Source organism: Pantoea sp. MBLJ3 (genome assembly GCF_000816655.1).
GTDB lineage: Bacteria > Pseudomonadota > Gammaproteobacteria > Enterobacterales > Enterobacteriaceae > Pantoea > Pantoea eucalypti.
In genome coordinates this window covers 1-55,970 of record NZ_JSUT01000011.1, presented here as the reverse complement: position 1 = coordinate 55,970, position 55,970 = coordinate 1, and the positions used below count along the sequence as shown (strand labels likewise).

The following is a 55,970-nucleotide window of genomic DNA, read 5'->3' as shown; positions in this document are numbered from 1 at the left end:
CCCGGTTTCTCCAGCTCTTTCATGATGTCGGTAACGGTCGGCAGACCAAAACGCTCATCAATAAAATCGCGCGGGCTGAGGTTACGCAGGCTGCCAGCATTACCCATCAGATCGCTGAGGGCCTGCTCGGTGGCGGCCAGAATACGTTCGACGACCGGATACGCTTCCGGGTGAACCGTTGAGGCATCCAGCGGGTTATCACCGTGGTTGATGCGCAGGAAGCCCGCACACTGTTCAAAGGCTTTTGGCCCAAGACGACTCACTTTCAGCAACTGCTGGCGGTTCTGGAAGCGGCCATTCTCGTCACGCCAGCCGACAATGTTCTGCGCCATCATGCGCGTCAGGCCCGCGACGCGGGTCAGCAGCGGCACCGAGGCGGTGTTGAGGTCAACGCCGACGGCGTTCACGCAATCCTCTACCACGGCGTCGAGTTTCTTCGCCAGCTGGCTCTGACTGACGTCATGCTGGTACTGACCGACACCGATGGATTTCGGGTCGATTTTCACCAGCTCAGCCAGCGGATCCTGCAGACGTCGTGCGATAGACACCGCGCCACGTAGTGAAACATCGAGATCCGGGAACTCCAGCGCCGCCAGTTCAGAGGCCGAGTAAACGGAGGCGCCGGCTTCACTGACAATGACTTTCTGCGCCGTCACCTGCGGGAACTGCTGCTGCAAATCCAGGAAGAAGCGCTCGGTTTCACGTGAGGCGGTTCCGTTGCCAATCGCCACCAGCTCAACCTGATGCTTAATGCAGAGCGCGGCGACGGCAGCGGCGGCTTTGGCGGTCTGGCCGGTGTGCGGATAGACGGTATCGGTCGCCACGACTTTACCGGTGGCATCGACCACCGCGACTTTAACGCCGGTGCGCAGGCCGGGATCCAGTCCCATAGTGGCGCGCATGCCCGCCGGCGCCGCCATCAGCAAATCGTGCAGGTTGCGGGCAAAGACGTTAATGGCTTCATCTTCTGCGCGTTCGCGCACTGTACCCATCAACTCCGTTTCCAGATGCAGCATCACCTTGATGCGCCACGTCCAGCTCACCACCGCTTTACGCCAGCTGTCGGCTGGCGCGTTGTTCAGGCGCAGATTCAGGTGTTCAGCGATCAGCGTTTCGCCGTGGCTTTCACGTGGTGCTTCATCAAACTGCGGATCGGCATTCAGCGACAGTTGCAGTACACCTTCGTTACGGCCACGCAGCATCGCCAGCGCACGGTGTGACGGCACGCTGCTCAGCGCTTCGTGGTGGTCAAAGTAGTCACGGAACTTCGCGCCCGCTTCCTCTTTGCCTTCCACCACGCGTGACACCAGATGGGCATTTTTCCACAGATAGTTACGCACTTTGGCCAGCAGCGCCGCATCCTCGGCGAAACGCTCCATCAGAATATAGCGGGCACCGTCCAGCGCGGCACGGACGTCAGCAACGCCTTTGTCCGCATCGACATACTGCTCAGCAAGCTGCTCAGGGATGTGAGAGGGCTCCTGCCAGAGCGTGTCCGCCAGCGGTTCCAGACCGGCTTCAATAGCGATCTGTCCACGCGTCCGGCGTTTCTGTTTGTAGGGCAGGTAGAGGTCTTCAAGCTCGGTTTTGCTGAGGGTGGTGTTGATGGCGCGGGCGAGGTCGTCAGTGAGTTTTCCCTGATCGTCAATCGACTTCAGAATCGACTGGCGTCGATCTTCAAGTTCGCGCAGATAGCTGAGACGGGTTTCCAGCTGACGCAGTTGGGTGTCATCCAGCCCGCCGGTTACCTCTTTACGATAGCGTGCGATAAACGGCACGGTATTCCCTTCATCTAACAGGCGAACGGCGGCGTCAACCTGCTCTGGTCGCGCCTGTAGCTCACTGGCAATTATCTGGCTCAGAACTTTCATCATCAGGACTGTCTTGCTTTCCGGGTTGAGAAATAGCGGACAGTTATACGGATTGATGGTTAAAATTGCCAGAGAAGCGGGCGGCTTTCAGCGATAATCTGAATCGTTATTGCGGGTAGTCAATGGCGTTGACATACCACAGCGCCGGACCCACTGGGGTCTCAACAGTGGCGGCATCACCGACCTCTTTTTTCAGCAGTGCCCGCGCCATAGGTGAGTCGATGGAAATGTAATCTTTGCGGCCAAAAATCTCGTCGTAGCCCACAATGCGGAAGCGTTTGAGGTCGCCCTCATCGTTTTCAATTTCCACCCAGGCACCAAAGAATACTTTGCCATCCTGCTGGGGTGAGTAATCAACGATTCGCAGCTGCTCAAGGCTTTTGGTCAGATAGCGTACGCGGCGATCAATTTCACGCAGCCGTTTTTTGTTGTACTGGTAGTCGGCATTTTCACTGCGATCGCCAAGGCTGGCAGCCCAGGTGACTTTCTTTGTCACTTCCGGTCGCTCTTCACGCCATAAATAGTCGAGTTCCGCTTTCAGTTTGTCGAAGCCTTCGCGGGTAATGAGTCGGGTTTTCATGCTATACCGGCCAGAGAGATCTAAAGAGCGACAGTGTAAGGCAAAGAGGGCGCGGCAAAAAAGAGTCGGGGAAAGGGTTTTTAAAGGTTAAAAACCCACGTTGATTTCCCCGGCGGCGAAAGGGTTGGTGCTGTGATTGAAATAGAGCCAGTCATCTGAAGCCGGCGAAAAAGCGTGCGTAAACTTATTTTCCGGCGTGGGTCGCCGTGGTGGTCGATGTGCCGGTGCTGTGACCGTCACCGCCGCCGCCGCCCATGGTGGCCAGTGCTACGCCCAGCAGGGCTGCGACTGCGCCAACACCGATGGCGTTAGAGTTACCTTGTGCTGTTGTTGTTGCTGCTGCGCCGGCCGCTTCACCGGTTGCAGTGGCTGCATAACCTGGGCTGACGCTGCCTAATGCCAGCGCGCTCAGCAGTAAAATTGTTTTTTTCATTGTATGTAATCCCCGTTGAGACATCGAATGTTGCCTGAGCAGTCTGGTTTAAAACGGGGAAGGCGAAAAGTTGGCTTTACTGATTGATTTAAAGGACTTTAATTACAACTGGCCTTGCTGATGGCACGACTGAAACTAATCCGAGAGGAGCGTCGGGCATTATGCGGGGTTGCTGGAATATTATGCTCCCTGACAGCGGTTGAGGTAGATTATCTGGAGCATATTCACAGTGATGGCTGATCATTAAGTCAAATTATCTGCTAACTCACTGAATTAATACATTGATTAAAAGCTGGCACGCTTCCAACGCCAGCGATTCAAAGAAACAAGGCCGTTTTTTCAGATTTGCCGTATCGGCTGTCGGGCGGGGTTAAAAGCGCTAAAACTGACCCTGAAACGCCTTAAATCAAATATAAGCCCCTGTTTAATATGCTTTGTAACAATTTTGGCTAGAATATAAACCAATAATGACTGTCACTATAAGGCATCTTTTTTTAACAATGTTGGTTCAGGCAATAGCGCCTTTGGGAGTTGAAAATGCAAGAGAACTACAAAATTCTGGTCGTCGATGACGATATGCGTCTGCGTGCACTGCTTGAACGCTATCTCACCGAGCAGGGCTTTCAGGTGCGCAGTGTCGCTAATGCCGAGCAGATGGATCGCCTGTTAACCCGTGAATCCTTCCATCTGATGGTGCTCGACCTGATGTTGCCAGGTGAAGATGGCCTCTCTATCTGCCGTCGTCTGCGCAGCCAGAGCAACCCGATGCCGATCATTATGGTGACGGCTAAGGGTGAAGAAGTGGATCGTATCGTGGGGCTGGAGATCGGCGCTGACGACTATATTCCCAAACCGTTTAACCCGCGTGAGCTGCTGGCGCGTATCCGGGCGGTACTGCGTCGTCAGGCCAATGAACTGCCAGGCGCACCTTCGCAGGAAGAGGCGATTATTGCCTTTGGCAAATTCAAACTGAACCTCGGCACTCGCGAGATGTTCCGTGAAGATGAGCCGATGCCGCTGACCAGCGGTGAGTTTGCCGTGCTGAAAGCACTGGTAAGCCACCCGCGTGAGCCGCTGTCTCGCGACAAGCTGATGAACCTGGCGCGTGGCCGTGAATACAGCGCCATGGAACGTTCGATTGACGTTCAGATCTCCCGCCTGCGCCGTATGGTGGAAGAGGATCCTGCGCATCCGCGTTATATTCAGACCGTCTGGGGTCTGGGCTACGTCTTTGTGCCGGACGGCAGTAAAGCATGAAGCGACTGCGCTTCTCGCCACGGAGTTCGTTTGCCCGCACCCTGCTGCTGATCGTTACCCTGCTGTTCGTCAGCCTGGTAACGACCTATCTGGTGGTGCTGAACTTCGCCATTCTTCCCAGTCTGCAACAGTTCAATAAGGTGCTCGCTTACGAAGTTCGTATGCTGATGACCGACCGGTTGCAGCTGGAGGATGGCACGCAGCTGGAAGTGCCACCGGCGTTTCGCCGGGAAATCTATCGCGAACTGGGGATCTCGCTCTACACCAATGCAGCAGCAGAGGAGAGCGGATTGCGCTGGGCGCAGCATTATGAATTCCTGAGCGAGCAGATGGGACAGCAGCTTGGCGGTCCGACCGATGTCCGGGTTGAGGTTAACAAAAACTCGCCGGTGGTCTGGCTGAAAACCTGGCTGTCGCCCGACATCTGGGTGCGGGTGCCGCTGACTGAGATTCATCAGGGCGACTTCTCCCCGCTGTTCCGCTATACCCTGGCGATAATGCTGCTGGCGATAGGCGGTGCCTGGCTGTTTATCCGTATCCAGAACCGACCCCTGGTGGATCTGGAGCACGCCGCCCTGCAGGTCGGGCGCGGGATTATTCCGCCGCCGCTGCGCGAGTATGGCGCGTCAGAAGTACGATCGGTGACCCGTGCCTTTAACCAGATGGCAGCGGGGGTGAAGCAGCTGGCGGATGACCGCACGCTGTTAATGGCGGGCGTCAGCCATGATTTGCGAACGCCGCTGACCCGCATTCGTCTCGCCACCGAGATGATGAGCGAGCAGGATGGCTATCTTGCCGAATCGATTAATAAAGATATCGAAGAGTGCAACGCCATCATTGAGCAGTTCATCGACTATCTGCGCACTGGTCAGGAGATGCAGACCGAGCGCGCGGACCTGAACAGCGTGCTGGGCGAAGTGGTGGCGGCTGAAAGTGGCTATGAACGTGAAATCGAAAATGCAGTGATGCCAGAAGAGCTTATGCTGGATATCAACCCGCTGTCGATTAAACGGGCGCTGGCTAACCTGGTGGTTAATGCCGCGCGATATGGCAATGGCTGGATCAAGGTCAGCAGCGGACGGGAACTGCATCGAGCGTGGTTTCAGGTAGAAGATGATGGCCCTGGCATCAAGCCGGATCAGCTGGCGCATCTGTTCCAGCCGTTTGTGCGGGGCGACAGTGCCCGCAGCACCAGCGGTACCGGTCTCGGTCTGGCGATTGTACAGCGTATTATCGATGCTCATCAGGGCTCGCTGGAGATTGGCGAGAGCGAGCGCGGAGGTTTGCGTATTCGTGCCTGGTTGCCGTTAGTGGAAAGCATGGCGCTGAGCCACAACAACGGCAGCAACAGCGTGTCGGGATAAAAAAACGGCGCGGCACTGTTATTGCCGCGCCGGTTCTTTTAGCGTTGCGGGCCCGCTTTCACCAGCGCAGCACCTGCGGCGTTATCGGTGTACTTGTCGAAGTTATCAATAAAGCGCTGTGCCAGACCCTCGGCAGCAGCGGTCCACTTCTCTTCACTCTCCCAGCTACGACGCGGATCCAGCGTGTCACTATCCAGCTCGCCCAGCGCAACCGGCATCTGCAGATTAAAGATCGGCAGCGTTTCCGTTGGCGCATCATCCAGCTCACCCGCCAGGATCGCATTGATGATGGCGCGGGTATTCTTCAGTGAGATGCGTTTGCCGCTGCCGTTCCAGCCAGTGTTCACCAGGTAAGCTTGCGCACCGGACGCTTCCATTCGCTTCACCAGCACTTCAGCGTACTGCGTCGGATGCAGCGTCAGAAATGCCGCGCCGAAACAGGCGGAGAAGGTTGGGGTGGGTGCCGTCACGCCACGCTCGGTACCGGCCAGTTTGGCCGTAAATCCTGACAGGAAATGATACTGTGTCTGCTCCGGCGTCAGACGTGAAACCGGTGGCAACACGCCAAACGCATCGGCGGTCAGGAAAATCACTTTCTTCGCGTGGCCCGCTTTTGAGACCGGCTGCACGATATTGTCGATGTGATTGATCGGATAGGAGACGCGGGTGTTTTCCGTTTTGCTGCCATCTGCGTAATCGATGCTGCCATCTTCGCGTACCACCACATTTTCCAGCAGCGCGTTGCGGCGAATGGCGCGGTAGATCTCCGGCTCAGCCTGCTCAGAGAGGTTGATGGTTTTGGCGTAGCAACCGCCTTCAAAGTTAAACACGCCATCATCGTCCCAGCCGTGTTCATCATCGCCAATCAACTGGCGATCAGGATCGGTGGAGAGGGTGGTTTTGCCGGTACCCGAAAGGCCAAAGAAGACCGCCACATCACCTGCTTTACCCACGTTAGCAGAGCAGTGCATGGAGGCGATGCCTTTCAGCGGCAGCAGGTAGTTCATGATGGCGAACAGACCTTTCTTCATCTCGCCGCCGTACCAGGTTCCGCCAATCAGCTGCATACGCTCAGTCAGATTGAAAGCGACAAAGTTCTCTGAGTTAAGCCCCTGCGCCTGCCAGTCAGGATTGGTGCATTTAGCTCCGTTCATCACCACAAAGTCAGGTTTGAAGTCGGCCAGCTCAGCATCGTCAGGCTGGATGAACATATTCTTCACGAAGTGCGCCTGCCAGGCGACCTCGGTGACGAAACGTACGCTCAGACGTGAATCGGCATTGGCCCCGCAGAATGCATCCACAACAAACAGACGCTTGCCGGAAAGCTGGCGGGTGACGCAGCTTTTCAGTGCGTTCCAGGTCTCCTGCGACAGAGGCTGATTGTCGTTTTTGCCGGTGCCCTGGTCGTTCCACCACAGGGTATCGCGCGTGGTGTCATCACGCACAATGTACTTATCCTTAGGCGATCGCCCGGTGAAAATCCCGGTGTCTACTGCAATCGCGCCGCTCTGCGTCAGGGTGCCACGAGCAAAACCTTCGAGGTCCGGGCGCGTCTCTTCCTGAAATAGTGTGTCGTAATCAGGGTTGTAAACCACTTCCGTGGTATCCACGATGCCCAAAGCGGCAAGGTCTTGCGAGGTCAGGCCGTTAACGCGCATTTTACTGCTCCTTAAATCGGTGTCTGTTCTGCAAAGCAGAGATAGGTTGGGATCGTGCCAACCGGCTGTTGCATCAGGTGCGGCGAATCACTGACAGTCCACTGCGCTTCGTCACGACAGCCTGCAAAGAGAACCGGACTTTTCAGGGCATCTGCCTCTGGCTTCCGGGCGTTTGCACGATCGCGCGCAGTTTACTCTTCTGCGTTACGGGAAAAAGGGCAGTGATCTAAAAATGCGACTCAGGGCGCGTTAAGGCTATGTTTCGAACGTTTAAAAGATGTTATGAAAGTAAAAAAAGATAATTTGTCTGGAAAATTATGGGGATAGGAAAGGGGGAGAGGAGAAGGGGCGGCAGACGCCGCCCGAACAATCAAATCAGTGCAGACGGTCATCATTCTCAAGGGAGTGGCTGCGAATACCGGCGATATCGACAGCATCAAACACGTAGTTTGAACCGCAATAGTCACAGTGCATGTCGATTTTGCCATCTTCCGCGATGATCTCGTCCACTTCTTCCTGTGGCAGCGTAGTCAGCACTTCGCCACAACGTTCACGCGAGCAGGTGCATTTGTAGATCACCGGCTGCGGATCGTAGAGGGTGACCTCTTCCTGATGATAGAGACGCCAGAGCGCTTCATTCGCCGGCAGATCGATCAGCTCTTCTGTTTTAATGGTTTCGGTCAGCGTCGCCAGATGTTCAAAGACCTCTTTCTCTGTGTCCTGCGCGGGCAGCACCTGCAGCAGAATACCGGCGGCGCCTTTGTCGCTGGTGCGGATAAACAGACGCGTTGGCAGCTGCTCTGAGCGCATGAAGTAATCTTCCAGGCACGCAGCCAGGGTTTCACCTTCCAGCCCGACCACACCCTGGTAACGTTCACCCTTTTCAGGCGAAATCGTGATCACCAGATAACCGTTGCCGACCATGCTTTTCAGGGTGCTGTCGTCCGGGATATCGCCTTTGATGCGCGCAACGCCACGCAGCTCCTGATTGTTGTTGCCGTTGATCACGGCCAGCGACAGCGGACCGTCACCCTGCAGCTGTACGGTGATTTCGCCATCAAACTTCAGCGTGGCGGTCAGTAAGCTGGTCGCTACCAGCATCTCACCCAGCAGCGTTTTAACCGGTGCCGGATAGTCGTGATTTTTCACGGTTTCACGCCAGGTGTCAGAGACGTTCACCAGCTCGCCGCGCACGGCGGCATTTTCAAACAGATAACGGTGCAGTTGATCCTGGACTGACATATTTTTTCTCTCACTGGAACGGGGCGACGGTGCGTCAGCGAAGACGGCGTTATTCATCGCCCGATAATTTAAACTTCATCAAATCGCGACGCTCTTTTTTGTCAGGTCGCCGATCGGGATGGGGCATAGTCAGCGCATTCAGTTTGCGCGCCTGCGCCATTTTTTCGCGTTTTTCAATACTGGCATCGGTTTCGCGATAGAGCTGCTGGGCCTCACTGGCGGGACGGCGCTGGGCGCTGATGTCCGCCACGATCACGGTGCGTTCATCGTTGCCCTGACGCAGTGTCAGTTCCGCATTCAGTTCCACCACTTTGCCGGGTTTGCTGCGCTGGCCGTTGTAATGGACTTTGCCGCCTTCAATCATCTCCCGCGCAATCGCCCGGGTTTTGTAGAAGCGCGCGGCCCACAGCCACTTGTCGAGGCGGACCTCTTCGCTGCTTTTCTCTTTCATTGCTGCTCCTGACTCAGATCAGCGTCCGGTAATCGCCAGTGGCCCGGTGACGCTGAAAGATTTGCTCAGGACGACCCGAATCAGGGTTCTTCACGCCTAAGCACCAGCCGATGCCCCATAACGTTGCAGCATCCAGAATCACTTCGTTGTCATCGATAAACAGCGTGCGCGCCGCAGAAAAGCCGGTGTGCTGTTGTACCGCCTGCCATAAACGTTGGTCTTCTTTCGGATACCCAAAGGTATGGGTGGAAAGTAATAAATCAAGGTGCGGCGCTAAACCTGTCTGCGCCAGTTTGACGTCCAGATTGTAAGGATGCGCGTTGGTCAGCAGGATGGTGGACTTGCCCGCGCGACGCAGCGCCTGCAAAAAAGGCAGCGTATCGTCACGCAGGGCAATTAGGCTGCGCATCGCCAGCGTCATGGCACGGATATCCAGCTTCAGCGCGTCTGCCCAGTAATCCAGACAATACCAGTTTAGCGTATGGGCGACGGCCTGATATTTTTCCGCAATGATCGCGTCGGCTTCCGCCCGGCTGATGCCGCGTTGCTGGCTGAGCTGTTCAGGCACATGCTCCAGCCAGAAGTGACGATCAAACGCCAAATCCAGCAGTGTGCCATCCATGTCGAGCAGCACGGTATCAATCTCAGACCAGTTGAGCATCCAGGTTCACCCTGTGAAAAAACCGGGCGACAGGGTAGCACAGAAGGGCAGGACTCAGAATATCGAGCGCACACCCTGCAAAGTGCCAAGGTTATGGTTGAAACACTTTTCATAATACTGCTGGATATCGATCATGCGCTGGCGATTACGGTGCATGCGGCGAAGCGCCAGTAAGCCGTTAATTATCCCACAGGTCAGCAGCATCAGAAGCAGCAATACGGTGCCGAGATAGCGCCACTGCGCCATGGCATCCGGTTCATTGTGCAGGACAATGTGACGCGTGCCGTTGGCATCCGTTGAAATGCTGGTGATGATGCCGCTGGCGCTGAAAGGTGTATGCAGCAGTACGGTGGAGAGTCGTTGCAGCTCACGCCACTGAGAAGGCGGATCGAGATCAAACAGCGATACGGTGGGCTGCGGCTGATTCACTAACTGGCGACCTTCGTCGCTGACGATCAGGAATCCCCCTGGCGGCGGGCTGTTAAGATTTTCTGCCGCCCGACGGGTTTCGCGGAAAAAGAAGGTGGATGTAGCGGTATTAACCAGGTTTTCCAGCGCTTCCGCACTCACCGGGCGCAGCAGCACATTCATGCCGTTTAACTGACCGGAATCTGCCCGACGCATCAAAGCTTCCCAGTCTTTGGCATTGCCAAGGTTTACCAGGGCGTTTTTCAGCCGCATACAATCCTGCGGCTGATTGCAGAGATCCTGCGTTTTCATCACCAGATCTGAGAAGTCATCCAGCAGAATCATTCCGGACTTTTGAATCGCGGAAGCCAGCTGTGGGTTCAGTTTAGGGTCAGTATTGGTTTCGGGATGCAGCTGCTTTGTGGTGGTCTCCAGCAGCGCCGCCGCTTTATCAATAATGTCCGATTGCGGCTGCGGCAGTGGCGTCGCGTTATTCCAGTAGATCGCCGAACAGTCGAACGGCATGTAGGCGTAGCTGCGGTTGCTCTGATAGTTGTCCGGCACTGAACACATACCGGTGCCACTCACTTTGAGGTTATCGCCAATGTTCAGTGCCACGTTGCTGAGCTTATCAACGCTGCTGACCTCCAGGCTGTCGGTGCCTCTTGCCCAGGCCAGACTCAGTTTAATCGGCATCGTGAGCGGGATCCAGGTGACCAGCATAGTCAGCACCAACAGTGAACCACACGCCAGCACCACGTTTTTCCGCCAGCGCTGGATAGGGAAGTTTTTGACCTCATCCTGTAGCGACAGGAAGCGACCCTGACGCACCACCTGACGATTAAGGTAGATCTCGACATCCGTTACCTGACCGAGATCGTGTGCGACGTAAGGCTGCCAATGTGGCGGATAGGCAAGGTCAATAATGCCCAGCGTGATATTGCTCTGCTCCTGGTTCGATTCACTGAACAGACCCCAGCGTTTTGGTGCGCCGCGCAGGCAGTGTATATCACGCAGCCCGCGCTCGCCGGGAATGCGATAAAGCAGCCAGAGGCTGGCGCCAATCATTAATGTCCCCGTCAACACCAGCCAGATCATCAGCGTGGCAGGCACTAACAGGCTGAAGAAGAACAGTAAGAAGGCCAGAGAGATCGTCACCGCTTCACGCGTGCCGTCTGGCCGCGACAGACGATACTCTTCTGGCGTCTCTTTACGCACCTGCAGCAGCTCAACATTTTCTGTTTCTGCTTTGCGGATTGAGGCGTTGGTGGACACCGGACGCATGAGCACAGGCAGCGATTGCTGATCCACAGCGTAATCAACCAGCGAGTGGCCGTTCAGCGAGATCACCAGCGGAATAGATTGGGTGCGGATTAACTCCACATAGTTTTCGTCGGTAATGTACTGTTCCCACAGCGGCGGCAGATGAACTTCAACCTCATCCAGGTAATAGCGCCATTTATGGGGATCGTCTGTAGAGAGGCCGTAACGGGTAATTGCGCGGGTAACCGGATAGACATTGTTGCTCTGCGCTGTCAGCGTCAGCCGTTCAGACGCGCTTCGCTTATGGGTAGTGACAGGCGTACTGAGTTGTTTTTCCAGCGCGGCGACATACTTATCGACAGCCTCACGTTCCTGCGGAGAGAGCTTACGGCAGGGCGGACTGATGAATGGCAGTGGTTTCGCCAACGGCGGACGATGCCGCATAGCGTACCAAAACCCCATGCCTGCCAGGATTGAACAGGTCAGCACTATGGCCAGGATCATCAAGATTGTGCTCATGCTCTGCTCAATTCAGCCAAAATGCTGCCTTCACTTTAAACTTTCGCTCCCGGTTATGCTCACTATAAAAGAGACATTCCGAAAGATTATATAACCCTGAGGAGTCAGACACCCGATGAAATAGTGCCAGCGTATATCTGATTGGCATTTGTTAAACCCTGCCTTGTCCGAATGGTAACCGGCACAGACTGGATTAAATATCGGTATTATCTGAAACTTATCGCAGCGTATTGACTAATGCAAATTTAGTCTTAACTGATAACTAAAGCCTGTTATTCAACCGATTGAATCTGTGCAACGATAACGTCACTGTCTGACTGTCGCACAATTGCCTGCGGTTAGGTATGCTTATTCGCTACTGATAGCCGGCGCAGAATAATTTGAGGCTGATATGAAAATTCCAAAAAAACCTGACATCCTCAATATCACCGCCGTGGCACGTTCACGGTTATTCACTATTGAGTCGGTTGATCTGGCTTTCAGCAATGGTGCACATCGCGTCTATGAGCGGATGAAGCCTTCAGAGCGCGAAGCGGTGATGATTGTGCCGATTATTGATGATCATCTGATCCTGATTCAGGAGTACGCCGTCGGACTGGAAACCTACGAACTCGGCTTCCCGAAAGGGCTGATCGATGCAGGCGAAACCGTGAATGAAGCGGCGGTGCGCGAACTGAAAGAAGAAGTCGGCTTTGGTGCAGATCAGCTGACCACGCTGGGCAAGCTCACCATGGCACCTTCTTACTTTTCCAGCAAAATGAATATTGTGATCGCGGAAGGTCTCTATGCTGAAAAGCTGGAGGGTGATGAGCCGGAGCCGCTGATTATCCACCGCTGGCCGCTCAGCGATATGCTGTCGCTGCTGGACGAACCCGATTTCCGCGAGGCGCGTAATGTCAGTGCACTGTTTATGGCGCGCGAATGGCTGGTGAAACAGGGACGGCTGCGTTACTGAACAGGATGCTTTAATGAATAAAAAAGCCGACAGATGTCGGCTTTTTTTATCGTGCAATAACAGGGATCACATCAGAACAGTTCGTGACTCTCGCCGTTATCCATAATAGTGGTACCCACATCGTGAACCGAATATTCGGTCGGCTGGGTACCATTGATGAAGTACTCCTGACGCGTGTTACCGCCGCCATTTGCCAGCTTGCCGGTACTGCGATCGATTGTCACCGTGACGACGCCATCCGGCGGTGTCAATGGCTGCACCGGTACACCGTCCAGCGCGCTCTTCATGAACTCATCCCATGCCGGTTGCGCACTCTTCGCGCCACCTTCATAGCCCGATATCTGATCGGGAATCGCGCCGGAAAGCGTACTGCGGCCCAGATTACGGCGCGCATCATCAAAACCGATCCAGACGGAGGTCACTACGCCAGGGCCGTAACCCGAGAACCAGGCATCTTTCGAGCTGTTGGTGGTACCGGTTTTCCCGCCGATATCATTACGTTTAAGGTCACGTCCGGCACGCCAGCCCGTTCCCATCCAGCCCGGTTCGCCAAAGATATTACTGTTCAGCGCGCTCCTGATGAGGAAGCTGAGCGGCGTATTGATCACGTGAGGTGCATATTGCTGATCGCCCTGCTGAGCCTGAGCAGGAACCTGCTCCAGTTCAGGCTGAGGAACTGCCTGATTCTGGTTGTTATTTGAGGCAGCAACGTTCTCAACACTCTCTTCATTCAGCGCCAGCGCTTTTTTGGTCTCACCATAGATCACCGGCAGATTGCACTGCGGACAGGCGATCTTCGGTTTCTCTTCAAAGACGGTGCCGCCCTGTTCGTTCTCAATCTTCGTAATGAAGTAAGGATCAACCAGGAAGCCGCCATTCGCCATCACGGAGTAGCCACGCACCACCTGTAATGGGGTGAATGAGGCCGCACCCAGTGCCAGCGACTCGGTGTGAACAATGTTCTGCGCCGGGAAACCAAAGCGCTGCAGATACTCTGCGGCATAATCCACGCCCATCGCACGCATCGCACGCACCATCACGACGTTTTTCGACTGACCTAATCCCTGACGCAGACGAATCGGACCATCGTAAGTTGGCGGTGAGTTTTTCGGACGCCAGTCTGCACCGGCACCTGCATCCCAGCGTGAAATCGGCACATCGTTCAGGATGGAGGCGAGCGTCAACCCGCGATCCATGGCGGCGGTATAAAGGAAAGGCTTGATGTTAGAGCCGACCTGGCGCAGTGCCTGGGTCGCACGGTTAAACATGCTCTGGTTAAAGGCAAAACCACCTACCAGCGCGCGCACCGCACCATCATTCGGATCCAGTGAGACCAGTGCCGAGTTCACATCCGGCACCTGACCCAGCCACCAGTCGTCACCCACTTTACGCACCCAAATCTGCTGGCCAGCCTGCAGGACCTGCGTCACGCTTTTCGGCGTCGGGCCCTGCACGGTGTCAGACTTATAAGCACGCGCCCAGCGCACACCGGCTAATGACAGCGACACATTGCTGCCATCCTGCATCATAACGGTCGCTTCATCGCTGCGTGCTTCTGTCACGACGGCCGGGTGGAGCGGGCCATAAACCGGCAGCACCTTCAGCGCTTTCTCGATCTTCGTCTGATCCCAGGCCGGTTCACCCACTTTCCACAGCACGCTGGTCGGGCCGCGATAACCATGACGCATATCGTAGGCCATGACGTTATTGCGCACCGAGGTCTGCGCGGCTTCCTGCAGACGACGAGTCACGGTGGTGTAAACCTTGTAACCGTCGGTGTAGGCATTATTGCCGTAGCGTTTCACCATCTCCTGACGCACCATCTCGCTGAGATAAGGGGCAGAGAAAGCGATTTCCGGGCCATGATACTTCGCCACCAGCGGTGTATTACGGGCCTCGTCATATTGCTGCTGCGTGATGTAATGCTGATCCAGCATACGCGCCAGTACCACGTTGCGGCGCGACAGGGCGCGGCTCGGCGAGTAAAGCGGGTTAAAGGTAGACGGCGCTTTCGGCAGACCGGCAATCATCGCCATCTCACTCAGCGACAGCTGGTCAACGGGCTTACCGAAATAGACCTGTGAGGCTGCACCGACGCCATAAGCGCGATAGCCCAGGTAGATCTTATTCAGGTAGAGCTCAAGGATTTCATCTTTATTCAGCAACTGCTCAATGCGGATCGCCAGGAACGCTTCCTTTATTTTACGCATCAGGGTGCGTTCCGGACTCAGGAAGAAGTTACGGGCCAGCTGTTGAGTGATGGTACTTGCACCCTGTGAAGCATGACCGGAGACCAGTGCAATGCTGGCCGCACGGAAAATACCCACCGGATCAACACCATGGTGCTCATAAAAACGGCTGTCCTCGGTCGCAATAAACGCTTTCACCATGACAGGTGGCACTTGCTGCAGAGTCAAAGGGATACGGCGCATTTCGCCATACTGGGCGATCAGGTCGCCATCGGCGCTGTAAACCTGCATAGGGGTTTGCAGACGCACATCTTTCAGCGTGTTCACGTCGGGCAGCTGTGGCTCTATATATTTGTATAAACCATAAATCGAGCCAGCTCCCAACAGGATGCAACACACTGTAAGGATTAATAAATACTTTACGAACTTCACCTGGAATTTCCCATCTGTTGTCGTTTGAGCAGTTTATAAACAACCGCGCGGTAGTATAAAGGCAAGCCAGACGCTTTGATATGTCCATTTTCCCGGACGATAAGGAGATCGCGCGCATGGCTTTTCATACCTGGCAAATTGGGCTGGATATTCAGAATAGGCAGATTTGTGCCCTTGCCCTCCAGCCTCGTCGTGATGGCTGGCAGCTACGCCACTGGTGGCAGCAGCGGCTGCCGCAAGATACGTTAAGAAACGGCGTGCTGCAATCTTCGCCTGAATTACTGGCGGCCTTAACGGCATGGCGTCAGCGGTTGCCGCGTCGTTATTCGCTGCGTGTCGCACTGCCCGCCCGGCTGGTGTTACAGCGCCAGCTTCCCCTGCCTGCGCAGGCGCTGAACGAACCCGCGCTGGGGCATTACGTGCAGGCGGCCGCGCGCCGTCTCTTTCCTCTGGAGCCCACTGCGCTGGCGCTGGATTACCGGCCGGATGCAAAGCGTGATCAACTCTGCGTCACGGCAGCGCGGCTGGAGATTATCGATCAGTGGGCAGCGCCACTGTTACACTCAGGATTAAAGCCGCAGGTGTTTGAACTGACCACTAATGCGTTGAAGCGATTAGCCCGGCAGGCAGCACTGAAATCCGGCGCGGTACTGGTTCTGCAGCAGGATAACCGCTGGCTCTGGAGCGATGCGCACTCAGCGGCTGACATCGGCGAAGTCGCCACACTGGCGGCCCTGCGGCAGCAGGCTTTCCCCGACGCCAGTTTTGTTGCCTGGTGCGCCGCAGAGCCGGGTGTACTGCCCGCCGAAGCCACCCGCTTTTCCCCTTTTGATCTCTTTCGCTATAAGCAACCTCCTTTGCCGGAAAACCCGGGAGCCTTTGCGCTGGCGGCCGGGCTGGCGCTACGTGATGGAGATGAATAATGGTGGCGGTTAATCTGCTGCCCTGGCGGCAGCACCGTCGGCAACAGCAGCAGCGGCAGAGTCTGGTGATGCTGTTACTGATGCTGGGTACGTTGTTTCTGGTTGTTGTGCAACAAACCTGGCAGATCCATCAGGCGCGTCAGCAGGTGGCGCAGACGCGCAGTTTACAGCAGCAGGCGCTGGACGCTCTGGGACAACAACTCGCGCAGCAAAAGCAGTTACTCGCCCGGCTCGCCGTCGTACAAAAACAGCAGGCAAAGCAGCGTCAGCAGGCCGTGCAACTGGCTGCCTGGCAGCAGTTCTGGCTCAATTTACCCGTGTTGATGCCCGATTCCGCCTGGCTGACCCGTCTGGAGAAGCGTGACAATCATCTGACTCTGGAGGGCCAGGCGCAGGATATGGCCTCGGTCCGGCAATTCCGCCAGCAGTTAACTACGGTCGCCCTGCTGGATCAGGTTAAGCAGGGCGGTGTAAAGCGGCAGGCCGATGGCAGTTATCGTTTTTCACTGCGGGCAACGGTCCAGGCGGTGGCTGATGAATGAGTGGTGGGAGCGGTGGTGGCAGATGGCCGCGCTTCCGCGTTACGGCTTGCTGGCCGCCTTCGCATTCTGCCTGCTCCTGCTCTCGTGGATTCTCTGGCTGCGGCCACAGCAGCAGGCGCTGACAACTGAAAAGGTGGCGCTGTTGCAGTTGACCCGCACCCTGCAGCAGCGCCAGCTGCAGTGGCGTCAACATCCTGATGATGAGGTGTTGCAGGCGCAACTGGCGGAAATGCAGCGTGCCCGGTCTGTATCTGGCACATCAGGCCTGGCACTGGAAACGATTCTGGCGGCACGTCGTAACCAACTGGAAGAGTGGCAGCCGGATGCACCCTCCCGCATGCTGACGCTGCATCTGCAGTGGCCGGCATTCCAGTCGCTTTTTGCCGAGCTTGCCGATGCCTCCGCACCGTTTCCGGTTCATTTTCAGCTGCTGGCGCAGCCGCAGTTCCTGATCGCTCAACTCTGGCTGGAATCTGACGATGCGCCATAGCCTGCTGATTTTACTGCTGTGCTGTAGCAGTGTGGTGGCGCGTGATCCGTTCAGGCCGGTTGCCGGTTCAGTGTGTGAAGCGTCAGTGGAACCGCTCACTGGCTGGCGTCTGCAGGGGATCATTGGCCGGGAGGCGCATTTCCATGCCTGGCTGATTGGTCCGCAGAAGGAGATTGTCATCGCCCGCATCGGCAAACCTTTTCCTGTAGCGCCCTGGCAACTCACTGACATGACCCGCCGCAGCATCACCTTAGCGGTGCAAAACAGCTGCACCGCACAACAGACTACATTCTATTTAAAAGGACGTTCGTATGGTTTGGATAGCCACTCTGCTGCTGGTCATCAGCTGCCTGCTGCCGGTTTACGCCGCTGATGAGGAACCGCTCAGCCTGACATTTGATAATGCACCGGTAGAGCGTATTTTGCAGGCGCTGGCTGATTATCAGCAGATCAATCTGATGATTGCGCCAGAGGTGGAAGGTTCGTTATCGCTGCGGCTGGATAACCTGCCGTGGCATCAGGCGCTGGAGCTGTTGGCGCGCATGGCAAAGCTGACGCTGATTGAACAGGATAATGTCCTGCTGGTCTATCCGGAAAGCTGGCAACAGGCGCAACAGCAGGCTCGTGCGGCTGAGCAGCAGGCGCAGTTGCAGCAGGTACCTTTGCAGCAGCGCGCGGTCACATTGCGTTATGCCAGCGCCAGCGAGGTGCATGCCAGTCTGCTGAGTGAGCGGCAGTCGCTGATGACGGCGCGCGGCAGCGTGACAGTCGATAAACGGACCAATGCGCTGTTACTGCGCGATACCGCAGCGGCTTTAAAAGAGACAGAACGCTGGATACGGGCGCTGGATCTGCCACTGGAGCAGATTGAGCTCTCAGCGCATATCGTTACCATCAGCGAAGAGCATTTGCAGGAGTTGGGGGTGAAGTGGGGATTGCAGGCGGGTGACGCCGCAGTGACTGACATTCTGCACCATCCCCGTCTGGATATCCCGCTGGCGTTGAGTTCACCCGGCATCAGCGTGGGGATGGCGCTGGCGCGTATAGGCGGCCAGCTTCTGGATCTGGAGTTAAGCGCGCTGGAACAGGAAAACCAGATTGAAATCATCGCCAGTCCGCGCCTCTTTACCTCGCATCAGCAGACCGCATCAATTAAACAGGGCACGGAGATTCCTTACGAAGTGTCCGCAGGAAACAGCGGGGCAACCAGTATTGAGTTTAAAGAAGCGGTGCTGGGCATGGAGGTGACACCGACCCTTTCTGGCAATGGTCGCATCCAGCTGAAAATTCATATCAGCCAGAATATGCCGGGTCGCAGCATCAGAACCGGTGACAGCAACATATTATCCATTGATAAACAGGAAATTGAGACTCAGGTCACGGTCAGTGACGGGCAAACACTGGCGTTAGGGGGTATCTTTCAGCAGCAGCGTAGTCGTGGCGAGAATAAGGTGCCGCTACTGGGAAATGTGCCGCTGATTGGCGGGTTATTTCGCCAGCAATCTGAGCAGCGCAAAAAAAGAGAGCTGGTGATCTTCATTACGCCACGATTGGTCAGGGAAGCAGCGCTTACGGCTGGATAAAACGGAAAATGCGTCCCTTAAGGCCATCTGCGTTGACGCAGGAGAGGAATTAGCTTACAAGGTTTAGCGATTTTCAATACGGTGTAACCGTCTAGGCTGGGTAAATCCCGGCAAACAGATCAGAAAACTTCTCTGTAAGCAGCGTTGTAAAAGACGCAGCGCTGGCGCGTTACAGTTTCGCGAACACAGGCCAATTCAGAAATGGATGTGCTGAAGGCAATATAATCGGTTGCCAAACAGCCTTGAGTGTTGAGATAATTTTTCATCTGACTCTTGGTAACGCTCATGAGGTCTCAGTTCCTGTCCCGCCAGCGAATGCTGAACGCGGGGTATCATTAACGAATTCTTAGTAATACCGACAAAATGGCAGAGAAACGCAATATCTTTCTGGTTGGGCCGATGGGTGCCGGCAAAAGCACTATTGGCCGTCAGTTGGCTCAGCAACTCAACATGGAGTTCTTCGATTCCGATCAGGAAATTGAGCGACGCACCGGAGCGGATGTGGGCTGGGTTTTTGATGTCGAAGGCGAAGCTGGCTTTCGCGATCGCGAAGAAAAAATCATCAACGAACTGACCGAGAAGCAAGGCATCGTCCTGGCGACAGGCGGGGGTTCCGTCAAATCCCGGGAAACGCGTAATCGGCTCTCCGCTCGCGGTGTTGTGGTTTATCTTGAAACCACCATCGAGAAGCAACTGGCGCGCACCCAACGTGACAAAAAACGTCCGTTGCTGCAGGTGGATTCACCGCCGCGTGAAGTGCTCGAAGCGCTGGCTGGCGAACGTAACCCGCTCTACGAAGAGATCGCCGATGTAACCATTCGCACAGATGATCAGAGTGCGAAAGTGGTGGCGAATCAGATTATCCACATGTTGGAAAAAAGTTGATCCAACGTTCGAAGGCTCTTTAACAGGTATCGAGCATCATGGAGAAGATCACCGTCTCACTAGGGGAACGCAGTTACCCCATCACTATCGCCGCCGGACTGTTTAACGATCCGGCTTCTTTTTGGCCGCTACGCGCGGGCGAAAACGCCATGGTGGTGACAAACCAGACGCTGGCTCCGCTTTATCTTGACCCGCTTACAGCGCTGCTGAAGGCGGCTGGTGTAAAAGTGGATCAGGTGATCTTACCCGACGGCGAGCAATATAAGACGCTGGCCGTAATGGATCAGGTTTTTACCGCACTTCTGCAAAAGCCGCACGGTCGTGATACGACGCTTATCGCCTTAGGCGGTGGCGTCATTGGCGATCTTACCGGTTTTGCTGCGGCCAGTTATCAGCGTGGCGTACGCTTTATTCAGGTACCGACCACCTTACTGTCGCAGGTTGATTCTTCGGTTGGTGGTAAAACGGCCGTTAACCATCCGCTGGGCAAAAACATGATCGGCGCGTTTTATCAACCCGCGTCGGTGGTGATTGATACGGCCTGTCTGAAGACACTGCCCGCGCGCGAACTGGCGTCGGGGCTGGCGGAAGTCATTAAGTACGGCATCATTCTCGACGGGACATTTTTTGAGTGGCTGGAGCAGAATCTTGATGCTCTGCTGGCGCTGGATGAACAGGCGCTGGCGTACTGCATTCGTCGCTGCTGTGAGCTGAAAGCCGAGGTTGTTTCGGCCGATGAGCGTGAAAACGGTCAGCGGGCGTTGCTTAATCTGGGCCATACTTTTGGTCATGCGATTGAAGCACATATGGGCTATGGCAACTGGCTGCATGGTGAAGCCATTGCGGCAGGCATGGTGATGGCAGCACGAACGGCTGAACGTCTGGGGCAGTTCCAGGCGCAGGAGACCGACCGCATTATTGCGCTGTTCCGCCGTGCCGGTTTACCGGTGCATGGGCCGCAGGCGATGAGTGCGGAGATGTATCTGCCGCACATGATGCGCGATAAAAAAGTTCTGGCGGGCGAACTGCGGCTGATACTCCCGCTGTCGATTGGTCGCTCTGAAGTGCGTGGTGGCGTGGCACATGATATGGTGCTGGCTGCGATTAATGATTGTCAGCAACCCTGAGATTAAGCAGTTGAGTGGTGACGCGGCGCGCAGGGTGCGCAGTGCGGAATGCCGCTTTACGGAGGAGGCAAAATGGATGAGTTTAAACCGGAAGACGAGTTAAAACCTGACGCCAGCGACCGCCGTCCCTCGCGCCCGCGTAAGCCGTCTGCCGCAGCCAAAGTACCGGCGTCGCGCCAGCGCATCATGATGGGTGTCGGGATTCTGGTTCTGCTGTTACTGGTACTGGGTATTGGTTCAGCGCTGAATGGCCCGGATGAGAAAAAGCCAGCGACTGCGGGCACGACTCCTGCCGCCAGTGGCGGTTCCGGTAGCGAGAAGAATATCGATCTGGGCGGCTCCTCTTCCATGTCAGCCGGGCAGACTCCTCCGTCAGGTCAAACCACGCCAGCGGCTGACGCAAATAACGCATCGACCAGCGGTGAGCGTGCCTCTGCTCCTCAGCGTGACGTTTCCATGCCGCCTGTGGCGTCAACGCCTACCCAGGCCGCGCCGGTTGACGCGCCAGCAAATCAGCAGCGCGTCACGCTGCCAGGCGATCTGAACAGCGCGCTGACGAATCAGCAGCAGCAGGTCGATAACGCTGCGATGGGAAGGCAGGGTGGCAGTTCACTGCCGACGGCGCCCGCGACGGTCAGCGGTAATGCAGGAACGGCAGCCAATCCTGTCGCCGCACCTTCACGTCAGACGCCCAACAAATCCAATGCTTCTGCACGTCCGGCGCATGATTCATCGCATAAAACGGCGTCGAAACCTGCAACCCGTGACAGCAAAACGCATACCACGCCAGCGCATTCCCCAGCCAGTTCTGCTCCGGCCACTGCGTCCACCGGCAGCAGTTCAGCCAGCAAATCCGTGCCAGGCGGCAGCTATACGCTGCAGCTGAGCGGTGCATCGAAGGCGGAAAGCCTGAATGCCTGGGCTAAACAACAGAATCTGAGCGGGTATCACGTCTACAAAACCACCCGTAACGGTCAGCCGTGGTATGTGCTGGTGAGTGGATCTTATGCCACACCGGCGGATGCCAAACGCGCTGTCGCGTCGCTGCCTGCGGAAGTACGTGCAAAAAATCCCTGGGTAAAACCCGTTAGCCAGGTGAAGAAAGAAGCCAGCCAATAGCGGATGTGGGGCCATGTTCTGGCCCCGTTTTAAGCGCAGATCTGCTGTCGGTAAAGCCACAGCCTCACAATAAGATGTAATAACCACGACAGCATGAAAAAAAATCGCGCTTTCCTGAAATGGGCAGGGGGAAAATTTCCCTTAGTAGAAGAGATCCATCGTCACCTGCCGCAAGGCGACTGTCTGGTCGAGCCCTTTGTGGGTGCAGGTTCAGTGTTTCTGAACACGGAGTTTGATCGCTACCATCTTGCAGATATCAACAGTGACCTGATTAATCTCTACAACATTGTTAAAACGCGCACGGCGGATTTCATTCGTGACGCGCAGCTGCTGTTTACGCCGGAAGGTAACAACGAGATCTGTTATTACCAGCGGCGCACCGAATTCAACACCAGCACCGACGCCTACCAGCGCGCGCTGCTGTTCCTCTATCTGAACCGTCACTGTTACAACGGCCTCTGTCGCTATAACCTGCGTGGTGAGTTCAACGTGCCGTTTGGCCGCTATCGCAAACCCTACTTTCCGGAAGCAGAACTGTTATGGTTTGCCGAGCGCGCGCAAAAAGCGACGTTTGTCTGTGAATCGTACGATGTTACGCTGACCAATGCTGGCAAGGGCTCTGTGGTCTATTGCGATCCGCCTTATGCCCCGCTGTCGGCAACGGCTAATTTCACGGCTTATCACACCAACAGCTTCAGTCTTCGCGAGCAGGAGAATCTGGCGGCGTTAGCGGCACAGCTCGCTTCGTCGGAGAACCGTATTCCGGTTCTGATTTCTAACCACGACACTGCACTGACGCGTTTGTGGTATCAGGATGCAGTATTACATGTGGTCAAAGCCCGGCGTTCTATCAGCCGAAGCATAACGGGTCGCACCAAGGTCGACGAACTGCTGGCACTTTATCGCTAGTCTGTTTCGTCCGCGACCAACGCATCACGCCAGCCTCCGGGCTGGCGCACAACAGTGGGAGAATCGGATGAAACAATATTTGCTGGCCCCTTCAATCCTTTCGGCGGACTTTGCCCGTCTGGGCGAAGACACAGCCAAAGCGCTGGCGGCCGGAGGTGACGTGGTGCACTTCGACGTGATGGATAACCACTACGTCCCTAATCTGACCATGGGTCCGATGGTGCTAAAAGCACTGCGGGACTATGGCATCACCGCTCCCATCGATGTGCATCTGATGGTGAAGCCGGTAGATGCGCTGATCCCTGAGTTCGCCAAAGCCGGCGCCACTTACATCACCTTTCATCCCGAAGCCAGCGAACATGTTGACCGCACCCTGCAATTGATTAAAGAGCATGGCTGTAAAGCAGGTCTGGTGTTTAACCCGGCGACCCCGCTTAGCTATCTGGATTACGTCATGGATAAGCTGGATATCATTCTGCTGATGTCAGTGAACCCTGGTTTTGGCGGTCAGTCATTTATTCCCGGCACCCTGGATAAACTGCGTGAAGCGCGCAGACGTATCGATCAGAGCGGTTACAACATTCGCCTTGAAGTGGATGGCGGCGTGAAGATCGACAATATCCGCGAGATAGCGGCTGCCGGTGCTGACATGTTTGTCGCCGGTTCTGCCATCTTCGGTCATCCTGACTATAAAAAAGTGATCGACGATATGCGCAATGAACTGGAGAAAGCCAATGGCTCATTTCACTGAGATTCGTGCGCTGGCGTTTGATCTCGATGGCACGCTGGTGGATAGCGCGCCAGGCCTTGCTGATGCGATCGACCGTACGCTGAGCGATCTCCGCCTGCCGCAGGCGGGCCTTGAGCGGGTCTCCACCTGGATCGGCAACGGTGCCGATATCATGATGGCCCGCGCGCTGACCTTCGCGCTGGGTCGCGAACCGCAGCCTGAAGAGCAGCGTGATGCGCGGGCGTTGTTTGACCGGCACTACGCCGATACGGTAGAGGCGGGTAGCACGCTGTTTCCACAGGTAAAGCAGACGCTGGAGGCATTAAAGGCTTCCGGATTGCCGATGGCGATTGTGACGAACAAGCCGACGCCGTTTGTGGCACCGTTGCTGGAATCGCTGGGCATTGCCGATGCGTTTTCGCTGATTATTGGTGGCGACGATGTGCCGGTTAAAAAACCGCACCCTGCAGCGATCTTTATGGTGCTGGGCACCTTCGGCGTATTGCAGAATGAGTTGCTGTTTGTTGGCGACTCTCGCAATGATATTCAGGCGGCGCAGGCGGCAGGCGTACCGAATGTGGGTATGACCTTTGGTTATAATTATGGCGAGCCGATTGTGACCAGCCAGCCCGATTTAACCCTCGACTCTTTCGACGAACTTTTGCCCGCTCTGGGGCTGTAAATATCAGGACTTAAGTATGAAACCCATCGTTTTCAGCGGCGCACAGCCGTCCGGCGAACTGACCATTGGCAACTATATGGGAGCGCTGCGTCAGTGGGTGCAGATGCAGGATGATTTTCACTGCATTTACTGCATCGTTGATCTGCACGCAATCACCGTGCGTCAGGATCCTGCAGCACTGCGCAAAGCGACGCTGGACACGCTGGCGCTTTATCTGGCCTGTGGTATCGACCCGGAAAAAAGCACCATCTTTGTTCAGTCGCATGTGCCAGAACACACGCAGCTGAGCTGGATCCTGAACTGCTACGCCTACTTCGGTGAACTGAGCCGCATGACGCAGTTCAAAGATAAATCAGCGCGTTACGAAGAGAACATCAACGCTGGTCTGTTCGATTATCCGGTGCTGATGGCGGCGGACATTCTGCTTTATCAGACCAATCAGGTGCCGGTGGGTGAAGATCAGAAGCAGCATCTGGAGCTGAGCCGTGATATCGCACATCGCTTCAATGCGATCTATGGCGACATATTCAGAGTGCCAGAGCCGTTCATTCCGAAATCGGGTGCACGCGTCATGTCGCTGCTGGAACCGACCAAAAAAATGTCCAAGTCCGACGATAACCGTAATAACGTTATCGGCCTGCTGGAAGATCCGAAAGCGGTCGTGAAGAAGATCAAACGCGCTGTGACTGATTCTGAAGAGCCGCCAGTGGTGCGCTACGACATCAAAGAGAAAGCGGGCGTGTCTAACCTGCTGGATATTCTGTCAGGCGTGACCGGTAAAACCATTGCTGAGCTGGAGCAGGAGTTCGAAGGCAAAATGTATGGCCATCTGAAAGGCGCGGTAGCCGATGCTGTGTCGGGCATGCTCTCTGAGCTTCAGGAGCGTTATCATCGCTTCCGCAACGATGAAGCCCTGCTGGAGCAGGTAATGCGTGATGGCGCGGCCAAAGCACGCGCACAGGCGCAGGAAACGCTGAAGAAGGTTTATCAGGCCGTAGGCTTTGTCGCGATGCCATAATGGCTGAGCAGACAAACAACGCGGCGGGCTTTGTGCCCGCCGTTTTTATTTGCAGGATTTAAAACCAGCGCAGACTCACCACGCTGCCGATGATCATCAGGCTGGGACTGATCACCTGTCCGACCATGCCGTTACCAATAACGACGACATTGTGCTTGCTCATTTTTGCCTCAAATTTGCGATATCTGCGGCTACAATAGCGCGCCCTTTCTGACGCTTATTGATATACATCAACCACGGCCCTATATACCCATTAAGATGTATGACTTTGATTTTAATTAAGTTTATCTGGCGTGGCTAACCTGCTGAATATCCTGCATTGCCGTGCGTGGTATGAATCGTGCTAGTTTTAACCACTCAGGTTAACCGGATAAGGAATCAGCCATGTTGTCACCCAAGTGGATCAATAACGTGCGTTTACCCTGGCGGGAAGGATTGTGGCAAATCGAAATCGCCGACGGAAAAATTGCCCGCATTTCAGCTCAGCCGCAGCAGCCTTCACCCGCGGATCAATCACTGGACGGTGAGGGCGGCATAGCCTGCGCGCCCTTTATTGAGCCTCATATTCATCTGGATACCACCCAGACGGCGGGTGAACCGGCATGGAATCAGTCCGGGACGCTGTTTGAAGGCATTGAGCGCTGGGCCGAACGCAAGGCGCTGCTCAGCCACGAAGATGTTAAACAGCGGGCGTTGCAGACGCTGAAGTGGCAGATCGCCAACGGTATCCAGTTTGTCCGCACTCACGTTGACGTGTCCGATCCGTCACTGACGGCGCTGAAAGCGATGCTGGAGCTGAAAGCGGAGATGGCCCCATGGATCACCCTTCAGATTGTCGCGTTTCCTCAGGAGGGCATTCTCTCTTATCCCAACGGCGAAGCATTGCTGGAGGAGGCGTTACGGCTGGGCGCGGATGTGGTCGGCGCCATTCCGCACTACGAATTCACCCGCGAATATGGCGTCGAGTCGCTGCATAAAACCTTTGCGCTGGCTAACCGCTACGACCGGCTGATCGATGTTCACTGCGATGAGATTGATGATGAACAGTCGCGTTTTGTGGAAACCGTGGCGGCGCTGGCCCATCGCGATGGCAACGGCGCACGTGTGACGGCCAGTCATACCACCGCAATGCACTCTTACAATGGCGCGTACGCCTCACGGCTGTTCCGGCTGCTTAAACTGTCGGGCATTAACTTTGTTGCCAATCCGCTGGTCAATATTCATCTGCAGGGTCGCTTTGACACCTATCCTAAGCGGCGCGGGATAACGCGCGTAAAAGAGATGCTGGAGGCAGAGATTAACGTCTGCTTCGGCCACGACGATGTGTTTGATCCCTGGTATCCGCTGGGCACCGCCAATATGCTCCAGGTGTTGCATATGGGCTTACATGTCTGTCAGCTGATGGGCTATGAGCAGATTGATGCGGGTCTGGATTTGATTACGCATAACAGCGCGAAGACGATGCAGCTGTCAGGTTATGGCATTCAGAGCGGCAACGAGGCCAGCCTGATCATTCTGCCAGCGGAAAGCGGTTTTGATGCGGTCAGAAGGCAGGTGCCGGTGCGCTATTCATTGCGTCGTGGTGTCGTGGTGGCAGAGACAAAGCCCGCAGAAAGCGAGATTTACTGGCGGGAACGGGAGCGCATCGACTTCCGGCGGTAGAAAGCAGAGCGGCGATGACTCGCCGCTCTGAAGGATTAATGCGTGACGTGACCGTGAGTACGATGACGGCTGACAAAGCCGAGCAGGGCACACATTACAAACACCACGGCGTAGAGCGCGTTAGCCGTCGCCAGTGCGGTATGCACACCACTTTTCTCAACGATAGGTGCCGTGACCACAAAGGTCAGCATGGTGCCGACGGTGCCGCAGGTCAGGATGAAGTTCACCAGCTTCGGTGAAGCCACTTTGGTCTGTAGTGAACCCAGAGTGATAATGGTGGTGTAGATAGCACTTGAGCTGAAACCAAGAATCATGATGATCCACTTCAGCATGCCAGCATCGCTGCTGCTGACGAACCAGTACATCAGCACGGTCGCCAGGCCTGCCAGCACCATCAGAATGCGTTGCAGATCGAAGAAACGCAGCAGGAAGCTGAAGGCCCACATACCCACCATATACGCCGTCCAGAAGCTGCCCACCAGTTGTCCTGCGTCATTGATGTTCATGCCCATGACTTTGGTGGCATATTCCGGCACCCAGGAGATAAAGCCGAGCTGGCCCAGAATGTAGCAGAGTGCCGCCACTGCCAGCAGCAGCACGCCCACACCCCATTTTTCTTTCTCAACCGTCGGGCTGTTTTCAGGCTTACGCAGCACCGGGAACTCAACAAACAGCGTCATGATGAAGATGGCGACGTAGATAAAGCCGATGCAGACGTAGACCCAGTACCACGGCAACTGACGCGCCAGCAGAATCCCTGCCAGCACCGGAAACAGTGTGCCCGCCATGCTGAAGAAGGAGTCGGTGAACAGCAGGCGTGAACCACGCTGACGACCTTCATACATGTGGGTAATCAGGAAGGTGCCGATCGACATGGTAATGCCGCTCACCACACCCAGTACAAACATGCAGAGCGAGAAGACAGTGAGATCGCGGCTGGTCATCAATCCGATTATCGCCAGCACCATCAGGACGAAGCCGAAAATAAGCTGGCGCTTCAGCGGCACAATGACCATCAGCCAGGCGTTCAGGAAGACCGCAGCTAAAATGCCGCTGTTGAGGAAGGTGAAGGTATTACTCATGCTGGAGATGGGGATCTGGAAATCTTTTGCGATATCGCCCATTACCATGCCGGTAACGATCACCAGCGCGCCGGTCAGCGCATAGGAGAAGAAGCTTATCCAGGTGAGGCCAATACGATTACGGTTTGTCATGTTCTGAACCTGTTGAGAACCGGGTGGCAAAAAGTGTCAGAAAGTGTAAACGGAACTGTGATCTTAATAAACAAGCAGTGAAACTACAGATCCATATTTCATGTGTTGTGTGATTTTAATCACGCAATTGCGGGTGTTTAACGTTTGCTCAGACCTTTTGCTGCAACAGCGTAAATATAGGTAAAACGCTGGCTCATGGAATAGAGTCTCTTTACAATCAATCACGTTTTTGTGCCCGCTCTCCCAGGTAAGGAATCTTTCATGTTTAAACGTACTTTTACAGCGGCCATCACCCTGTTAGCGCTCTCTTCCGTTTCCGCCCAGGCGCTGGCCGCAAAAGGTGACACCCACGTTCTGCTCACCACCTCCGCCGGCAATATTGAACTCGAACTGAATAACCAAAAAGCGCCGGTTTCTGTGAAAAACTTCGTTGATTACGTCAACAATGGTTTTTACAACAACACCATTTTTCACCGCGTGATCCCGGGCTTTATGGTGCAGGGTGGGGGCTTCACCACAGACATGCAGCAGAAGCAGACCAACGCGCCAATTAAAAACGAAGCGGACAATGGCCTGCGTAACCTGCGCGGCACCATCTCTATGGCGCGTACCGCCGATAAAGACAGTGCGACCAGCCAGTTCTTCCTCAACGTCGCGGATAATGCCTTCCTCGACCACGGACAGCGCGATTTTGGCTATGCCGTATTTGGCAAGATTGTGAAAGGTCAGGATGTGGTTGAAAAAATTTCTCAGGTTCCGACCAAAGATGTGGGTCCTTACCAGAATGTTCCGTCCAAACCGGTAGTTATCCTCTCCGCTAAAGTCCTGCCTTAACGCTTTTCGTCGCCATCTGCGGATGGCGACCGTCTGTCGCCTCCGGCAAAGCCAGAAATTGCTCTTATACTTAGGGCAAAAACCTGAGCAGGAGGCGGCATGGCGAACAAACTCACCGAAAAACAGAAGGTCACCCTGTGGCAACAGCGACGTAGCGCCAGCTATCAGGCCAGCTGTCGGCTGGAAGGTTTCATGCCAAATGAAACCAGTGTTAACAGCGATGATGCAGCCGCACGTCTGGCGTCACTGAGGAGGCAATATGGACTCTAATACCGCCGTCAGCCAGGATCCCTACCTGTGGCAGCACGACAACGTGCTGAAAAATCTGCCCGATATTCATGACGCTGCGCAGCTGCGCAAGGCAGAGCTGAGCTTTAGTGCGGCACGCGCCGCCACGCTGGAGCTGGGCCCGCGTAATCCCGGGCTGCCTTACCTGCGCCAGATCCATCGCACGCTGTTCCAGGATGTCTACAGCTGGGCGGGGGAACTGCGCACCATTGATATCTGGCGTGATGAGACGCCGTTCTGTCATTTCGAATATATCGAAAAGGAAGGCAATGCCCTGATGGCCGCGCTGGAAGAAGAGAAGGGGTTAGCTGATTTGCCGCGTGACGAATTTATTCAGCGCCTCGCTCACTACTATTGCGAAATCAATATGCTGCATCCTTTCCGCCACGGAAATGGTCGGGCGCAGCGGATTTTCTTTGAACAGCTTGCACTGCATGCCGGATATCTGCTGAACTGGGAAGAGACGGATGCTGAAAGCTGGAAAGCGGCGAATCAGGCCGGTGTAGCCGGAGATTTGGTCCCGCTGGAGCAGGTCTTTGCGAAAGTGGTGAGTGAGGCGGCCTGACCGCGTAGAATAGCGGCGCGGTTTATCATTCTGGACACGTCATGCTGCTGCTTATCGACAATTACGACTCCTTTACCTGGAATCTCTATCAATATTTCTGCGAGCTGGGCGCGCAGGTTCAGGTGGTGCGCAATGATGCCATCACGCTGGAGCAGATGGCGGCGCTGCCACTGACCCATCTGGTCATCTCGCCTGGCCCCTGCACGCCGTCGGAATCAGGCATCTCGCTGGCGGCAATCCGGCACTTCGCCGGACAGCTGCCGGTGCTGGGCGTCTGCCTGGGCCATCAGGCGATTGCGCAGGCGTATGGCGCGCAGGTGGTACGTGCGCGTCAGGTGATGCACGGCAAAACCTCTGCCATTCAGCACACCGGCCAGGGCGTGTTTCGCAATCTCAATAATCCCCTTACCGTGAGCCGCTATCACTCGCTGATTGTGCAGCGCGATACTCTGCCCGAGGCGTTCGAGGTGACGGCATGGACGATGCGTGACGGCGAGCCTGACGAAATTATGGGATTCCGCCACAAAACTCTGGCGCTGGAAGGCGTACAGTTCCATCCCGAGAGCATTCTCAGCGAGCAGGGACATCTGCTGCTGCGCAATTTCCTTGAGCAATAAGTTGCCTTTGAGTGATTTTTTATGCATATTTTGTGATTATTATTTCATGTTTGCACAATAATCATTTAAATGGGGTCATCAATGGCAGCGGAAAAAATTGCGGTCACGCGGGAGACGTTCGATAACGTTATTTTGCCTGTTTATGCACCTGCGCAGTTCGTGCCGGTAAAAGGCAAGGGCAGCCGTGTATGGGATCAGCAGGGCAAAGAGCATATCGATTTCTCGGGTGGTATCGCCGTCACCGCACTTGGACACTGCCATCCTGCGCTGGTGGAGACGCTGAAAAGCCAGGGCGAGACGCTGTGGCACACCAGCAACGTCTTCACCAACGAACCGGCGCTGCGCCTTGCCAGTAAGTTAATCCAGGCGACCTTTGCCGATCGCGTCTTCTTTGCCAACTCCGGTGCCGAAGCCAACGAAGCCGCGTTTAAGCTGGCGCGCTACTACGCCTGCAAACGTCACAGCCCGTTTAAAAGTAAAATCATCGCCTTCCATAACGCCTTTCATGGCCGGACGCTGTTTACCGTTACGGTCGGCGGACAGCCAAAATATTCCGACGGGTTCGGGCCGAAACCGGCGGATATCGTCCACGTGCCGTTTAATGACCTTGATGCAGTGAAAGCGGTAATCGACGACCACACCTGCGCCATCGTGGTTGAACCGATTCAGGGCGAAGGCGGCGTAGTGCCCGCGACGCAGGAATTTATGCAGGGACTGCGCGAGCTTTGCGATCAGCATCAGGCGCTGCTGGTGCTGGATGAAGTGCAGAGTGGCATGGGACGCAGCGGCAAACTGTTCGCCTATGAGCATTATGGCGTCCAGCCCGATATTCTGACCTCAGCCAAAGCGCTGGGCGGCGGTTTCCCGGTCAGCGCCATGCTGACCACTAACGAGATCGCCTCGACCATGGCACCAGGCGTGCATGGGACCACGTATGGCGGCAATCCGCTGGCCTGCGCCATCGCTGAAACGGCGCTGGATATTATCAATACGCCGGACGTGCTGGCGGGTGTCGATATGCGGCGTGAGCACTTTGTCACAGCGCTGCAGGCCATTGATGCGAAGTATGACTTGTTCAGTGACATTCGCGGCAAGGGGTTGCTGATTGGCGCCGCGCTTAAACCTCAGCATGCCGGGAAGTCACGCGACATACTGAATGCCGCCGCCGCTGAGGGCGTGATGGTGCTGGTTGCCGGCACCGACGTGATGCGTTTTGCGCCGTCACTGATTATCGAACCGGCCGATATCGAAGAGGGCATGCGCCGCTTCGCCACCGCCGTCGGCAAGGTGCTTAACGGCTAGGCTAGTTTTTACGTAAGCGTCTGATCAGCCAGCGGCCATGTTGTGGTCGCTGGTTCCATGCCAGTGAGGAGATGGTGTACATCACGCTCAGATGGTCAAGAATACGTCGCACATGCTGTTCCACCACCGTGACAGGTCCCTCACTGATGTTCTCAAGCTCATCCAGCAGATTAACCTGTGAGCTTTCACCATCATATTCCAGCCGCTGCTGACACCGCTGTAGCGCGATTTCACAGGATTGCAGATAGCGTTCTGCCAGCGAGTCGGTCAGCATAGTGTGCTCCCGCGCCAGAATCGTTATGGCATTAATGTGCTCAACAATAAACTGACTGTGCGTGACCCAGAGCCGCATATCACTCAGATAGCGGGAGTTAAACGCGGGTTCCTGCATCGCCTGATTCAGCGAGTTAAACAGCGCATTGTGCGCCTGATTCACCTTCACTCGCTGATACGCCAGTTTCTCAGGTGACTGTTCGTTACCCAGCAACAATCTCAGTGCGTCCTGATCGGCTTCCAGCGCATCATGGGCGTTCTGTCGCAGTAAGCCACTCTGCCACTGCGGCCACAGCCACAGCATCCCGCCAAAGGCGATCAGGCAGCCCATCAGCGTATCCATCAGTCGCGGCAGCAGAAACTGCGCGCCATTCAGCGACAGCAATTGCAGCGAGTAAACCGCCGTGACCGTAAAGCCAATCATTGACCAGCCATAGAACTGGCGCGTAAAGCGATAGCTGATAAAGGTTATTGCCAGCATGATCAGCAGTACCAGCGACTCCGGTACCGCCAGCCGCAGCGTGGCGGCCGCAATCACCAGACCGGCAAAGGTGCCCAGCGCACGGTGCTGGATGCGAACACGCGTAGCGCTGTAACCGTTCTGGCTGACGAACATGATGGTCATCAGGATCCAGTAAGGTTTGGGGATATTGAAGAACAGCGCCAGTGCACTCCCCAGCATCAGCATTACCGCAAAGCGTCCGGCGGTGCGCAGCGCTGACGAGCGAAAAGAGAGATAACTGCGCAGCGCCGGTAACAGTGGCAGACGGCGCTGACGATCCGCCATCAGGTCACGCTGATACAGCGGTTTCTGCGTGCGCAGCACCCGCGCAATGCGGTTGAAGTGGTAAAGACAGAAGTTACCCACCGGATTATCGGGATGCTGATGGGCGATCTTCTCCAGCGCGCCAAGCTGTTTATCCATCGCAAAGCGATCGGGTAGCTGGTGATAAAGGATGTTATCCGCCAGCACCCGTAGCCGGGCCGAAATGGTTTTGGCATTCCAGCGGATTACCGCTTCGGCATGGCTCTGTTCGACCAGCTTCTGCACCTCTTCCGGCCGATGCAGACTAACCGAGATGTGTTCCTGCAGATCCAGCGCCACCTGAAAGGCGCGCGTCAGCCGCTTATGGCTGTGATCGCGGCTTGCCGACAGCATGTGCATCTGCTGATAGCAGGTGTTAATCAGATCGACCACTTTCTGCTGACGCGCCAGCAGCGGCGGCAGTGCCTTTTCCGGGTCGGTCAGCTGCGTCAGCAGGGTGTATTTGGCGTCGCAGTAGTTAGCCAGCTCGCGGTAGATCAGGCTGAGGCTTTCGCGCATCGGCTGCTCTTTCCACAGCCAGAACCAGAACCAGTTAAACAGCCCATACCAGAGCGTGCCGCCGATGTAGAGCAGCGGGGTAACATAGATGGGCATGCGGCCAATGAGGCTCAGGGTAAAAATGGCGGCGATAAGCGTGCCGGGCAGCAGACGACCATGCAGCGGGCTGATCTCACCCGTCACGCCGAGCAGCAGGGGCATGGCGAACAGGATGAGCGGTAGCGGAATGGCATGCAGTGTGAGCCACTGAATCAGGAAGCTGCCGAGGGCAAACAGGCTGCCACCCACAATCAGGCGTTTGAAAAAGCGTTTATGCGGGGTATCCAGACCGGCAATATTGCAGCAGGCAGGCACTAACGAGAACAGCAGACCTTTTTGCAGGTCGCCAGCCAGCCAGCCCAGCGCGACGGGCAGACAAAGCACCAGCGTTTGCCGCAAGGCGTAGTTGACTTCAGGATGGTAAATAATTCGACGCCACATCGGCCCAACACAAACAATAACGGCGTGATGTTGCCATCACGCCGTGGGTGACAGGAATTAGCGGGTGCCGTAAACGACGATGGTTTTGCCGTGTGCGGAGATCAGGTTCTGATCTTCCAGCATCTTCAAAATACGGCCCACGGTTTCGCGTGAACAACCCACAATCTGGCCAATTTCCTGACGAGTGATTTTAATTTGCATGCCGTCGGGATGCGTCATGGCATCTGGCTGCTTCGCCAGGTTGAGCAGGGTCTGTGCAATGCGTCCGGTGACGTCGAGGAAAGCGAGGTTACCCACTTTTTCAGACGTGACCTGCAGGCGACGCGCCATCTGCGAGGAGAGTCGCATCAGGATGTCGGGATTAACCTGAATCAGCTGACGGAATTTCTTGTAAGAAATCTCCGCCACTTCGCACGCGCTTTTCGCACGTACCCAGGCGCTGCGCTCCTGGCCTTCTTCGAACAGGCCAAGCTCACCAATGAAATCGCCCTGATTCAGGTAGGAAAGAATCATCTCTTTGCCTTCTTCATCTTTAATCAGAACCGCGACGGAACCTTTCACGATGTAGTAAAGCGTTTCTGCTTTTTCACCTTGGTGAATCAGCGTACTTTTGGATGGATACTTGTGAATATGGCAATGGGACAGGAACCATTCGAGTGTAGGGTCTGTTTGCGGTTTGCCGAGAACCATTCGCTATTATCCTCTGTTGTAATCGTGCCCAAAATACAGGGGGCAGTTTTCCCTGTCAGGCGGTGAAAGCTTCAAGCGTTTCCCTTTCAGGAAATTATTCGGGCCGCATCAGGCGCAGTGCGCATCATTCTTCCCGGCTTCGCCATCGGGTGACGAAAAATATTTTCAGCACTGTTTGTAGCACAGCTTTTGCCGACTGTCTTGTGTTGTCTCGCTTCAGCTACAGGCGGATTTCTCTGGATTGCTGTTTACCAGGCGAAAGCGTACTCTGGCGACAAAACAGCGTATTCCGGAGCAAAAATCATGCAGGCAAGAGTGAAGTGGGTAGAAGGACTGACATTCCTCGGAGAATCCTCATCCGGCCATCAGATACTGATGGATGGAAATTCGGGCGATAAAGCGCCCAGCCCAATGGAGATGGTGCTGATGGCGGCCGGCGGATGCAGCGCGATTGACGTGGTATCAATTCTGCAAAAAGGCCGTAACGATGTGGCTGATTGTGAAGTAAAACTGACCTCAGAACGTCGTGAAGAGGCGCCGCGAACCTTTACGCACATCAACCTGCACTTTATCGTGAGTGGTAAAGCGCTCCAGGATAAAGCGGTCTCACGCGCGGTGGATCTTTCTGCTGAAAAATATTGTTCGGTGGCCATCATGCTGGGTAAAGGTGTGACGATTACGCATAGCTATGAAGTGATTGAGCTGTAACAGGCTGAAGGGCATTTTAAAGTCGCGGGCCAATTCGGAGTCGGTCTGGTGTCGTGCCGTTCCTGCATAGAGAGTCCGCTTTAAGACTGTGCCCGCGTTATTACGCACCTCATCCCTGAGGTGCGCCCATACCGGGCCAACGCTTTGCGTTGTTCAAAAACGCTCCCGGCGTTTTTGTCCCAGTCGCGGGACGCTTTCCTCTTCTGACCCTGTTCCCGGCGTGTTGAGCTTAGGTGTTGCTGTCAGATTCTTTGTCACCAGGTTTTTTCAGTGGCGACCTTTCTGAAAACGGATGTGGTTGCCGGACGTGAAGCGAAGGGAGCATATGCCTGTAGCAAAGCATAGCGGGCCAGGGATGGCGGTTTTGCGTCTTTGCGAAAGGCCTCTGCTCTCTGCGTTTTTTTGCTGACCTCTTACTCTATCCGCTTACCTTCCATCAGCCGCTTCACCAGCGGACCCATGATCAGCTCCATCGCCAGACCCATTTTGCCGCCGGGCACGACCAGCGTATTGATGTGCGAGATAAACGAACCCTGCAGCATCGCCAGCAGGTAGGGGAAGTCGATATCTTCCAGCGCCTGGAAATGAATCACCACAAAGCTCTCATCCAGTGACGGAATGGCGCGGGCAGCGAACGGGTTTGAGGTGTCGACGGTCGGGACGCGCTGAAAGTTGATGTGGGTGCGCGAGAACTGTGGCGTGATGAAATTGATGTAATCTTCCATCGAACGCACCACGGAATCCATCACTGCTTCGCGTGAATGACCGCGCTCGCCGGTGTCGCGCACCAGCTTCTGAATCCACTCCAGGTTAACAATGGGCACAACGCCCACCAGCAAATCAACCTGTTCCGCCACGTTATGCTGCGCCGTCACCACGCCGCCGTGCAGTCCTTCATAGAACAGAATGTCAGTGTTCTGCGGCAGCGGCTGCCAGGGCGTAAAGGTGCCGGGCACCTGATTCCACGGTACGGCTTCATCGTAGGTGTGCAGATATTTACGCGACTGGCCCTGTCCGCTTTGACCATACTCTTTAAAGCTCTGCTCCAGCAGACCAAAGTCATTGGCTTCCGGGCCAAAGTAGCTGACGTGACGTCCTAAATCGCGCGCCTTACGAATCGCCATATCCATTTCAGGGCGGGTAAAGCGGTGAAAGCTGTCGCCTTCAAGTTCAGCAGCATGAAGATCGAGCTGCTGAAAGATTTTACGAAACGCGAGGCTGGTGGTGGTGGTTCCTGCACCGCTGGAACCGGTCACCGCGATAATGGGATGACGTGCAGACATAGAAAAGCTCCCTGTGAGGTCGGGCGATGAGCATTGTTATCATGAAATGATGCCGGGTGCATCAGCCACGAAATTCTTTGCGCGGCATGATATTGACCGATTCATGCAGTTCCGACCACACCAGCACCACTTCACCGGTTTCCAGCTGGCGTCGCACATCAGCTACCTTGTCCAGCAGGCTGCGTTCCTGCTCGCCGTAGTCTGTGCCTTCGCGCAGCACAAAGGTTTCAATCAGATTTTCAAGGGTCTCAGGTGAGACCTGTTGCCAGGGAATAATCACAAGATCAGTTATCCAGAAAAGGGGAGATCCACTGCGGGATGCGCTGTTCCAGCCACATTTCAGGCTGGCGTAGCGTTCCGCCGACAAAACCGACGTGGCCGCCGTAGGGTGTCAGTTGATAAGTAATAGTGGCAGATAATTGGCTGCTGTGCGGGATCACCTCATCACTCATAAAGGGATCGTCTTTGGCGTGGATGATCAGCAGCGGTTTCTCTGTGTGTTTCAGCCAGGGCATGGCGCTGGCACGATGATAGTAATCTGCTGCATCGACAAAACCGTGGGCGCGGGCTGTAATCGCATCATCAAAATCGCGCAGTCGCCGCATCGCTTTGAGCTGTGCCAGATTAACCGGCAGGGTGTCCGGCCAGGCATGCAGTTTGCGGCGTGCATTTTTCTTGAGCTGCGCCAGCAGGTAGTACTGATAGAAGCGCGAGAAGCCGCGTTCCAGTTTCACGCTGCACGGTTCCAGCAGCAGCGGGGCGGAGACAATCACGGCGGCATCTACCTCCGCTGCGGCACCCTGCTGGCCGAGCAGGCAGCCCAGCATGTTGCCGCCCAGCGAGAAACCCACGGCGGCGGTAGGCACATGACCCCAGCGGGTGCGCAGCCAGCGCAGGAAGAAGCGGGCATCTTCAGTTTCGCCGGAGTGATAGATGCGGTTCAGCCGGTTAGGTTCGCCGCTGCAGCCGCGAAAATGCATCACTACTGCCAGCCAGCCGCGTGCGCGGCAGATCGCCATCAGGCCATGAATATAGGGACTCTGAAAGCTGCCCTCCAGTCCATGAAACAGCACCACGCGCGGTTTATGCTGCGCCAGCTGCGGATCTTCGCTCCAGGCGAGATCGACGAAATCGCCATCGGGCAGATCGAGACGCTGCCAGTGAGGAGCGAAGGTGATACGGCGACGTAACAGGCGCGGCAGCATCGTCTGCAGATGCGCGTTACGCAGCGTGTCAGGTGGTCTGAACTGCTCGTTTTCCGGGCCGGTAAATTTCATGTGGTAAAAGCTTGTCTGTTCCATATCACACTGTTAGCTTCGATAAGTTTTTTATTGCAGGGTAAGGAGTACCCGATTGCCATGGAACTGAGTCTTTTCTTATCAATGTTGGGATTTCTGTGGGTCGCGGCCATTACGCCAGGCCCCAATAATATGTTACTCACCGCCTCGGGCGCTAATTTTGGCTTTCTGCGCACGATTCCGCTGATGATCGGCATCATGATCGGCATGCAGGTGATGCTGCTGATGGTGGCCTTTGGCGTAGGCGGTTTGATCCTGCTCTATCCCTCGCTGCATCTGATGCTGAAAATCGCCGGTAGCCTCTATCTGCTCTGGCTGGCGTGGAAGATAGCCACCGCCAGCTATGCAAAGCTGGAAACTGACCAGGCACCGGATGCGCCAATGCCGTTCTGGCAGGGCGGGCTGCTACAGCTGATCAACCCCAAAGCCTGGCTGATGGCGCTGGGCGCGGTCGCCAGCTTCAGTCTGGCCGGTGATGCGTATCGTCATTCCGTGATGGCCATAAGCGTCGGTATGTTTCTGGTTAATCTGGTGTCGGGCGTCATCTGGATGGGATTTGGCGCGATGATTGGTCGCATTCTGCGCAGTCGCCGCGCCTGGAGAATATTTAACCTCGCCATGGGGCTGCTGACCGCTGCCTGCGTGCTATTAATCTGGCACTGAGTCAGCTGGATGCGCGTTCAACGCGCGTCCAGGGCAGCACCTCACGCATCACCGGCGCGTTCGGGTTGCGGATCTTCTGCAGCAGCAGCTGCACACTGCGCGCGCCCAGTTGGTTCATCGGTTGCTCGATGGTGGTCAGTGGCGGATTGAGGCTGCGGGTAAACGACACACCATCAAACCCGACCACCGCCAGATCTTCCGGCACGCGCAGACCGGCTTCCAGCGCCGCATGCACCACGCCCACCGCCAGCACGTCTGACACCGCAAACACTGCGTCCGGCGGTTCCGGTAGCGCCATGAGTTCTCTCAGTGCCTGGCTGCCCGCCTCACAGGAGATCTCGTAGGTATAGGAGATGCCGGACCATGCATATCCCAGCTCCTCAATTGCCTGCCGGTAACCCTTTTCCCGATGATGTGAGTACAGGTAACGCATATCGCCATTGACCAGCCCAATGCGTTTCCGCCCTTTACCCGCGAGGTAATGGATGGTGTCACGCGCGGCTTCAAGGTGATCAATGCTGACCGAGGAGGCGGGAATATCCGGATCAAATTCACAGCATTGCACCCAGGGCGCCCCGGCGATCAGCGCCTGCAAATCCTGCAACCCTGATGCGGCATCCATCGTTATTACACCATCCACCACTTTTCCGGTCAGCAGCGAAAGATAGGCGGCTTCACGCTGAAGCTGCGAGGCGGAGTTGCAAAGCAGAATGTGATAGCCGTGCAGTTCTGCTTCGGCTTCAATGCCCTGAACCACGCGCGAACAGAAGGGGTTGGTAATATCCGAGATCAGCACCAGCAGCATGTGGCTTTGTGCCGTCCGCAGCTGACGTGCCAGTAAGTTGGGCTGATAGTCGCAGGCAGAGATTGCCGCCAGAACTTTCTCACGCGTATCGGGCTTTACGCCGGGATGCGCGTTGAGAACCCGCGATACCGTGGCTTTGGAAACGCCAGCCAGCTGAGCGACTTTCTCGATCGACATCGGATTTAAAGACCTTAACAGGCAATAATTGGGAACGCATATCAATAACACAGGCACAATGTGAGCGCCTGACATTTTTGCTTACTTTAGCTATTTTCAGCATTTGCGATTTTCAGCTTAGTTTTGCAGATAGTAATCTAAGAACTTATTTCTATTAGGGATAATTTTTAATTCCTTTATGAAACTATTGCGTGCAGAGACACTGCCTCCACGATAAAACCGGTGGGGTAGTGATCATGGCAGCAACACGTTTAACTTTCTTAGCCGCAGCGATGGCGCTGCTGGCGTTTCGGGCTGATGCAGTCAATGTCACCGTTGCGTACCAGACCTCTGCCGAACCGGCGAAAGTGGCACAGGCTGATGGCAGTTTTGCCAAAGAGAGCGGGGCCAGCGTCGACTGGCGTAAGTTTGACAGCGGTGCAGGCGTATTGCGCGCGCTGGCGTCCGGCGACGTCCAGATTGGCAATATCGGCTCCAGTCCGTTAGCGGTCGCAGCGGCGCAAAAGCTGCCAATCGAAGCGTTTCTGCTTGCCTCACAGCTGGGCAACTCTGAAGCGCTGGTGGTAAAGAAGAACATCATCACTCCCAACGATCTCATCGGCAAGCGCATCGCGGTGCCGTTCATCTCTACCACTCACTACAGCCTGCTTGCTGCACTGAAACACTGGGGCATCAAGCCGTCGCAGGTACAGCTGGTTAATCTGCAGCCGCCTGCGATTATCGCGGCGTGGCAGCGTGGCGACATTGATGGCGCTTACGTCTGGGCGCCTGCGGTGAATGAACTGGAAAAACAGGGCAAAGTGCTGACCGACTCGGCGGCAGTGGGGAGCTGGGGATCGCCGACGCTGGATGTCTGGGTGGTCCGCAAAGATTTCGCTGAGCAGCATCCGGAGATCGTGACCGCATTTGCCCGCAGCGCGCTTGATGCGCAGCAGGCCTATCTTAACAGCCCCGATAGCTGGCTGAAGCAGCCCGATAATCTCAGCAAACTCTCCCGCCTTAGCGGTGTGCCGGAAGCGCAGGTGCCGGATCTGGTGAAGGGCAATACCTACCTCACGGCGCAGCAGCAGGTTGAGCAGCTGGGCAAACCGGTCAATAAAGCGATCGTCGATACTGCGCAGTTTCTGAAAGCACAGGGCCGGGTGCCGCAGGCGGATAACGACTACAGCAGCTATGTGACCTCCCGTTTCGTCGCACCATTAGTTAAACCCTAAGGAGGCACGATGCTGCGTATCGCTCATCTTCATGCCCGTTATGCCGGACAACCGGTGTTGCAGGATATCAATCTGCAGCTGGATAGCCATGAACTGCTGGTGGTGCTCGGCCCCTCCGGCTGCGGCAAAACCACGCTGCTCAATCTGGTTGCCGGATTTCTGCCGGTGGAGTCGGGCAGCATCACGCTGGATAACCAGCCAGTGACGGGGCCTGGTGCGGAGCGCGGCGTGGTGTTTCAGCATGAAGGCTTACTGCCATGGCGTAACGTGCTGGATAACGTTGCCTTTGGTCTGCAGCTGGCGGGGATGTCGCGTCCGGCGCGCGAGGCCATCGCACGGAAGCTCATCAGGCAGGTGGGGCTGGAAGGGGCGGAGAAGCGCGCCATCTGGCAGTTGTCAGGCGGTCAGCGGCAGCGGGTCGGCATTGCACGCGCGCTGGCGACCGATCCGCAACTGCTGCTGCTTGACGAGCCATTTGGCGCACTGGATGCCTTTACCCGCGAGCAGATGCAGACCCTGCTGCTGACGCTGTGGCGCGACAGCGGTAAACAGATCCTGCTGATTACGCACGATATAGAAGAGGCTATTTTCCTGGCCAGCGAACTGATTCTGCTGTCGCCAGGACCCGGCCGCATCGTGGAACGCTTGCGGCCCGGCTTTGGTCAGCGCTTTGCCGCAGGTGAGTCGTGCCGCAGCATAAAATCCGATCCGCAGTTTATCGCCCAGCGCGAATATGTGCTGAGCCGCGTATTTGACCAGCGGGAGGCGTTTGCATGAGCGCGTTAATCCACGACAAGTCTCTGCCGGTGCGCCGTCGTTTGCGCTGGCCATTTTCAACCACGTTCACGCTGAGCATGCTGAGTCTCTCTCTGCTGTTGCTGCTCTGGTGGGGCGTGACCGCGCTGGGCCTGATTGCTCCGCTGTTCCTGCCGTCGCCACAGCAGGTGTTCAGCAAGCTGCTGCTGATTGCCAGCGCCCAGGGCTTTATGGATGCCACGCTGTGGCAGCATCTGGCCGCCAGCCTGACGCGGATGCTGATTGCGCTGACCGCGGCGGCCGTCATCGGCATTCCGGTGGGGATTCTGATGGGCCTCAGCCCGGTAGCTCGCGGTCTGCTTGATCCGCTTATTGAGCTTTATCGCCCGATTCCGCCACTTGCCTATCTGCCGCTGATGGTGATCTGGTTTGGCATTGGTGAGACGTCGAAAATCCTGCTGATCAGCCTGGCCATCTTCGCGCCGGTGACGCTCTCCACGCTGGCCGGGGTGCGTAACACCCAGCAGGTACGGATTCGTGCGGCGCGCTCGCTGGGAGCTAACCGCTGGCAGCTGCTGCGCTGGGTGATTCTGCCGGGCGCGCTGCCGGAGATTTTGACCGGCCTGCGCATTGGGCTCGGGGTGGGCTGGTCAACGCTGGTGGCGGCGGAGCTGATTGCCGCCACGCGTGGCCTCGGTTTTATGGTGCAGTCAGCGGGAGAATTCCTCGCCACCGATGTGGTGCTGGCGGGTATCGCCGTGATTGCTTTTATCGCTTTTAGCTTAGAACTCGGGCTTCGTGCGTTGCAGCGCCGTCTGACGCCCTGGAGTGGAGAACAATCATGAATGAACGTCTGAGTTTTACCCCGCTTGGCCCTTACATAGGCGCGCAGGTCTCAAACCTGGATGTCTCACGGCCATTGAGTGATGCGCAGTTTGAGCAGCTGTATCATGGCTTGCTGCGTCATCAGGTGCTGTTTCTGCGGGACCAGAAAATAACGCCGGAACAGCATCGCGCACTGGCGATCCGTTTTGGCGACCTGCATATCCATCCGGTCTATCCCCATGCGGAGGGCGTCGAAGAGATTATCGTGCTCGATACCCATCAGGATAATCCGCCGGATAATGACAACTGGCACACCGATGTCACCTTTATCGAAACACCGCCGGCTGTCGCGCTGCTGGCCTCCAAAGTCTTACCGGATGCGGGCGGTGACACGCTCTGGACCAGTGGCATCGCCGCTTACGAGGCGCTGTCAGTGCCTTTTAAGCAGTTGCTGGAGGGTCTCCGCGCCGAGCATGATTTTAAAAAATCATTCCAGGAGTATAAGTACCGCAAAACGGAGGAAGAACATCTGCGCTGGCAGCAGGCGGTGGCAAAACATCCACCCGTGCAGCATCCGGTAATCCGCACGCATCCGGTCAGCGGCAAAAAAGCGCTGTTTGTGAATGAAGGCTTTACCACGCGGATCCTGGATTTAAGCGAGAAGGAGAGTGATGCGGTGCTGGGCTTCCTGTTTGCGCACGCTACCAAACCGGAGTTTCAGGTGCGCTGGCGCTGGCAGCCAGACGATCTGGCTATCTGGGATAATCGGGTCACGCAGCATTATGCCAATGCCGACTATTATCCGGCCCGTCGGATCATGCAGCGGGCAACGGTACTGGGCGACAAACCCCGTTAAAAAGCATCTCCCCGCAAGCGGGGAGATTTTTTATGAGGCCATAATCTGTTCGAGCTGTTCCTGGGCTTCCAGCCACGCCATCTCAACCTCTTCCAGCGCAGATTTACTTTCCGCCTGCCGCTTGAGTGCAGTGGTCAGGTCCGCTTTTCGGCTCTGATCATAAATCGCACTGTCTGCGAGCTGCGCTTCGGCATCGGCCAGCTGGCTCTGCCATTTGCTCATCTGCTTTTCCAGCTTCTCTATCTCTTTGCGCAGCGGCTGGGTCTGAGTGCGCAGTTCGGCATCACGGCGCTTTTGATCTTTACGCGCCTGGGCGCTGTTACCGTTATCCAGTTTCGGCGCGGCATCCTGTTGCGCCTGCTGTTTCTGCAGATCGCTCAGCCACTGCTGATAATCTTCGAGGTCGCCCTCAAACACATCCACTTTGCCATCATGCACCAGATAGAGATCGTCCGTGGTCGCGCGCAGCAGGTGACGGTCATGCGAGACCACCACCAGTGCACCTTCGAAGTCGATCAGCGCTTCGGTCAGCGCCTGGCGCATATCAAGATCCAGGTGGTTAGTTGGTTCATCGAGCAACAGCAGGTTAGGGCGTTGCCAGACAATCAGCGCCAGCACCAGTCGCGCTTTCTCACCGCCGGAGAAGCGCTCAGTGTTCTCCGTGACTTTGTCGCCGCGGAAATCGAAGCCGCCCAGATAGTCGCGCAGCTGCTGTTCCAGCACGTCAGGCGCAATGCGCGACAGATGCTGCAGCGGTGACTCATCGGCCCGCAGGTACTCCAGCTGATGCTGGGCGAAGTAACCAAGCTTGATCCCTTTCGCCAGCCCCATCTTGCCATGCATCGCCTCCAGCTCACCTGCCAGCAGCTTAATCAGGGTGGATTTACCGGCTCCGTTACGTCCCAGCAGGCCGATGCGTGAGCCTGGCACCAGGTTGAGCTTGATCGCGTCGAGAATGATGCGATCGCCATAACCTGCGGTGACCTTCTCCATCTTCATCAGTGGATTAGGCAGGTTTTCCGGCTTGCGGAAGGTGAAGCTGAATGGATTATCAACATGGGCGGGCGCAATCATCTCCATGCGCTCCAGCATCTTGATGCGGCTCTGTGCCTGCTTCGCCTTGGTCGCCTGGGCGCGGAAGCGATCAATGTAGCTGTGCAAATGCGCGACTTTCTCCTGCTGACTCTCATACAGCGCCTGCTGCTGAGCCAGCTTGGCGACGCGCTGCCGTTCAAAGGAGCTGTAGTTGCCGGTATATTCGAACATCGACTCCTGTTCGATATGAATAATTTTGTCGATGACCGGATCGAGGAAGTCACGATCGTGCGAGATTAGGATCAGTGTGCCTTCATAACTTTTCAGCCAGCGCTCCAGCCAGATCACCGCATCGAGATCGAGGTGGTTGGTCGGTTCATCCAGCAACAGCAGATCGGAACGGCAAATCAGCGCCTGTGCCAGATTGAGGCGCATGCGCCAGCCACCAGAAAAGTCGCTGACCGGCCGTTGCAACTGCTCCTGACTGAAGCCCAGGCCGTGCAACAGGCTTGAGGCGCGCGCATGAATGCTCCACGCCTGCACCGCGTCCAGCTGGCCATGCAGCAGCGCAATGGCATTGCCATCGTCACGCAGATTGGCGTCCGCCAGCTCGGCTTCAAGCTGACGAAACTGGCGATCGCCATCAATCACGTACTCCAGCGCGGCTTTATCCAGCGCTGGCGTTTCCTGATTCACCCAGGCCAGCGCCCAGTGAGCGGGGAACGTGACGGTGCCGGCATCGCTGGTGATTTCACCTTTTAACAGCGACAGCAGCGTGGATTTCCCACAGCCGTTTTTACCCACCAGCCCGACCTTCTGACCGGGATTAATGGTGGCGGTGGCATTGTCGAGCAGGACGCGGATGCCGCGGCGAATTTGTAAGGCTGAGAAGACAATCATGTAAGCGCCGTATCGTCAGAATATGTTAATTTACTGGCAACATAATGAGATTTTGCTGCGTCGTGCATGGTAGCTGAAAACCGCACCAATGACGACGCTTTGGAGGGAAAGGATGTCGCAGCCACCCAGGGTTTTGCTGCTTTATGCTCATCCGGAATCACAGGATTCGATCGCGAATCGGATTTTGTTACAGCCGGCTCAGGCACTGGAACACGTCACCGTGCACGATCTGTACGCGGCCTATCCGGATTTTTTTATCGATATTCATCATGAACAACAGTTACTGCGCGAACATGACGTGATCATTTTTCAGCATCCGCTCTATACCTACAGCTGTCCGGCATTGCTGAAAGAGTGGCTGGATCGGGTTCTGTCCCGCGGCTTCGCCAATGGCGTGGATGGCAATGCACTTGAAGGTAAATACTGGCGCAGCGTGGTGACGACCGGCGAACCGGAAAGTGCCTTTAAGCAGCAGGGTCTGAACCGCTATTCGCTCAATGACATTATGCGGCCTTTTGAGCTGACCGCCCGGATGTGCCGTATGCACTGGATGCCGCCGATGATTGTTTACATGGCACGTCGTCAGAGTCCTGAATTATTGAAAAATTACGCCCGCGCTTATGGTGACTGGCTCGCGGCACCGCTGCTGAATGGAGGGGTATAGATGGAAGGGCAAACGCTGCTGACCGCGGGGGTGATTTATCTGGTCGCGGCGGTCTTGATTGTACCGGTGGCGGCTCGCCTCGGTATTGGTGCAGTTCTGGGTTATCTGGTGGCGGGTATCGCCATCGGCCCGTGGGGATTAGGTTTTATCAGCGACGTCGACGAGATTCTTCACTTCTCTGAGCTCGGCGTGGTTTTCCTGATGTTTATTATCGGGCTGGAGCTGAACCCGGCAAAGCTGTGGGCGCTGCGCCGCTCCATTTTTGGGGTCGGCGCGGCGCAGGTCATCTTCTCCGCAGCCATTCTCGGCGGCTTATTGTGGCTGACCCATTTTAGCTGGCAGGCGGCGATCATCGGCGGGATTGGCCTGGCGATGTCCTCGACCGCCATGGCGCTGCAGCTGATGATGGATAAAGGCATGAACCGCAGCGAAGCGGGTCAGCTGGGTTTTTCGGTGCTGCTGTTCCAGGATATCGCGGTTATTCCTGCCCTGGCGCTGATCCCGCTGCTGGCCGGGACCGACAGCGGCCATATCGACTGGATGAAGGTTGGCATGAAAGTGCTGGCGTTTGCCGGCATGCTGGTAGGCGGACGCTATCTGCTGCGGCCAATCTTCCGTTACATCGCCGCATCGGGCGTGCGCGAGGTCTTTACCGCGGCGTCGCTGCTGCTGGTGCTGGGTTCCGCGCTGTTTATGGATGCGCTGGGCCTGTCGATGGCGCTGGGTACGTTTATTGCCGGGATCCTGCTGGCGGAGAGTGAATACCGCCATGAGCTGGAAGTGGCTATCGACCCGTTCAAAGGTTTACTGCTGGGCCTGTTCTTTATTTCGGTAGGCATGGCGCTCAATCTCGGTGTGCTCTATACCCATATTGTGACCATCCTGCTGGGTGTGGTGACGCTGGTGGCGGTGAAAACAGGGGTGCTCTATGTGCTGGCGCGCATTTATGGCCTGCGCAGTTCAGAGCGACAGCAGTTCGCGGGTGTGCTGAGTCAGGGTGGTGAGTTCGCCTTTGTGCTATTTTCAGCGGCATCCTCGGCAAAGCTCTTCTCAGGCGAGCAACTGCCGATGCTGCTGGTGACGGTGACGCTGTCGATGATGACCACGCCGCTGCTGATGAAGGGAGTCGATCGTCTGCTGGCACGCCGCTTCAACGAGACGGATGAAGATGCAGAAAAACACTTTGTTGAAGATGATCAGCCACAGGTGATTGTGGTGGGCTTTGGTCGCTTCGGTCAGGTGGTGGGACGCTTGTTGATGGCGAACAATAAACGCATCACCGTGCTGGAGCGCGACATCAGTGTGGTAAGTCTGATGCGGAAATATGGCTATAAGGTCTATTACGGCGATGCTACCGAACTGGAGTTACTTCGGGCAGCCGGTGCAGCCAACGCGCAGTCAATTGTCATCACCTGCAATGAACCGGAAGATGTGATGACGATCGTGCATCTGTGCCAGCAGCATTTTCCGCAGCTGCAGATTCAGGCGCGCGCCCGTGGCCGCGTCGAGGCCCATGAGCTGTTACAGGCAGGCGTCACGCAGTTCTCGCGTGAGACGTTCTCCAGTGCGCTGGAGCTGGGACGTAAAACATTGATGACGCTGGGAATGCATCCGCATCAGGCGCACCGCGCCCAGCAACATTTCCGCCGGCTTGATATGCGGATGTTGCGTGAGCTGATGCCTAATCTCTCTGAAAGTGCGGCGCAGGCTTCACGAGTCCGTGAAGCACGACGTGAACTGGAAGATATCTTCCAGCGCGAAATGCAGCACGAGAAGCGGCAGTTCGACGGCTGGGACGATGACCAATAATCTCTTAAAACAGGCAGAAGCTAATGCGTAAACGTTTTATTGCCGGTGCGACATGCCCGCACTGTCAGGAAAAGGACACGCTGGCGATGTGGCGTGAAAATAATGTTGATGTGGTGGAGTGCGTGAAGTGTGGTCATCAGATGCGCGAGGCGGATAAGCAGGCGCGCGATCAGGTTCGCTCAAATGAACAGGTTATTGGCATTTTCCATCCTGAGTAGCGGAATCGGGCAGCTTTTTTTACGCTTGAACTTACAGCGGGATTGAATTCCGTTACAATTACCGCCATTAAGGCTTAAGTCGCAAGAGAATGTGAAATCCCTCTTGTACTCAGCCCCGAACCTTTCTGGTTGGTGTTATTGCACGCAAGAATAGACCAATGAGACGGGATCTCAGCTCTCAACGGTTAGGAGATATCATGAAAGTAGCAAAAGACCTGGTGGTAAGCCTGGCCTATCAGGTACGTACAGAAGACGGCGTGTTAGTTGACGAGTCACCGGTGAGTGCACCGTTAGACTACCTGCACGGTCATGGTTCCCTGATTTCTGGTCTGGAAAATGCGCTGGAAAACCACATTGCCGGCGACAAGTTTGACGTGCATATCCCGGCAAACGATGCTTACGGTCAGTATGACGACAACCTGGTGCAGCGCGTTCCTAAAGACGTGTTCATGGGTGTTGATGAACTGCAGGTTGGCATGCGTTTCCTGGCAGAGACCGATCAGGGTCCGGTGCCAGTAGAAATCACTGAAGTTGAAGATGAACACGTCGTGGTTGATGGTAACCACATGCTGGCGGGTCAGAACCTGAACTTCAACGTTGAAGTGGTTGCTATCCGTGAAGCCACACCAGAAGAACTGGCTCATGGCCATGTTCACGGTGCAGATGGCCATCATCATGACCACGATCACGGCCATGATCACGACCACGACCATGATCACGGTAAAGGCGGTTGCGGAACTGGCGGTTGCGGTTGCAGCCACTAAGTCTCAACAGTCCTTTAAAGGCCACCTCCGGGTGGCCTTTCTTTTGGTCGTTACTCTGGTTCAGCCCGGCTGAACCGGGGCCAGATGGCCCGCGATCAGTAGTGCGGGGGCGGCGTCTCTTCAGACTGTGAGGCGACCATCGAGGGCGCATTCGCTTTGAGCTTGTCAGTTAAAATGCGCATCTGTTCACGCATTTTATTCATCTCAAGCTCATGCTGAACCACTGCGCTGTTTAGCTGATCGATCGTCATCTCCTGAAAGGCCAGTTTACTCTCTAACGTCTCCAGACGCTGTTCCCACTCAGATTGTTGCATGACCTGTTCCTCTGTTAAGGTGCGACTCGGGGCGTGATTCTACGACCTGAATGCCAGGAATCACCTGTTTTTTTCACTACCTCCAGCGTTGCGCTTGAAAAAAGGCTGCGCGGCATCATCTCTGATGAAACTTCCCGATGTTATAAAGGTCGGAGGTAGACCGGGTAATTACATTGTGGGAGTGTTCGCCACTGCCACGTAAAGTTATAGTGTGGACCCTGAAGTCCGCAATGTTTCCCGAGGTTAGACGCTTCGGTTTTGGAGAATGGATGAAATCACTGTTTAAAGTCACATTGTTAGCTACCACCATGGCTGTTGCACTGAATGCTCCGCTGGCAATGGCGGCAGACACCGCTGCGGCCCCACAGGCTGCACCCGCTGCTGCGCCACAGTCCGCGCCACAGGCACCTAAGAATGCTGCTTTCAAAGATGAAGACCAGCAGTCTGCCTACGCACTGGGTGCTTCACTGGGTCGCTACATGGACAACTCCCTGAAGGAGCAGGAAAAACTGGGCATCAAACTGGATAAGCAGCAGCTGATTGCTGGTGTTCAGGATGCATTTGGTGGTAAGAGCAAACTGTCTGATGAAGAGATTGAGCAGACGCTGCAATCCTTTGAAGGCCGCGTGAAAGGCGCAGCCTCAGCGAAAATGGAAAAAGATGCAAAAGAGAACTCTGAAAAGGGTGAAGCGTTCGCGACCAAATTTGCTAAAGAGAGCGGCGTGAAGAAAACCGAAAGCGGCCTGCTGTATAAAGTTGAGAAAGAAGGGACCGGCGACGCACCTAAAGACAGCGATACCGTAGTGGTGAACTACAAAGGTACGCTGATTGATGGTACTGAATTCGACAACTCTTATACCCGTGGTGAGCCACTCTCGTTCCGTCTGGATGGTGTTATCCCAGGCTGGACCGAAGGTCTGAAGCATGTGAAGAAAGGCGGCAAGATCAAGCTGGTGATCCCACCAAATCTGGCTTACGGCAAAAATGGCGTTCCGGGCATCCCGGCTAACTCCACCCTGGTATTTGATGTTGAACTGCTTGATATCAAACCAGCGCCTAAAGCAGATGAAAAAGCACAGGCGCCTGCGCCTGCTGCGGCAGAAAAAGCGCAGTAATCTGCTGACCGCCGCCTCCGGGCGGCGGTTTCATTTTAGCTTCACGACAAACCTCTGGCATAAGCCGACGACATTTGCCAGACTAATGCCTGCCTAATTATCCCAATATTGAGTCTGCCCATAAGCCGCTGTGACAGGCTCCAGCCATTCAGGGTGATACTCTTCAATGTCTAATCCATTCAATCCGGGTGAACTGAGCGACTTCGATCTTCTGGAGCAGCGCCCGTTCGAACAATCCGATTACGATATTCTGAAATCGTACGAGGCTGTCGTGGATGGCCTGGCGATGCTGATCGGCTCGCATTGTGAAATTGTCCTGCATTCGCTTGAAGATCTTAAGTGTTCGGCCGTACGTATCGCCAATGGAGAACACACCGGTCGTAAAGTCGGTTCGCCTATCACTGATTTAGCCCTGCGTATGCTGCACGACATGCATGGCGCGGACAGCAATGTCTCCCGTGCCTATTTCACGCGCGCCAAAAGCGGCGTGCTGATGAAGTCTGTCACCATTGCGATTCGCAACCGTCAGCAACGGGTCATTGGCCTGCTCTGCATCAACATGAACCTTGATGTGCCGTTTTCACAAATCATGTCGACCTTTATGCCACCCGAGATGCAGCAGGTTGACTCCAATGTCAACTTCGCCAGTTCGGTCGATGATCTGGTGATGCAGACGCTGGAGTTCACCATTGAAGAGGTGAGTGCTGACCGCAATGTATCGAACAACGCCAAGAATCGTCAGATTGTGCTGAACCTGTATGAGAAGGGGATCTTCGACATCAAAGATGCCATCAACCAGGTTGCGGATCGGCTGAACATTTCGAAACACACTGTCTATCTCTACATCCGTCAGTTTAAAAATGGCGACTTTGTGGGACAGGATCGGTAATGCGCTACACCCTGATGGTGACCGGCCCGGCTTATGGGACGCAACAGGCGACCAGTGCATACCTGTTCGCCCGTGCACTGCTGACGGCGGGCCATCAACTCGACAGCGTGTTCTTCTATCGCGAAGGGGTGCTGAATGCTAACCAGCTCACCGCGCCTGCCAGTGATGAATTTGACCTTGTACGTGCGTGGCAGGCCTTGCATCAGGAGCATGGTGTGGCATTGAACATCTGTGTCGCGGCCGGGCTGCGTCGCGGCGTCAGCGATTCGCAGGAAGCGGACCGGCTCCAGCTGGCGGGCAGTAACCTGCAGCCGGGTTTTACCCTGAGTGGGTTGGGTGCGCTGGCGGAAGCCGCGCTGAGCTGTGAACGCATGGTGCAGTTCTGATGAATCGTGTCGCATTTGTTTTTACCCGTGCGCCGCACGGCAGCAGTGCAGGGCGCGAAGGGCTGGATGCCGCGCTGGCCACGGGCGCGCTCAGTGACGATATCGGCCTGTTTTTTATTGGTGATGGCGTATTGCAGCTTAATCTTCATCAGCAACCAGAGACGATTAAGAGCCGTCACTATGCCGCGACCTTTGGCGTGCTGCCGCTGTATGACATTGAACAATGCTATCTCTGCCAGGACTCCCTGATTGCGCGAGGGTTAAAGGTTGACGCTGACCGGTTGCTGGATGTTACCCTGTTGGACGCGCCGGCACTGCGGCAGATGCTGGCCAGCTACGATCGCATTCTTACTTTCTAAGAGACGTTAATGCTGCACACTTTAATGCACTCACCGGCCTACAGTGATCTTGATACTCTGCTTTTAATGGCGGGCGCCGGAGATGACCTGCTGCTGTTGCAGGATGGAGTGCTGGCCGCCTTAACCGGAAGCCGTGCATTAATGCGGCTCTCAGAGAGCGGCCTGACGCTGTGGGTGCTGGACGAAGATGTTCAGGCTCGCGGTCTCGCTGGACAAATTTCGAGCAGCGTACAGTCAATAGACTATAATGGCTTTGTCACGCTAACGATCAGGCATCAGCAACAAATCGTGTGGTAATCGGCTAAAACCTGGTTATTTCTTGACACCCCTTTGACTCAGCCCTAAAATTCTGCCTCCTCGTAATTCTACGAGGCGATTTATTACGTGTTTACGAAGCAAAAGCAAATCCAGGAGCTATTTAATGGCAACAGTTAACCAGCTGGTTCGCAAACCACGCGTCCGCAAAGTTGCAAAGAGCAACGTGCCGGCGCTGGAAGCTTGCCCGCAAAAACGTGGCGTTTGTACTCGTGTGTACACCACCACTCCTAAGAAACCAAACTCCGCACTGCGTAAAGTCTGCCGTGTGCGTTTGACCAACGGTTTTGAAGTTACCTCCTACATTGGTGGTGAAGGTCATAACCTGCAGGAACACTCCGTGATCCTGATCCGTGGCGGTCGTGTAAAAGACCTGCCAGGTGTGCGTTACCACACCGTTCGTGGCGCGCTTGACTGCTCAGGTGTTAAAGACCGTAAGCAGGCTCGCTCCAAGTACGGCGTGAAGAAGCCAAAGGCTTAATGGTTCTCCGTTAAGTAAGGCCAAACGTTTTAAATTAAATGTCATAATAAACTCATAGAGTTTTGGACAATCCTGAATTAACAACGGAGTATTTCCATGCCACGTCGTCGCGTCATTGGTCAGCGTAAAATTCTGCCAGATCCTAAGTTCGGATCAGAGCTGCTGGCCAAATTTGTAAATATCCTGATGGTAGATGGTAAAAAATCTACTGCAGAATCAATCGTTTATACCGCGCTCGAGACCCTGGCTCAGCGTTCAGGTAAAAACGCACTGGAATCTTTTGAAGTAGCCCTGGAAAACGTGCGTCCGACTGTCGAAGTTAAGTCACGTCGCGTTGGTGGTTCTACTTATCAGGTACCAGTTGAAGTCCGCCCGGTTCGTCGTAATGCTCTGGCAATGCGCTGGATCGTAGATGCTGCTCGTAAACGCGGTGATAAATCAATGGCTCTTCGCCTGGCGAACGAACTTTCTGATGCTGCAGAGAACAAAGGTACTGCAGTGAAGAAACGTGAAGACGTTCACCGCATGGCAGAAGCCAACAAGGCGTTCGCACACTACCGTTGGTAATTACCACGTAGTTAAACCAGCGGGCGCTCAATCAGCCAACCCGCTGGGGTCGACTTACCTTGAACGCCCGAGAATCAGAGGAATCAAATGGCTCGTAAAACACCCATTGCCCGCTACCGTAACATCGGTATCAGTGCGCACATCGACGCCGGTAAGACTACCACTACCGAACGCGTTCTGTTCTACACCGGTGTAAACCACAAAATCGGTGAAGTACATGACGGCGCAGCAACCATGGACTGGATGGAGCAGGAACAGGAACGTGGTATTACCATCACTTCCGCTGCGACCACCTGTTACTGGTCTGGTATGGCAAAGCAGTTCGAACCACACCACATCAACATCATCGACACCCCAGGACACGTTGACTTCACCATCGAAGTTGAACGTTCTATGCGTGTGCTTGATGGCGCGGTAATGGTTTACTGTGCAGTTGGTGGCGTTCAGCCACAGTCTGAGACCGTATGGCGTCAGGCTAACAAATATAAAGTTCCACGCATTGCGTTCGTTAACAAAATGGACCGCATGGGTGCTAACTTCCTGAAAGTTGTTAAACAGATGGAAGTTCGTCTGGGCGCAACTCCAGTTCCTCTGCAGCTGGCTATCGGCGCAGAAGAGAAATTCACCGGTGTTGTTGACCTGGTGAAAATGAAAGCAATCAACTGGAACGACGCAGATCAGGGTGTAACCTTCGACTACGAAGATATCCCAGCTGATATGCAGGAACTGGCTGAAGAATGGCATGCGAAGCTGGTTGAAGCCGCTGCTGAAGGCTCTGATGAGCTGATGGAGAAATTCTTCGGTGGTGAAGAACTGACTGAAGAAGAGATCAAAACATCTCTGCGTAAGCGTGTTCTGAACAACGAAATCATCCTGGTAACCTGTGGTTCTGCATTTAAGAACAAAGGTGTTCAGGCGATGCTGGATGCAGTTGTTGAATATCTGCCAGCACCGACTGACGTTACCGCGATTAACGGTATGCTGGACGACGGTAAAGACACGCCGGCTGTTCGTCACTCTGATGACAACGAGCCGTTTGCTGCACTGGCGTTCAAAATCGCTACCGACCCATTCGTGGGTAACCTGACGTTCTTCCGCGTTTACTCTGGTGTTGTTAACACGGGTGATACCGTATTCAACCCGGTTAAATCAAACCGTGAGCGTCTGGGCCGTATCGTTCAGATGCACGCTAACAAGCGTGAAGAGATTAAAGAAGTTCGTGCGGGTGATATCGCAGCTGCGATCGGCCTGAAAGATGTGACCACTGGTGACACCCTGTGTGACCCAGATAACGTCATCATCCTTGAGCGCATGGAGTTCCCGGAGCCGGTAATCTCTATCGCCGTTGAACCGAAAACCAAAGCTGACCAGGAAAAAATGGGTCTGGCTCTGGGCCGTCTGGCGAAAGAAGACCCATCATTCCGCGTATGGACTGATGAAGAATCTAACCAGACCATCATCGCTGGTATGGGTGAATTGCACCTCGACATCATCGTTGACCGTATGAAGCGTGAGTTCAACGTTGAAGCGAACGTGGGTAAACCACAGGTTGCTTATCGTGAAGCGATTCGTAACAAAGTTACCGATGTTGAAGGTAAACACGCCAAGCAGTCTGGTGGTCGTGGTCAGTACGGTCATGTTGTTATCGACATGTACCCACTGGAGCCAGGTTCTAACCCGAAAGGTTACGAATTCGTCAACGATATCAAAGGTGGTGTGATTCCTGGTGAATACATCCCTGCGGTTGACAAAGGTATTCAGGAACAGCTGAAATCAGGCCCTCTGGCCGGCTATCCGGTTGTGGATCTGGGCGTGCGTCTGCACTTCGGTTCTTACCACGATGTTGACTCCTCAGAACTGGCGTTCAAACTGGCCGCGTCTATTGCCTTCAAACAAGGCTTTAAACAAGCGACACCAGTCCTGCTTGAGCCTATCATGAAGGTTGAAGTTGAAACGCCAGAAGAGAACACGGGTGATGTCATCGGTGACCTTAGCCGTCGTCGTGGTATGCTTAAAGGGCAGGAATCTAACGCTACTGGCGTTCAGATTCACGCTGAAGTTCCGTTGTCTGAGATGTTCGGATACGCAACTCAGCTGCGTTCTCTGACCAAAGGTCGTGCTTCTTACTCCATGGAGTTCCTGAAGTATGACGATGCGCCGAACAACGTAGCGCAGGCCGTTATTGAAGCTCGTAGCAAATAAGCTACGGTTTAAATTTGAACTGATGCCTTCACCTAAAGGGTGAAGGCACAACGTAAGGAATTATCGCCATGGCGAAAGAGCAATTTCAGCGTAACAAACTGCACGTAAACGTGGGCACCATCGGTCACGTCGACCACGGTAAAACCACCCTGACTGCAGCTATCACCACCGTACTGTCTAAAACTTACGGCGGTCAGGCTCGTGCATTCGATCAGATCGATAACGCACCAGAAGAGAAAGCACGTGGTATCACCATCAACACTTCACACGTTGAGTATGAAACCCCAACCCGCCACTATGCGCACGTTGACTGCCCAGGCCACGCCGACTATGTGAAAAACATGATCACCGGTGCTGCGCAGATGGACGGCGCGATCCTGGTTGTTGCTGCGACTGATGGCCCAATGCCACAGACCCGTGAGCACATCCTGCTGGGTCGTCAGGTTGGCGTTCCTTACATCATCGTGTTCCTGAACAAGTGTGATATGGTTGATGATGAAGAGCTGCTGGAACTGGTAGAAATGGAAGTTCGTGACCTGCTGTCAGCATATGACTTCCCAGGCGACGACACTCCAATCGTTCGTGGTTCTGCTCTGAAAGCGCTGGAAGGCGAAGCTGAGTGGGAAGCGAAAATCATCGAACTGGCTGAGCATCTGGATAACTACATCCCAGAACCACAGCGTGCGATCGATATGCCGTTCCTGCTGCCAATCGAAGACGTATTCTCAATCTCTGGCCGTGGTACTGTTGTTACCGGTCGTGTTGAGCGCGGCATCGTTAAAGTCGGCGACGAAGTTGAAATCGTTGGTATCAAAGATACTGCGAAA

General features: G+C 55.3%; 59 protein-coding genes (1 of these 59 running past the window's edge). 40 read left to right on the top strand and 19 right to left on the bottom strand.

Features of this window, described 5'->3' with window-relative positions; all coding sequences use genetic code 11:
* From NP77_RS15975 to yjbE, 3 genes are all read right to left on the bottom strand, one after another.
* Positions 1-1,874: the 5' portion of a Tex family protein gene (locus NP77_RS15975; protein WP_008926271.1), read on the bottom strand. 454 nt of this gene lie to the left of the window's left edge; only the first 1,874 of its 2,328 coding nucleotides appear in the window; it begins with the start codon at positions 1,872-1,874; its stop codon lies off the left edge, out of view.
* Between the two features lie 103 nt (positions 1,875-1,977).
* Positions 1,978-2,451, bottom strand: a complete 474-nt coding sequence (greB, locus tag NP77_RS15970; protein ID WP_003853016.1) for a transcription elongation factor GreB — start codon at positions 2,449-2,451, stop codon at positions 1,978-1,980.
* Positions 2,452-2,635: 184 nt separating this feature from the next.
* A complete protein-coding gene (gene yjbE, locus NP77_RS15965; protein WP_003853015.1) occupies positions 2,636-2,884 on the bottom strand; it encodes an exopolysaccharide production protein YjbE in 249 nt (82 codons plus the stop codon).
* A gap of 537 nt (positions 2,885-3,421) precedes the next feature.
* Between yjbE and ompR the strand changes: the two genes are divergently transcribed.
* Positions 3,422-4,141, top strand: coding sequence for a two-component system response regulator OmpR (gene ompR, locus NP77_RS15960; protein ID WP_003853014.1), 720 nt, complete (start codon positions 3,422-3,424; stop codon positions 4,139-4,141).
* Positions 4,138-5,505, top strand: coding sequence for a two-component system sensor histidine kinase EnvZ (gene envZ, locus NP77_RS15955; RefSeq protein WP_003853013.1), 1,368 nt, complete (start codon positions 4,138-4,140; stop codon positions 5,503-5,505). The genes ompR and envZ overlap by 4 nt, the downstream gene beginning before the upstream one ends.
* 38 nt (positions 5,506-5,543) lie before the next feature.
* Here envZ and pckA read toward each other — a convergent pair whose 3' ends face one another.
* The 5 genes from pckA to NP77_RS15930 all read right to left on the bottom strand — a co-directional run bounded on the left by pckA (position 5,544) and on the right by NP77_RS15930 (position 11,707).
* Entirely contained in the window at positions 5,544-7,163 is a 1,620-nt protein-coding gene (gene pckA, locus NP77_RS15950) for a phosphoenolpyruvate carboxykinase (ATP) (protein WP_039660825.1), read from the bottom strand.
* A gap of 375 nt (positions 7,164-7,538) precedes the next feature.
* Positions 7,539-8,405, bottom strand: coding sequence for an Hsp33 family molecular chaperone HslO (gene hslO, locus NP77_RS15945; protein ID WP_003853011.1), 867 nt, complete (start codon positions 8,403-8,405; stop codon positions 7,539-7,541).
* A 49-nt stretch (positions 8,406-8,454) separates the two neighbouring features.
* Entirely contained in the window at positions 8,455-8,856 is a 402-nt protein-coding gene (hslR, locus tag NP77_RS15940) for a ribosome-associated heat shock protein Hsp15 (protein WP_003853009.1), read from the bottom strand.
* Between the two features lie 13 nt (positions 8,857-8,869).
* Positions 8,870-9,517, bottom strand: coding sequence for a GMP/IMP nucleotidase (gene yrfG / locus NP77_RS15935; RefSeq protein ID WP_003853007.1), 648 nt, complete (start codon positions 9,515-9,517; stop codon positions 8,870-8,872).
* A gap of 54 nt (positions 9,518-9,571) precedes the next feature.
* Entirely contained in the window at positions 9,572-11,707 is a 2,136-nt protein-coding gene (locus tag NP77_RS15930; protein ID WP_033743308.1) for an intracellular growth attenuator family protein, read from the bottom strand.
* Positions 11,708-12,098: 391 nt separating this feature from the next.
* Between NP77_RS15930 and nudE the strand changes: the two genes are divergently transcribed.
* Entirely contained in the window at positions 12,099-12,662 is a 564-nt protein-coding gene (nudE, locus tag NP77_RS15925) for an ADP compounds hydrolase NudE (RefSeq protein ID WP_003853003.1), read from the top strand.
* Positions 12,663-12,733: 71 nt separating this feature from the next.
* Here the strand turns inward: nudE and mrcA are convergent, their stop codons facing one another.
* A complete protein-coding gene (gene mrcA / locus NP77_RS15920) occupies positions 12,734-15,283 on the bottom strand; it encodes a peptidoglycan glycosyltransferase/peptidoglycan DD-transpeptidase MrcA (protein ID WP_008926270.1) in 2,550 nt (849 codons plus the stop codon).
* A 116-nt stretch (positions 15,284-15,399) separates the two neighbouring features.
* Between mrcA and pilM the strand changes: the two genes are divergently transcribed.
* Genes pilM through hofQ form a run of 5 tightly spaced genes read left to right on the top strand, consistent with a single transcriptional unit; the run spans position 15,400 to position 18,821 of the window.
* Positions 15,400-16,206 carry a pilus assembly protein PilM gene (pilM, locus tag NP77_RS15915; protein WP_039660864.1) on the top strand — a complete coding sequence of 269 codons (807 nt, stop codon included), beginning with the start codon at positions 15,400-15,402 and terminating at the stop codon, positions 16,204-16,206.
* Complete coding sequence (locus NP77_RS15910) at positions 16,206-16,748, top strand: PilN domain-containing protein (protein WP_003852996.1); 543 nt, start codon at positions 16,206-16,208, stop codon at positions 16,746-16,748. The genes pilM and NP77_RS15910 overlap by 1 nt, the downstream gene beginning before the upstream one ends.
* Entirely contained in the window at positions 16,741-17,238 is a 498-nt protein-coding gene (locus NP77_RS15905; RefSeq protein WP_039660824.1) for a hypothetical protein, read from the top strand. Before NP77_RS15910 ends, NP77_RS15905 begins: the two co-directional genes overlap by 8 nt.
* Positions 17,228-17,611, top strand: a complete 384-nt coding sequence (locus NP77_RS15900; RefSeq protein ID WP_039660823.1) for a HofP DNA utilization family protein — start codon at positions 17,228-17,230, stop codon at positions 17,609-17,611. Before NP77_RS15905 ends, NP77_RS15900 begins: the two co-directional genes overlap by 11 nt.
* Positions 17,550-18,821, top strand: a complete 1,272-nt coding sequence (gene hofQ, locus NP77_RS15895; RefSeq protein ID WP_072040367.1) for a DNA uptake porin HofQ — start codon at positions 17,550-17,552, stop codon at positions 18,819-18,821. The genes NP77_RS15900 and hofQ overlap by 62 nt, the downstream gene beginning before the upstream one ends.
* Before the next feature lie 119 nt (positions 18,822-18,940).
* Here hofQ and NP77_RS23715 read toward each other — a convergent pair whose 3' ends face one another.
* Positions 18,941-19,108, bottom strand: a complete 168-nt coding sequence (locus NP77_RS23715) for a hypothetical protein (protein ID WP_231572336.1) — start codon at positions 19,106-19,108, stop codon at positions 18,941-18,943.
* Positions 19,109-19,184: 76 nt separating this feature from the next.
* Here NP77_RS23715 and aroK point away from each other — a divergent pair, with 76 nt between their 5' ends.
* From aroK to NP77_RS15850, 8 genes are all read left to right on the top strand, one after another.
* The gene (aroK, locus tag NP77_RS15885) at positions 19,185-19,706 is read left to right on the top strand and encodes a shikimate kinase AroK (RefSeq protein ID WP_003852989.1); all 522 of its coding nucleotides are present in this window, start codon (positions 19,185-19,187) and stop codon (positions 19,704-19,706) included.
* Between the two features lie 38 nt (positions 19,707-19,744).
* Positions 19,745-20,833: a 3-dehydroquinate synthase gene (aroB, locus tag NP77_RS15880; protein ID WP_039660822.1), complete on the top strand. Its 1,089-nt coding sequence runs from the start codon at positions 19,745-19,747 to the stop codon at positions 20,831-20,833.
* Between the two features lie 72 nt (positions 20,834-20,905).
* Entirely contained in the window at positions 20,906-21,952 is a 1,047-nt protein-coding gene (locus tag NP77_RS15875; protein ID WP_039660821.1) for an SPOR domain-containing protein, read from the top strand.
* A gap of 93 nt (positions 21,953-22,045) precedes the next feature.
* On the top strand, positions 22,046-22,861 hold the full coding sequence (dam, locus tag NP77_RS15870) for an adenine-specific DNA-methyltransferase (RefSeq protein WP_039660819.1): 816 nt from the start codon (positions 22,046-22,048) through the stop codon (positions 22,859-22,861).
* Between the two features lie 67 nt (positions 22,862-22,928).
* A complete protein-coding gene (gene rpe, locus NP77_RS15865; protein ID WP_003852981.1) occupies positions 22,929-23,612 on the top strand; it encodes a ribulose-phosphate 3-epimerase in 684 nt (227 codons plus the stop codon).
* On the top strand, positions 23,596-24,273 hold the full coding sequence (locus tag NP77_RS15860; protein WP_039660818.1) for a phosphoglycolate phosphatase: 678 nt from the start codon (positions 23,596-23,598) through the stop codon (positions 24,271-24,273). Before rpe ends, NP77_RS15860 begins: the two co-directional genes overlap by 17 nt.
* Positions 24,274-24,289: 16 nt before the next feature.
* Positions 24,290-25,291, top strand: a complete 1,002-nt coding sequence (trpS, locus tag NP77_RS15855; RefSeq protein ID WP_003852975.1) for a tryptophan--tRNA ligase — start codon at positions 24,290-24,292, stop codon at positions 25,289-25,291.
* A 384-nt stretch (positions 25,292-25,675) separates the two neighbouring features.
* The gene (locus NP77_RS15850; protein ID WP_039660817.1) at positions 25,676-26,953 is read left to right on the top strand and encodes a cytosine deaminase; all 1,278 of its coding nucleotides are present in this window, start codon (positions 25,676-25,678) and stop codon (positions 26,951-26,953) included.
* Between the two features lie 35 nt (positions 26,954-26,988).
* Here the strand turns inward: NP77_RS15850 and tsgA are convergent, their stop codons facing one another.
* The gene (gene tsgA / locus NP77_RS15845) at positions 26,989-28,167 is read right to left on the bottom strand and encodes an MFS transporter TsgA (protein ID WP_003852972.1); all 1,179 of its coding nucleotides are present in this window, start codon (positions 28,165-28,167) and stop codon (positions 26,989-26,991) included.
* A gap of 261 nt (positions 28,168-28,428) precedes the next feature.
* Here tsgA and ppiA point away from each other — a divergent pair, with 261 nt between their 5' ends.
* From ppiA to NP77_RS15825, 5 genes are all read left to right on the top strand, one after another.
* Positions 28,429-29,001: a peptidylprolyl isomerase A gene (gene ppiA / locus NP77_RS15840; protein WP_039660816.1), complete on the top strand. Its 573-nt coding sequence runs from the start codon at positions 28,429-28,431 to the stop codon at positions 28,999-29,001.
* A 99-nt stretch (positions 29,002-29,100) separates the two neighbouring features.
* Complete coding sequence (locus tag NP77_RS23050; RefSeq protein WP_003852968.1) at positions 29,101-29,271, top strand: YhfG family protein; 171 nt, start codon at positions 29,101-29,103, stop codon at positions 29,269-29,271.
* Complete coding sequence (locus NP77_RS15835) at positions 29,261-29,854, top strand: putative adenosine monophosphate-protein transferase Fic (protein WP_003852963.1); 594 nt, start codon at positions 29,261-29,263, stop codon at positions 29,852-29,854. The genes NP77_RS23050 and NP77_RS15835 overlap by 11 nt, the downstream gene beginning before the upstream one ends.
* A 41-nt stretch (positions 29,855-29,895) precedes the next feature.
* Positions 29,896-30,471: an aminodeoxychorismate/anthranilate synthase component II gene (locus NP77_RS15830; RefSeq protein ID WP_039660815.1), complete on the top strand. Its 576-nt coding sequence runs from the start codon at positions 29,896-29,898 to the stop codon at positions 30,469-30,471.
* Positions 30,472-30,552: 81 nt separating this feature from the next.
* Positions 30,553-31,773, top strand: a complete 1,221-nt coding sequence (locus NP77_RS15825; protein ID WP_039660814.1) for an aspartate aminotransferase family protein — start codon at positions 30,553-30,555, stop codon at positions 31,771-31,773.
* Position 31,774: 1 nt separating this feature from the next.
* On the opposite strand, the gene NP77_RS15820 is transcribed toward NP77_RS15825, so the two are convergent.
* Both NP77_RS15820 and crp read right to left on the bottom strand, forming a co-directional pair.
* Positions 31,775-33,850 (bottom strand): YccS/YhfK family putative transporter, encoded by a 2,076-nt coding sequence (locus NP77_RS15820; protein ID WP_039660813.1) that lies wholly within the window; start codon positions 33,848-33,850, stop codon positions 31,775-31,777.
* A gap of 57 nt (positions 33,851-33,907) precedes the next feature.
* The gene (gene crp, locus NP77_RS15815) at positions 33,908-34,540 is read right to left on the bottom strand and encodes a cAMP-activated global transcriptional regulator CRP (protein ID WP_003852956.1); all 633 of its coding nucleotides are present in this window, start codon (positions 34,538-34,540) and stop codon (positions 33,908-33,910) included.
* A gap of 303 nt (positions 34,541-34,843) precedes the next feature.
* Between crp and NP77_RS15810 the strand changes: the two genes are divergently transcribed.
* Positions 34,844-35,248: an OsmC family protein gene (locus NP77_RS15810; protein ID WP_039660812.1), complete on the top strand. Its 405-nt coding sequence runs from the start codon at positions 34,844-34,846 to the stop codon at positions 35,246-35,248.
* A 413-nt stretch (positions 35,249-35,661) separates the two neighbouring features.
* Here the strand turns inward: NP77_RS15810 and NP77_RS15805 are convergent, their stop codons facing one another.
* The 3 genes from NP77_RS15805 to NP77_RS15795 all read right to left on the bottom strand — a co-directional run bounded on the left by NP77_RS15805 (position 35,662) and on the right by NP77_RS15795 (position 37,832).
* The gene (locus NP77_RS15805; RefSeq protein ID WP_003852946.1) at positions 35,662-36,531 is read right to left on the bottom strand and encodes a phosphoribulokinase; all 870 of its coding nucleotides are present in this window, start codon (positions 36,529-36,531) and stop codon (positions 35,662-35,664) included.
* Between the two features lie 61 nt (positions 36,532-36,592).
* Entirely contained in the window at positions 36,593-36,811 is a 219-nt protein-coding gene (locus NP77_RS15800) for a YheU family protein (protein WP_003852945.1), read from the bottom strand.
* Positions 36,812-36,815: 4 nt separating this feature from the next.
* A complete protein-coding gene (locus tag NP77_RS15795) occupies positions 36,816-37,832 on the bottom strand; it encodes a hydrolase (protein ID WP_039660811.1) in 1,017 nt (338 codons plus the stop codon).
* 57 nt (positions 37,833-37,889) lie between these two features.
* On the opposite strand from NP77_RS15795, the gene NP77_RS15790 reads away from it, so the two are divergent.
* Entirely contained in the window at positions 37,890-38,492 is a 603-nt protein-coding gene (locus tag NP77_RS15790) for a LysE family translocator (protein ID WP_003852942.1), read from the top strand.
* Between the two features lies 1 nt (position 38,493).
* Here NP77_RS15790 and NP77_RS15785 read toward each other — a convergent pair whose 3' ends face one another.
* Complete coding sequence (locus tag NP77_RS15785; RefSeq protein WP_039660810.1) at positions 38,494-39,474, bottom strand: LacI family DNA-binding transcriptional regulator; 981 nt, start codon at positions 39,472-39,474, stop codon at positions 38,494-38,496.
* Positions 39,475-39,710: 236 nt separating this feature from the next.
* On the opposite strand from NP77_RS15785, the gene tauA reads away from it, so the two are divergent.
* Genes tauA through tauD form a run of 4 tightly spaced genes read left to right on the top strand, consistent with a single transcriptional unit; the run spans position 39,711 to position 43,125 of the window.
* On the top strand, positions 39,711-40,688 hold the full coding sequence (gene tauA, locus NP77_RS15780; protein ID WP_082040849.1) for a taurine ABC transporter substrate-binding protein: 978 nt from the start codon (positions 39,711-39,713) through the stop codon (positions 40,686-40,688).
* 9 nt (positions 40,689-40,697) lie between these two features.
* A complete protein-coding gene (gene tauB, locus NP77_RS15775) occupies positions 40,698-41,465 on the top strand; it encodes a taurine ABC transporter ATP-binding subunit (protein WP_039660809.1) in 768 nt (255 codons plus the stop codon).
* Positions 41,462-42,289: a taurine ABC transporter permease TauC gene (gene tauC / locus NP77_RS15770; RefSeq protein ID WP_003852935.1), complete on the top strand. Its 828-nt coding sequence runs from the start codon at positions 41,462-41,464 to the stop codon at positions 42,287-42,289. Before tauB ends, tauC begins: the two co-directional genes overlap by 4 nt.
* On the top strand, positions 42,286-43,125 hold the full coding sequence (gene tauD, locus NP77_RS15765) for a taurine dioxygenase (RefSeq protein ID WP_039660808.1): 840 nt from the start codon (positions 42,286-42,288) through the stop codon (positions 43,123-43,125). The genes tauC and tauD overlap by 4 nt, the downstream gene beginning before the upstream one ends.
* A 30-nt stretch (positions 43,126-43,155) precedes the next feature.
* Here the strand turns inward: tauD and NP77_RS15760 are convergent, their stop codons facing one another.
* A complete protein-coding gene (locus NP77_RS15760) occupies positions 43,156-45,060 on the bottom strand; it encodes an ABC transporter ATP-binding protein (protein WP_003852931.1) in 1,905 nt (634 codons plus the stop codon).
* Positions 45,061-45,172: 112 nt separating this feature from the next.
* Between NP77_RS15760 and kefG the strand changes: the two genes are divergently transcribed.
* The 4 genes from kefG to slyD all read left to right on the top strand — a co-directional run bounded on the left by kefG (position 45,173) and on the right by slyD (position 48,515).
* A complete protein-coding gene (gene kefG, locus NP77_RS15755) occupies positions 45,173-45,724 on the top strand; it encodes a glutathione-regulated potassium-efflux system ancillary protein KefG (RefSeq protein WP_003852930.1) in 552 nt (183 codons plus the stop codon).
* Positions 45,725-47,533: a glutathione-regulated potassium-efflux system protein KefB gene (kefB, locus tag NP77_RS15750; protein ID WP_003852928.1), complete on the top strand. Its 1,809-nt coding sequence runs from the start codon at positions 45,725-45,727 to the stop codon at positions 47,531-47,533.
* A gap of 23 nt (positions 47,534-47,556) precedes the next feature.
* Positions 47,557-47,751, top strand: coding sequence for a YheV family putative zinc ribbon protein (locus NP77_RS15745; protein ID WP_003852926.1), 195 nt, complete (start codon positions 47,557-47,559; stop codon positions 47,749-47,751).
* Between the two features lie 197 nt (positions 47,752-47,948).
* Positions 47,949-48,515, top strand: a complete 567-nt coding sequence (gene slyD, locus NP77_RS15740) for a peptidylprolyl isomerase (protein WP_003852924.1) — start codon at positions 47,949-47,951, stop codon at positions 48,513-48,515.
* A 95-nt stretch (positions 48,516-48,610) separates the two neighbouring features.
* Here slyD and NP77_RS15735 read toward each other — a convergent pair whose 3' ends face one another.
* Positions 48,611-48,829: a SlyX family protein gene (locus NP77_RS15735; RefSeq protein ID WP_003852923.1), complete on the bottom strand. Its 219-nt coding sequence runs from the start codon at positions 48,827-48,829 to the stop codon at positions 48,611-48,613.
* A gap of 269 nt (positions 48,830-49,098) precedes the next feature.
* Here NP77_RS15735 and fkpA point away from each other — a divergent pair, with 269 nt between their 5' ends.
* The 9 genes from fkpA to NP77_RS15690 form a co-directional block, all read left to right on the top strand.
* Complete coding sequence (fkpA, locus tag NP77_RS15730; RefSeq protein ID WP_003852921.1) at positions 49,099-49,944, top strand: FKBP-type peptidyl-prolyl cis-trans isomerase; 846 nt, start codon at positions 49,099-49,101, stop codon at positions 49,942-49,944.
* 166 nt (positions 49,945-50,110) lie between these two features.
* Positions 50,111-50,833: a transcriptional regulator gene (locus NP77_RS15725; protein ID WP_003852919.1), complete on the top strand. Its 723-nt coding sequence runs from the start codon at positions 50,111-50,113 to the stop codon at positions 50,831-50,833.
* Positions 50,833-51,219: a sulfurtransferase complex subunit TusD gene (tusD, locus tag NP77_RS15720; RefSeq protein ID WP_039660806.1), complete on the top strand. Its 387-nt coding sequence runs from the start codon at positions 50,833-50,835 to the stop codon at positions 51,217-51,219. The genes NP77_RS15725 and tusD overlap by 1 nt, the downstream gene beginning before the upstream one ends.
* Positions 51,219-51,578 carry a sulfurtransferase complex subunit TusC gene (gene tusC / locus NP77_RS15715; protein WP_008926258.1) on the top strand — a complete coding sequence of 120 codons (360 nt, stop codon included), beginning with the start codon at positions 51,219-51,221 and terminating at the stop codon, positions 51,576-51,578. The genes tusD and tusC overlap by 1 nt, the downstream gene beginning before the upstream one ends.
* 9 nt (positions 51,579-51,587) lie before the next feature.
* Positions 51,588-51,875, top strand: a complete 288-nt coding sequence (gene tusB / locus NP77_RS15710; protein WP_003852914.1) for a sulfurtransferase complex subunit TusB — start codon at positions 51,588-51,590, stop codon at positions 51,873-51,875.
* A gap of 124 nt (positions 51,876-51,999) precedes the next feature.
* Positions 52,000-52,374 carry a 30S ribosomal protein S12 gene (rpsL, locus tag NP77_RS15705; RefSeq protein ID WP_003852912.1) on the top strand — a complete coding sequence of 125 codons (375 nt, stop codon included), beginning with the start codon at positions 52,000-52,002 and terminating at the stop codon, positions 52,372-52,374.
* 96 nt (positions 52,375-52,470) lie between these two features.
* Positions 52,471-52,941: a 30S ribosomal protein S7 gene (gene rpsG / locus NP77_RS15700; RefSeq protein ID WP_003852909.1), complete on the top strand. Its 471-nt coding sequence runs from the start codon at positions 52,471-52,473 to the stop codon at positions 52,939-52,941.
* Positions 52,942-53,028: 87 nt separating this feature from the next.
* Positions 53,029-55,143, top strand: a complete 2,115-nt coding sequence (gene fusA, locus NP77_RS15695; RefSeq protein ID WP_003852908.1) for an elongation factor G — start codon at positions 53,029-53,031, stop codon at positions 55,141-55,143.
* 68 nt (positions 55,144-55,211) lie between these two features.
* Positions 55,212-55,970: elongation factor Tu (locus NP77_RS15690; protein WP_039660805.1), on the top strand; the 759-nt coding region annotated here is incomplete at its 3' end.

Bases quoted from the DNA above. Each gene is read 5' to 3' on its own strand.
- greB (WP_003853016.1), bottom strand. From the start codon at position 2,451: ATGAAAACCCGACTCATTACCCGCGAAGGCTTCGACAAACTGAAAGCG.
- yjbE (WP_003853015.1), bottom strand. From the start codon at position 2,884: ATGAAAAAAACAATTTTACTGCTGAGCGCGCTGGCATTAGGCAGCGTC.
- ompR (WP_003853014.1), top strand. From the start codon at position 3,422: ATGCAAGAGAACTACAAAATTCTGGTCGTCGATGACGATATGCGTCTG.
- envZ (WP_003853013.1), top strand. From the start codon at position 4,138: ATGAAGCGACTGCGCTTCTCGCCACGGAGTTCGTTTGCCCGCACCCTG.
- pckA (WP_039660825.1), bottom strand. From the start codon at position 7,163: ATGCGCGTTAACGGCCTGACCTCGCAAGACCTTGCCGCTTTGGGCATC.
- hslO (WP_003853011.1), bottom strand. From the start codon at position 8,405: ATGTCAGTCCAGGATCAACTGCACCGTTATCTGTTTGAAAATGCCGCC.
- hslR (WP_003853009.1), bottom strand. From the start codon at position 8,856: ATGAAAGAGAAAAGCAGCGAAGAGGTCCGCCTCGACAAGTGGCTGTGG.
- yrfG (WP_003853007.1), bottom strand. From the start codon at position 9,517: ATGCTCAACTGGTCTGAGATTGATACCGTGCTGCTCGACATGGATGGC.
- NP77_RS15930 (WP_033743308.1), bottom strand. From the start codon at position 11,707: ATGAGCACAATCTTGATGATCCTGGCCATAGTGCTGACCTGTTCAATC.
- nudE (WP_003853003.1), top strand. From the start codon at position 12,099: ATGAAAATTCCAAAAAAACCTGACATCCTCAATATCACCGCCGTGGCA.
- pilM (WP_039660864.1), top strand. From the start codon at position 15,400: ATGGCTTTTCATACCTGGCAAATTGGGCTGGATATTCAGAATAGGCAG.
- NP77_RS15910 (WP_003852996.1), top strand. From the start codon at position 16,206: ATGGTGGCGGTTAATCTGCTGCCCTGGCGGCAGCACCGTCGGCAACAG.
- NP77_RS15905 (WP_039660824.1), top strand. From the start codon at position 16,741: ATGAATGAGTGGTGGGAGCGGTGGTGGCAGATGGCCGCGCTTCCGCGT.
- NP77_RS15900 (WP_039660823.1), top strand. From the start codon at position 17,228: ATGCGCCATAGCCTGCTGATTTTACTGCTGTGCTGTAGCAGTGTGGTG.
- hofQ (WP_072040367.1), top strand. From the start codon at position 17,550: ATGGTTTGGATAGCCACTCTGCTGCTGGTCATCAGCTGCCTGCTGCCG.
- NP77_RS23715 (WP_231572336.1), bottom strand. From the start codon at position 19,108: ATGAGCGTTACCAAGAGTCAGATGAAAAATTATCTCAACACTCAAGGC.
- aroK (WP_003852989.1), top strand. From the start codon at position 19,185: ATGGCAGAGAAACGCAATATCTTTCTGGTTGGGCCGATGGGTGCCGGC.
- aroB (WP_039660822.1), top strand. From the start codon at position 19,745: ATGGAGAAGATCACCGTCTCACTAGGGGAACGCAGTTACCCCATCACT.
- NP77_RS15875 (WP_039660821.1), top strand. From the start codon at position 20,906: ATGGATGAGTTTAAACCGGAAGACGAGTTAAAACCTGACGCCAGCGAC.
- dam (WP_039660819.1), top strand. From the start codon at position 22,046: ATGAAAAAAAATCGCGCTTTCCTGAAATGGGCAGGGGGAAAATTTCCC.
- rpe (WP_003852981.1), top strand. From the start codon at position 22,929: ATGAAACAATATTTGCTGGCCCCTTCAATCCTTTCGGCGGACTTTGCC.
- NP77_RS15860 (WP_039660818.1), top strand. From the start codon at position 23,596: ATGGCTCATTTCACTGAGATTCGTGCGCTGGCGTTTGATCTCGATGGC.
- trpS (WP_003852975.1), top strand. From the start codon at position 24,290: ATGAAACCCATCGTTTTCAGCGGCGCACAGCCGTCCGGCGAACTGACC.
- NP77_RS15850 (WP_039660817.1), top strand. From the start codon at position 25,676: ATGTTGTCACCCAAGTGGATCAATAACGTGCGTTTACCCTGGCGGGAA.
- tsgA (WP_003852972.1), bottom strand. From the start codon at position 28,167: ATGACAAACCGTAATCGTATTGGCCTCACCTGGATAAGCTTCTTCTCC.
- ppiA (WP_039660816.1), top strand. From the start codon at position 28,429: ATGTTTAAACGTACTTTTACAGCGGCCATCACCCTGTTAGCGCTCTCT.
- NP77_RS23050 (WP_003852968.1), top strand. From the start codon at position 29,101: ATGGCGAACAAACTCACCGAAAAACAGAAGGTCACCCTGTGGCAACAG.
- NP77_RS15835 (WP_003852963.1), top strand. From the start codon at position 29,261: ATGGACTCTAATACCGCCGTCAGCCAGGATCCCTACCTGTGGCAGCAC.
- NP77_RS15830 (WP_039660815.1), top strand. From the start codon at position 29,896: ATGCTGCTGCTTATCGACAATTACGACTCCTTTACCTGGAATCTCTAT.
- NP77_RS15825 (WP_039660814.1), top strand. From the start codon at position 30,553: ATGGCAGCGGAAAAAATTGCGGTCACGCGGGAGACGTTCGATAACGTT.
- NP77_RS15820 (WP_039660813.1), bottom strand. From the start codon at position 33,850: ATGTGGCGTCGAATTATTTACCATCCTGAAGTCAACTACGCCTTGCGG.
- crp (WP_003852956.1), bottom strand. From the start codon at position 34,540: ATGGTTCTCGGCAAACCGCAAACAGACCCTACACTCGAATGGTTCCTG.
- NP77_RS15810 (WP_039660812.1), top strand. From the start codon at position 34,844: ATGCAGGCAAGAGTGAAGTGGGTAGAAGGACTGACATTCCTCGGAGAA.
- NP77_RS15805 (WP_003852946.1), bottom strand. From the start codon at position 36,531: ATGTCTGCACGTCATCCCATTATCGCGGTGACCGGTTCCAGCGGTGCA.
- NP77_RS15795 (WP_039660811.1), bottom strand. From the start codon at position 37,832: ATGGAACAGACAAGCTTTTACCACATGAAATTTACCGGCCCGGAAAAC.
- NP77_RS15790 (WP_003852942.1), top strand. From the start codon at position 37,890: ATGGAACTGAGTCTTTTCTTATCAATGTTGGGATTTCTGTGGGTCGCG.
- NP77_RS15785 (WP_039660810.1), bottom strand. From the start codon at position 39,474: ATGTCGATCGAGAAAGTCGCTCAGCTGGCTGGCGTTTCCAAAGCCACG.
- tauA (WP_082040849.1), top strand. From the start codon at position 39,711: ATGGCAGCAACACGTTTAACTTTCTTAGCCGCAGCGATGGCGCTGCTG.
- tauB (WP_039660809.1), top strand. From the start codon at position 40,698: ATGCTGCGTATCGCTCATCTTCATGCCCGTTATGCCGGACAACCGGTG.
- tauC (WP_003852935.1), top strand. From the start codon at position 41,462: ATGAGCGCGTTAATCCACGACAAGTCTCTGCCGGTGCGCCGTCGTTTG.
- tauD (WP_039660808.1), top strand. From the start codon at position 42,286: ATGAATGAACGTCTGAGTTTTACCCCGCTTGGCCCTTACATAGGCGCG.
- NP77_RS15760 (WP_003852931.1), bottom strand. From the start codon at position 45,060: ATGATTGTCTTCTCAGCCTTACAAATTCGCCGCGGCATCCGCGTCCTG.
- kefG (WP_003852930.1), top strand. From the start codon at position 45,173: ATGTCGCAGCCACCCAGGGTTTTGCTGCTTTATGCTCATCCGGAATCA.
- kefB (WP_003852928.1), top strand. From the start codon at position 45,725: ATGGAAGGGCAAACGCTGCTGACCGCGGGGGTGATTTATCTGGTCGCG.
- NP77_RS15745 (WP_003852926.1), top strand. From the start codon at position 47,557: ATGCGTAAACGTTTTATTGCCGGTGCGACATGCCCGCACTGTCAGGAA.
- slyD (WP_003852924.1), top strand. From the start codon at position 47,949: ATGAAAGTAGCAAAAGACCTGGTGGTAAGCCTGGCCTATCAGGTACGT.
- NP77_RS15735 (WP_003852923.1), bottom strand. From the start codon at position 48,829: ATGCAACAATCTGAGTGGGAACAGCGTCTGGAGACGTTAGAGAGTAAA.
- fkpA (WP_003852921.1), top strand. From the start codon at position 49,099: ATGAAATCACTGTTTAAAGTCACATTGTTAGCTACCACCATGGCTGTT.
- NP77_RS15725 (WP_003852919.1), top strand. From the start codon at position 50,111: ATGTCTAATCCATTCAATCCGGGTGAACTGAGCGACTTCGATCTTCTG.
- tusD (WP_039660806.1), top strand. From the start codon at position 50,833: ATGCGCTACACCCTGATGGTGACCGGCCCGGCTTATGGGACGCAACAG.
- tusC (WP_008926258.1), top strand. From the start codon at position 51,219: ATGAATCGTGTCGCATTTGTTTTTACCCGTGCGCCGCACGGCAGCAGT.
- tusB (WP_003852914.1), top strand. From the start codon at position 51,588: ATGCTGCACACTTTAATGCACTCACCGGCCTACAGTGATCTTGATACT.
- rpsL (WP_003852912.1), top strand. From the start codon at position 52,000: ATGGCAACAGTTAACCAGCTGGTTCGCAAACCACGCGTCCGCAAAGTT.
- rpsG (WP_003852909.1), top strand. From the start codon at position 52,471: ATGCCACGTCGTCGCGTCATTGGTCAGCGTAAAATTCTGCCAGATCCT.
- fusA (WP_003852908.1), top strand. From the start codon at position 53,029: ATGGCTCGTAAAACACCCATTGCCCGCTACCGTAACATCGGTATCAGT.